This window comes from Microbulbifer mangrovi (genome assembly GCF_002009015.1).
In the GTDB taxonomy this organism is placed as follows: domain Bacteria; phylum Pseudomonadota; class Gammaproteobacteria; order Pseudomonadales; family Cellvibrionaceae; genus Microbulbifer; species Microbulbifer mangrovi.
In genome coordinates this window covers 1-43,824 of sequence record NZ_LZDE01000324.1, presented here as the reverse complement: position 1 = coordinate 43,824, position 43,824 = coordinate 1, and the positions used below count along the sequence as shown (strand labels likewise).

Below are 43,824 nucleotides of genomic sequence, written 5' to 3'. Positions count from 1 at the left end.
GGGAGGGATTCGAACCCTCGATGAGTTTAACCCCATACGCCCTTAGCAGGGGCGCGCCTTCAGCCACTCGGCCACCTCACCGGATAACTTTTCCACCCTGATCCGATTTACTTTTCAGGGCAACAACAGCGCTAAACAAATGTTCTTGGCTGCTGAAAGTGAGCGGCATCATACCAACGGCGAGACAAAAATCAATGGGGAATCAATAACTTTTTGAGATTTCTTCAGGATAGCCTAGAAATCGTACAGGCATAAAAAAAGGCCGCTATGCGGCCCTTTCTGATCGACTACCGTCAGTCAGCGCTACCCTCTCCAGAGGACTGCTTTTCACGCTGGATGCGCTGGTAAATTTCTTCACGGTGAACCGCAACTTCCTTCGGCGCATTGACCCCGATTCGTACCTGGTTGCCTTTCACACCCAACACGGTAACCGTCACATTGTCACCAACCATCAGTGTCTCACCGATACGGCGGGTTAAAATCAACATTACCTACTTCTCCTTGATCATCCTGTGATTTGGCACGACCGGTTATCCCAGACCAATGCCTTGAGTCATAATAACCCGAGAAGGCTTCAAACCGGGAATCTTGTCCGTCACTTTATTCAGTATCGCCCAGTCGCTGAAAATCTCAACAGGTCGTACCACACGCCAGACAACCGAATTGCTATGGTTGGAGGCGGAATCCATCACTCTGGTTATAGTTATCCCGCGGTTTTGGCTTCCGACAGCTCGAAAGCACTGTGCAGCGCACGTACCGCAAGCTCCAGATAGCGCTCATCGATAATGACTGAAATCTTGATTTCAGACGTCGTGATCATCTGGATATTGATGTTGTCCTCACCGAGCGCCTCAAACATACGCGAAGCCACGTTGGCGTGAGACCGCATACCCACACCGACAATGGAAACCTTGGCGATCTTGTCGTCGGATACCACTTCGCGGGCACCCAGCTCCGCAGCCACGCGCTCCAGCACGCCGCGCGCCTTGCTCAGGTCATTGCGGTGCACGGTGAAGGTGAAGTCGGTAGTGCCATCGATCGCACTGATGTTCTGCACGATAACATCGACTTCAATATTCTCTGCGCCAACCGGCGCAAGGATACGGCAAGCCACCCCGGGGGTATCCGGCACACCGCGGATTGTCAGTTTTGCCTCGTCGCGATTGAACGCAATGCCGGAGACTACAGGCTGTTCCATCTCGTTGTCTTCCTCATCCAGACTAATCAGTGTGCCGTTACCCTCTTCGAATGTAGAGAGCACGCGCAGTGGCACTTTGTACTTACCGGCGAACTCTACCGCCCGGATTTGCAGCACCTTGGAACCAAGGCTCGCCATCTCGAGCATTTCCTCGAAGGTGATGCGGTCGAGACGACGGGCACTATCGACTACTCGCGGGTCGGTGGTGTAAACACCGTCCACATCGGTATAAATCTGGCATTCGGTGGCATCCAGCGCCGCAGCCAGTGCAACCCCGGTGGTATCAGAGCCACCGCGACCCAGGGTAGTAATGTTGCCTTCGTCATCGACGCCCTGGAAACCAGCCACTACCACAACCTTACCGGCATCGAGATCCCGACGCATACGCTCTACGTCGATTCGCTGGATACGCGCCTTGGTGTGGGCGTTGTCCGTAAGGATCTTTACCTGGCCGCCCGTATAGGAACAGGCATCATAACCGCGCTTCTTCAGCGCCATACTCAGCAATGCAATGGTGACCTGCTCTCCAGTGGAGACCAGCACATCCATTTCTCGGGGATCCGGGTGTTCCTGGATCTGGCGCGCAAGATCGATCAGACGGTTGGTCTCTCCGCTCATCGCCGAGAGCACCACCACCATGCCGTGGCCCTGCGCCTTGAATCCAGCCACCTTATCGGCCACAGCCTCGATACGCTCAATGGAGCCTACCGAGGTGCCGCCATATTTCTGCACGAACAAACTCATCGCTCTAGTGTTCCTTACTACCTGGGTGCGCGGTACCTGACTCGCGCGTGCCGCGCACTAAATCACCAAACCCAGGGCAAATCAACTGAAATTGCGCAATTCTTAATGATCTAACACCAGAAATTCACGATTTACTGGCGCAACTGATCATTTGGCTTACTTGATATTGCTTTTCACCCATTCCGGCACAGATTTCAACACGCCGGGCAGTGCCTGCAGGTCGGTGCCACCGCCCTGGGCCATATCCGGGCGACCGCCGCCCTTGCCACCCAGCTCTCCCGCGGCAAAGCGCATCAGGTCGCCCGCCGCCAGCCTGCCGGTGAGATCCTTGGTAACCGCGGCAATCAGCGCGACCTTTTCTTCTCCCGGCGCAGCCAGCAGAACAATGCCGCTGCCCAGCTTGTTTTTCAGCTGGTCGGCCAGGTCGCGCAGGGATTTCGGGTCAGCCCCATCAATAGATGCAGCCAGTACTTTGACCCCGTCGACCTCTACCGCCTGGGAGGTGAGGTCTCCACCAGCACCGCTGGCAAGGCGGGTCTTCAGCTGCGCGAGCTCTTTTTCCAGCTTGCGATTACTGGCAAGCAGTTGCTCTACCTTGTCGCCCAGGTTTTCCGGGCGCGCCTTGAGCAAGGCGGACGCGTGATCGAGCCGCTGTTGCGCCTGATCGAACATCGCCAAAGCATGGGCACCGGTGACCGCCTCGATACGGCGCTGGCCGGACGCAATGCCACTCTCACCAACGATCCGCAGGAGACCGATATCCCCGGTGCGCGCCACATGGGTACCGCCACAAAGCTCTACCGAAAAGGTACCTGCATCGTTGCGCTCCCCCATGGAAAGCACACGTACGGTATCACCGTACTTTTCACCAAATAGCGCCATGGCACCTTTGGCCTTGGCCGTTTCAATATCCGTTTCTTCGGTTTCCACCGCGGTATTGGCGCGAATCTGGTTATTGACGAGAGCCTCGATGGCGCGCAACTGCTTTGCGGTAACCGCTTCCGGGTGAGAGAAGTCAAAGCGCAGACGCTCCGAATCCACCAGGGAGCCCTTCTGGGTGACATGCTCGCCGAGCACCTTGCGCAGCGCAGCATGTAACAGGTGGGTCGCAGAGTGATTGAGGGCGGTGGACTGTCGAACATCCCCCGCCACCTCGGCCGCGACCTGGTCACCTACCGCGATACTGCCCGCCAGCAGCTTACCCTGGTGCAGGTGATGTGCGCCCAGCTTGGTGCAATCGGACACTTCGAATCGGGTATCCCCGGACTGCAGGTAACCGCTGTCACCTACCTGGCCACCGGATTCCGCATAGAATGGGGTACGGTCCAATACGACAGCGCCGCTCTCACCTTCTTCGAGCCGCTCAACCTGCTCACCATCTTTGATAATGGCCACCACCTTGCCGGCGGCATCGGTATTGTCATAGCCGAGGAACTCGGTCGTGCCCTCGAGCTCGATGCTGCCGCTATAGTCCTGTTTGAACTTACCGGCAGCGCGCGCGCGCTCGCGCTGCGCGTTCATGGCTTCTTCGTAACCCGCCATATCCAGGGTCAGCCCGCGCTCACGAGCGATATCCTGGGTCAGATCGGTGGGGAATCCATAGGTATCGTGCAGGGTAAACACCAGCTCTCCCGGCACTTCAGTTCCTTCGAGGGATTCCAGAGCGTCGTCCAGCAGCGTGAGTCCTTTATCCAGGGTTTTGGCAAACTGCTCTTCTTCCTTGCGCAGGGCGCCTTCGATAATGGACTGCTTTTCGCGCAGCTCGGGGTAGGCCTCGCCCATCTGTTCCACCAGCGCAGCAACCAGCTTGTGGAAAAAGATCTCCTTGTGGCCCAGCTTGTGGCCGTGACGCACAGCGCGGCGGATAATTCGACGCAGTACAAACCCGCGCCCTTCATTGGACGGCATGACGCCGTCGGCAATCAGGAAAGAGCAGGATCGGATATGGTCGGCGATGACCCGCAGGGACTTCTCTTCAGTATCGGTGCAGCCAACCACTTCGCCGGCCGCTTTGAGCAGCGCCTGGAACAGGTCGATCTCGTAGTTGGAGTGCACGCCCTGCATTACCGCAGCAATACGCTCGAGCCCCATACCGGTATCCACGGAGGGCTTGGGCAGCGGGTGCAGCTCGCCATCCGCCGAGCGCTCGAACTGCATGAACACCAGGTTCCAGATCTCGATATAGCGATCGAGGTCGTCATTTTCGGAACCGGGGGGACCGCCGGGAACATCTTCGCCGTGGTCATAGAAAATCTCGGAGCTGGGACCGCAGGGGCCGGTATCGCCCATCTGCCAGAAGTTGTCTTCGTCCAGGCGAGAGAAGCGATGTGCGCTGATGCCGACTTCCTTGAGCCAGATGTCCGCTGCCTCGTCATCGCTGATATGCACCGTCACCCACAGACGCTCTGCAGGTAGCTGCAACACCTCGGTCAGGAACTGCCAGGCAAACTGGATGGCCTCACGCTTGAAGTAGTCACCGAAGCTGAAATTACCCAGCATTTCGAAAAAGGTATGGTGGCGCGCGGTATAACCGACATTCTCCAGGTCGTTATGCTTGCCGCCGGCACGTACACAGCGCTGTGAGCTGGTGGCGCGCACATATGGGCGGGATTCCTGGCCAAGGAAGGTGTCCTTGAACTGCACCATGCCGGCGTTGGTGAACAACAGCGTCGGGTCATTACCCGGCACCAGCGAACTGGAGGCAACTCGAGTGTGCCCCTGCTCTTCAAAATACTTTAGAAATGCTTCGCGAATCTGTGCGCTCTTCATTCAGCCAACTTCCACATCGTCAGTAAAATTTGTACCGGCGCATTGGCTGCGCCACCCTTTTCAGCCCTGCAGGTCGTCAGCAAGGCCGGCCTCAGGCATTTTGCGCTGGGCCAGTAAATGGATATGCAGATGGAATACGGTCTGCCCCGCTTCGCGGCCGTTGTTCACAATCAGGCGAAACCCCTTTTCGAGCCCCAACTGCCTGGCCACGCTGGAAGCCACCCACATCAGATGTCCCAGTAGCGGCGCATCATCGGGCTCTGCCTCTGCCAGGTTGACCAGAGGCTTGCGGGGAATAATCAGGAGATGTGTCGGCGCCTGCGGGGCGCGATCTTCGATCACAATGCACTGATCGTCTTCGTAAATTCGGCGTGCCGACACCTCTCCCGCAATGATGCGACTGAAAACGCTGTCTTCCGCCATTATGCCTCCTGCTTGTGGCCGGGGAGCCGTCCCCGCAAAACCAACGGACTACTTTTCCAGTTTTTCGTCCGCGGTAAGTTGCCGTGCTTCGGACTCCAGCATCACCGGGATGCCATCCCGCACCGGATAGGCCAGGCCACTGGCCTTGCACACCAGTTCCTGGGACTCTTCACGATACTCGAGCGGGGCCTTGCTGACCGGACAGACCAGCAGACTCAATAGTTTCTTGTCCATGATTCACTCTACATAAGCCCGCAGCCAGCAACTACGGGGCTACGGGTCAAAAATGACCGCGTATGGTACAACGCTTTCGGGGGGTTTTCACGGCCGAAGGAAGATTTCCGACGGCCGAAAATCGCGGGCGGGGCGCCCTCTCAGGAACCGGCTACGGCGCGCTGCGCCGGAATACCGCGTGAGGAAGACTCGCAAAAGCGGTTGAGATGCTCCACCAGCAGTGCCAGGGCGTCTTCCGCCGCTTGCGGCTCGTTGAGCAGTTCGTGATAGGCATCGGGAAAGGTGTGCAGCTGGTGAACGTTGCCGGGCAAGCGGTCAAACCATTCGCGGCTAGCGGAGGAATCCACCAACCTGTCATTTCCGGGCAACAGCATCAGGCTGGGTACCTTAATCGCCTCAGGGCTGGCCAACAGGCAGTCACGCGTACGCTGATAGCCATCAAACCAGCGCGGCGTCACCCGATCGTGTACCAGATCGTCATTTATATAGGCCTCCACAACCTCGGGGTCGCGACTTATCCACTGGACATCCAGCCGGTTGGACAGGGATAACGAGGGATAAATTTTCGCCAGCAGGCGCACCAGCCCCCCCTCTACCGCACCCGGCTCGCTGCAACCAACAAAAGCCGGAGCAGACAACACCAGACTTGCAACCGAGCTGTCCCCCACCGGGTTCATCACACTGGCGCAGGCGATCACCCCGCCCATACTGTGCCCCAACAGGTGCACTGGGAGCTCCTCATTTTCGTGACGAACGAGATGTATCAGGCGACAAAGGTCTGCGGCGTAGTGGTCAAAATCTTCGATATCGCCACGGCGACCGGGGGACAGGCCGTGACCAACATGATCGAGGGCGTAGACACTGTAGCCGTGGGCATTGAGGTAGCGGGCGTGCAGGCGGTAGCGACCGCTGTGCTCGCCCAAACCGTGGGAAATCACCACCACGCCAAGGGCATTCTCCACCCACCATCGGCGGTAGTGCAGCCGGATACCGCGGGATTCAAAATACATGGCACTCTCCTTCTCTTATCGTTATTCGAGGATATTGCCACTTCGATATGATCGAAGTATTTCGGGCCGGTTACTGCATCCATTTTTACAATGAATCAGCGCCTTCCGCCACCGATTCCGGCCACCTTTTTCACACCGCTAATCCGACCTGTAGGTTCGGCATGCCGCCACCGCATGACGCCAGCCATCCAGCAGCGTCCGCCGCTGCAGCTCACCCATCTGCGGCAGAAAGTCCTGATCGATGTCCTGTAGCGATTCAGGGAGTCGCTCGTGCTGCCAGATACCCGCTCCGATACCCGCCAGTAGCGCAGCGCCCACCGCCGTCGATTCGATTTGACGAGGCCGTTCCACCCGCAGGCGGGAAATATCCGCCTGGAACTGCATCAGGAAATTGTTGGCACTGGCGCCACCGTCCACCCGCAGGCACTGCAGCTCCACCCCGAGTGCCTGCGCCATCAGGCTCGCCAGCTCGTGACTCTGATAGGCGATAGATTCGAGCGTGGCACGGATTATTTCTGCACGCCCGCCACCGCGGGTAAGGCCGAATATGGCACCGCGGGCGCCCGCATCCCAGTGGGGGGCACCTAATCCACTGAATGCGGGAACCAGATAGACACCCCGGGTATCCGGGATCGAATGGGCAATCTGCTCCGTATCCGCCGCCTGCTGGATGACACCGAGGTCATCCCGCAACCACTGCACGGCAGCGCCGCCATTGAATACGGATCCCTCGATGGCAAATGCGGGCTGGCCAGCGCCATCGCAGGCAATCGTGGTGAGCAGCCCTTCCGGAACCAGCGGCCGCCGATCACCGGCATAGGCAAGCATGAAACACCCGGTACCGTAGGTATTCTTGAGACTCCCCGGCCCGGTGCAGCCCTGCCCGAACAGCGCCGCCTGCTGGTCACCGGCCACTCCGGCAATCGGAACCTCAGCACCGAAAAAGGCATCGCGATCGGTGCTGGCAAACACGCCTGAAGAGGGGCGGATCTCGGGAAGAATTGATGGAGGACAGTCAAATAGCTCCAGCAGCTCGTCGTCCCATTGTCGGCGGTCCAGATCGTACAGCAGGGTCCGGCAGGCGTTCGTATGATCGGTGAGGTGGGACTTGCCGCCGGTGAGTCGCCAGATCAACCAGCTGTCGACGGTACCAAAGCAGAGCTCGCCAGCCTGCGCACGGCGGTAAAGCGCCGGCGACTGCTGAAAGATCCAGCGCAATTTGCTGGCCGAAAAATACGCGTCCAGTAACAGTCCGGTTTTGGCCCGCACCAGCGATTCGGCGCCCGCTTCTCGCAAATGGTTACAGATATCGGACGAACGACGACACTGCCAGACAATCGCGCGATGCACTGGCGCACCGGTACGGCGGTCCCAAAGCACAGTGGTTTCGCGCTGATTGGTAATGCCGAGCGCACGCAGGGAGCTGGCCTCAATTCCGGCACGCTGCAACGCGGCAGCGCATACCCGGAGAGTCACCTGCCAAATTTCTTCAGCGTCGTGCTCCACCCATCCCGGGTGTGGATAGTACTGGGGAAATTCCGAGTAACTGCGACCGCACAGACGGCCTTCGGTATCGAAGACAAAGGCAGTAGTACCGGTGGTACCCTGGTCGATGGAGAGGATCATCGCGGCTCACTATTCTTTATTGAATATTCTTTCTTGAGTGTGTCGACCGTTTATTCCTCAGCCAGTATATACGCTATACAGGCTTCCTGGCGCCATGCCTCAAGTTGCAACATTGCCGGCATCAAGCTCGGCAATGGCATACTGGATAGCATCGCCAAAAAATCCCCGATAGGCGAGATATCGCTGTCGCCGGGCCCGCTCTTTCATCTGCTGATCACGGGGCGCCGCCGGATCCATCGGGCGCCGAAACTTGCGCTGCAACTGCTCCAGCGCCAGCTCAAACCAGTCCACCTCCTCCTGCAGCTGATCCATCGCCAGCTGAATCATCGTCGAGGGTATACCGCGCAGCTGCAACTCCTGCCGGATACGCAGTGGTCCCTGCCCCCGCTGCACCCGCGAGCGACAGAACACCTCGGTAAAACGCTGATCAGATTGATAATTGAGTTCCTGCAGACGCTCCACTACGGCATCAAAATCCGCATGCGGATGCTTGGCGGCAAGTTTCTGGCGTAACTCCTGACAGGAGTGTTCGCGACGGGAAAGTAATTCCAATACGCTATTGAACAGCGCCTGGAAGGCTTCGGCAGGTGATGGAGTATCTTGGGGGGAGTCTGTCGACGGCAAGTTTGCCCCGCCGCCGACAGTATCTTGGGGGAAAGACAAAATCAGTCTTCCGCGGCTTCCAGCTCTTCCGGCGCGGCAACCACGTCACCCAGCAGCTGGGCGCGCAGCTGGGACTCGATATCGTTGCGAATATCGGTATTTTCCTTGAGGAACTTGACCGCATTGGCCTTGCCCTGACCGATCTTGTCGCCCTTGTAGCTGTACCAGGCACCAGCCTTGTCCACCAGGCCCATCTTCACACCGTAATCGACGATCTCGCCCAGCAGGTTGATCCCCTCGCCGTACATGATCTGGAATTCGGTCTGCTTGAATGGCGGCGCCACTTTGTTCTTGACCACCTTTACCCGCGTCTCGTTGCCAACCACTTCGTCGCCTTCTTTTACAGAGCCGATACGGCGGATGTCCAGACGTACGGAGGAGTAAAACTTCAGTGCATTACCGCCGGTGGTGGTTTCCGGAGAGCCGAACATCACACCGATCTTCATACGGATCTGGTTAATGAATACACACAGGGTATTGGTGTTCTTGATGTTACCGGTCAGTTTACGCAGCGCCTGGGACATCAGTCGCGCCTGCAGGCCGACGTGGGAATCACCCATCTCACCCTCGATCTCAGCGCGCGGGGTCAGTGCGGCAACGGAGTCGACAACCAGTACATCCACGGCACCGGAGCGCACCAGCATATCGGCCACTTCCAGTGCCTGCTCACCGGTATCCGGCTGGGATACGATCAGCTCGTCGACGTTGACACCCAGCTTCTCAGCGTAGATCGGATCCAGAGCGTGCTCCGCGTCCACAAAGGCACAGGTACCGCCCTTGCGCTGGGCTTCAGCAATCACCTGCAGGGTCAGGGTAGTTTTACCGGAGGATTCCGGGCCATAAATCTCAACAATACGGCCGCGGGGCAGACCGCCTATGCCGAGTGCCACGTCCAGGCCGAGGGAGCCAGTGGAGATCGCGGGGATACGCGCGCGCTCTTTATCCCCCATACGCATGACGGTGCCCTTGCCGAACTGACGCTCGATCTGTGACAGCGCCGCCTGTAAAGCCTTGTCTTTGTTGGAATCCATGACCCTTCCCGTGTGCTTGAAGATTGGTTATGGGAGGGAGCTTAGAGAAAAATTACTGTATAAGCAACCAGTAATCCGGAATTGATGGTCGGTGCCGGGGGATTGCTCCACGACACCTGAATTCAGCGGTCACATAAATTAGTTGGTGCGGTGAGACTCGGCAATATCCAGCAGTCCCTGCAGCGCCGCGACCACGGTCTGCGTCTGGATTTCTGCACGGCTACCGGAGAAATGCATACAGCGGGCATCCACCGTAACAGGCTCCTGACCCTCGCCATGCGCCCACGCGATCCACACGGTGCCCACTGGCTTCTCCTCTGTACCGCCATCGGGTCCGGCGATACCGCTCACCGCTACCGCCAGATTTGCATCCAGGCGATTGAACACGCCTACCGCCATCTGGCGTACAACCGACTCACTGACCGCACCGAGTTCCTCCAGGTCTTTCTGATCGACGCTGAGGAAATCTCGCTTGATGCGATCCGCGTAGGACACCACCGAGCCCTCAAACCAGGCAGATGCCCCTGCCACAGAGGTAATCGCCGCGGCAACGGCACCACCAGTACACGACTCGGCGGCAGTCACTTTCCAGCCGAGACTCTGGAGCACACGCCCCAGACTGGCTGCCAATTGCCGGATTTCAGAATCCACTCTCACTCCTTAAGCACACTCACCTGGTCAACGCCCCGACCTGCCTGGGACGGGCCCGAGTTTACGCAAACAGCCAATAGCAGGCTAGATGGCCTCAATTCGACCACAGAGATGCGCGCGCCGGGTATCTTCACCAGTGAGACTGAACTGCAAAAAATCGTCATCCCGAGCGTGTAACAGGGACACCTGCGAAGGCAACAGTACCGGCTTTTTAAACTCGACACTGAAACGGAACCGGTCAAACAGCGGGTCTGCAGGTGCAGTCGCTTCCAGTGCAGCAAGACAGTGCGCCTTCAGCCACATACCGTGGGCAATGGCACGGGTAAAACCGAATATTTTCGCTGTAGACGCAAACAAGTGAATCGGGTTTCGGTCACCGGATACCCGGGCATAACGCCTGCCAATATCCGCCGGCACCTGCCAATCTATGGCGGTGCTGGCTTCAAAGTCGCTGCGTTCCGCGACGGCCCGCACAGAACGAACAGGGCTGCGGTGCGCCGTTCTCGCCAGCAGCGTGCTCACGCCCTCCCAGACCAGCTCGCCCGACACATAGACCCGCGTAACAAGGTCGAACTCATATCCCCGCTTAACCGCTGCCGGCGCACCCAGCTCACACTGGATTTCCAGTCGGTCGCTTTCCTGTAGCTTCCGGTACTGGGTGATCTGATTGCGTACATGCACCACCCCCAAAACCGGGAAAGGAAAGGCATCGGAAACCAGCAGCTTTAAATGCAGGGGCATGGCGAGTACGAATGGGTAAGTCGCCGGTACCGACGCAGCGCCCCCGAAACCGCAGACCTCGCGATACTCCTGCAGGTGGGCGGCGTCAATCGCCTGTTGCTGCAGACGTACCGTGGCGAGTACCGCCTCTCCCCCGCCAGACACCTGTCGCCGTTTGCGCGCGGTGAGTGCACGGAAATACAACGGCAGTATCGCCGGGCGGGCATTGAGTTGAATCTGTAGTGACATAGGTCTGCTTGCTACTTCGGCTGCAGTGGAACATCTGGGTATTAGACTGGTCAGTTCTGCATCATAAGTGGAATCCGGGGCACGGGGTACCCCAACCAGCATTGTGCCCGATACTGATGCCTGAAAAATGACAAAGCCCGGCATAAGCCGGGCTTTTTAATGGTAGCAACAGATCGAGGATCAACTGCCGGGCAGTTCGGAAACGCCCATGTTGAACAGGGTGAAGCCGAAGATATCCGCGTACTGCTCAATGGTCTTTGATACCGGCGTGCCCGCTCCATGACCGGCATTGGTCTCGATGCGAATCAGGGTCGGTGCAGCGCCGTTCTGCTTCGACTGCAGTTCGGCGGCAAACTTGAAGGAGTGCGCCGGTACCACGCGATCATCGTGATCCGCAGTGGTCACCAGGGTGGCCGGGTAGGATACGCCCGCATTCACATTGTGTACCGGGGAGTAACCTTTCAGGTACTCGAACATCTCCTCGCTCTGCTCGGCGGTGCCGTAATCGTATGCCCAGCCAGCGCCAGCGGTGAAGGTGTGGTAGCGCAGCATGTCCATCACACCCACGGCAGGCAGTGCCACTTTTACCAGATCCGGGCGCTGGGTCATTACCGCACCCACCAGCAGGCCGCCGTTGGAACCGCCGCGAATCGCCAGATAGTCACTGGACGTATAGCCCTGTTCAATCAGGTATTCACCTGCAGCGATAAAATCATCAAACACATTCTGCTTCTGCAGCTTGGTACCCGCATCGTGCCAGCGCTTGCCGTACTCACCACCGCCGCGCAGGTTGGGAACCGCGTACACACCGCCCAGCTCCAGCCATACCGCGTTGGCAATGCTGAACGATGGGGTCAGGCTGACATTGAAACCGCCGTAGCCATACAGGATGGTCGGGTTCTTGCCATTCAGCTCGAGACCCTTTTTATAGGTGATCAGCATCGGCACCTTGGTGCCATCCTTGGAGGTAAAGAACACCTGTTCGGATTCGTACGCGGCCGGATCAAACTTTGCTCCGGATTCGCGGTAAACACCGGATTCGCCTTTCTCTACATCAAACGCAAAGATAGTGGACGGCGTTTTGTAGTTGGTAAACGAGTAATACAGGGTTTTGTCTTCACGCTTGCCGCTGGGAGAGGACACGCTGCCCGGTCCCGGCAAGGAAATTTCCCGCACACGCTTGCCGTTGTAATCGTACTGGTACACCCGCGACAGGGCATCCACCATATATTCTGCGAAGAAGTAGCCACCACCGGTAGATGCGGTCAGCACATTCTCGGTTTCCGGGATGAAGTCCTGCCAGTTGTCCGGGGTCGGATTGGCGGCATCCACGGTAACCACTTTCTTGTTCGGCGCATCACGGTTGGTGACCAGGAACAGCTTGCTGTCCAGGTTATCAATCACATAGGTATCGGAATCGAAGTCGGTCAGCACCGGTACCAGCGGCGCATCGGTCTTAGTGAGATCGCGGATAAACAGATCGTTGCCGGAAGTAGAGGTTGCCCCGGAGATCACCAGGTAGCGATCATCTTCGGTCACGTAGCCAGATACATAGCGACGCTTCTGCTCTTCAGACCCGCCGAATACCAGCGCGTCTTTGGACTGAGCCTGCCCCAGCTTGTGGTAATACAGTTTGTGCTGGTCAGTTTTGGCGGAAAGCTCACTGCCCTCGGGCTTATCGTAGCTCGAGTAGTAGAAACCTTCGTTACCCTTCCAGGAGATGCCAGAGAACTTCACGTCGACCAGCGGTTCTTCAAGAACCTGTTTAGTCTCCGCATCGATCACATAGATCTTGCGCCAGTCACTGCCACCTTCGGATACCGAATAGGCCGCAATGGAACCGTCTTTGGAAAACTTCAGGGTAGCCAGGGAAGTGGTGCCGTCTTCACTGAAGGTATTGGGGTCGAGGAAGATTTCTGCTTCGCCATCTCCCTTCTTGCGCCAGACCACATACTGATTCTGCAATCCGTCGTTGCGGTAGAAATAGGTGTAGTCCCCTTCCTTGAACGGGGAGCCAACCTTTTCGTAGTTCCACAGGGTTTCCAGGCGCTGCTTCAGGTTTTCCCGGTAGGGGATCTGATCCAGGTAGCTGAAGGTCACTTTGTTCTGGGCTTTAACCCAGGCTTCGGTTTCCTCGCTGCGGTCGTCTTCCAGCCAGCGATAAGGATCCGCTACTTCATTGCCGAAATAACTGTCGATAACGTCATCCTTGCGGGTTTGTGGATAAGCCAGCACAGCGGATGCGCTGGGGTTTTCCGCCTGCACTTCGCTCATGGACTGGGAGACCTCCGGAGATTCGCCCGAGCACGCGGCCAGCACGCCGGCCACCGCCAGTATGGATAGTTTTTTCATTATTGAATGTCCCTGCGGGGTTGATACGAAACCACCTAGGAAACCCAATTCAAGGTTATAGATCAAGGACTTGGTCACCGCACAACGCCACCCGAACAATCATTCAGCCGCAGAGCCAACAGCAGATAAATAGAGTGAAAAAGCAATCTCTTACAGCACAAAGCACCGCATAGATTTTAAGCTACACCAACATTACCCAACACACCCCGGCGATAATAAGAGAGGCCAGTACGCTCAGCACTACGCCCTCTCTCACCATTTCCTGGATTCGCAGTTTACCGGTGCCGTAGGCAATCGCATTGGGTGCGGTGGCGACCGGGAGCATAAACGCACAGCTGGCACACATGGCAGCGGGGATCATCAACACCATGGGATCAAACCCGGCCGTAGTGGCCACAACCGCGAGAATCGGCATCAGCAAAGTGGCGGTCGCGGTATTGCTGGTGATCTCCGTAAGGAAGGTGACCGACAGGCACAATAAAACCAGCATAAGCCACAGTGGCATGGCCGTGAGGAAGTTAAGCCCCTGCCCCATCATCTCGCTGAGACCGGAAGCAGCGAATCCCTTGGCAATGGCGATCCCCCCGGCAAACAGCAACAACATCCCCCAGGGAATACTTTCGGCAGTCTTCCAGTCCAGTAGTCGCCCGCCCTTTCCATTGGGTACGATAAACATCAGCACTACCGCAGCCAGCGCTACCGTGCTATCACCCGCATCGGCTATACCGAGCAAATCGCTCCAGCCACCGAAGGGTTCATTGCGGGTTACCCAGAATAGGATTGCGACCCCGAAAACCATCAAGGTGCGCACCTCTTCTGCCCGCCATGCACCGACCGTGGGCGGCTCGAGGGCCTTTTGCAAATGAATCCCCCGGGTCAGCCACAAGGCCATGATCGGCAACGTGATCAATACCACGGGCAAACCGATTTTCATCCAGCGCGCAAAACTGAATTCTCGCCCGGTGAGCTCTTCATAAATCCCCATGAAGATCACATTGGGCGGCGTACCCAGCGGGCTACCCACACCGCCGAGACTCGCTGCATAGGCAATCCCCAGTATCAGGGCCACGGTCAATCGGTGGTTATCCGCGCGGGAGAGAATCGCCAGTGCGATGGGAAGCATCATCAGGGTGGTGGCCGTGTTGGATATCCACATACTCAGCAGCCCCGCTGCCAGCATGAACCCCAGCACCAGACGCCGGCCACTGGAAATACCCACCACCTTGAGCATATACAGGGCGAGTCGCTCGTGGGCACCGCTTTTTTCCAGCGCCTTGGACAGCATGAAGGCGCCCATCAATAACAAGATCACGTGGCTGCCCAGGGACGATGCCACCAGCTTGTGATCGGCTACGCCGAACAGGGGCAGCAGTACAAACGGCACAATGGAGGTTGCCGGAATGGGCAGCGCCTCGGTTATCCACCAGACCACAGTAAGCACGGTAATTGCTGCAGTCACTGCGGGTAAATACGGCATCCCCAGCGACTTCACGAAAAAATAGAAAACGACCGCGATAACCGGGCCGAGGGGAATAAACAGTTGTCTGGTCATGATGAATAATTCGCTATTCTACTTTTTCTTATATCGACACTTGTACTGCGGTCACGCCTGTATCGCAGCGGGTTTCTGCCTGACGACGGTGCAACAAGACATGGCGGCTCTCCCAGTCCACGGCCGGAGTGCCATCTTCATTCCTGGCGCTCACATTCCAGCACTGGATATGCACGCAGATTCCATTATCCGCGCGGGTAAAGCCCAGGGTGACAAAGTTGTTGTTGCTGACGCTTTTGCCCAGCTCGCTGCCAGACTTCACGTGCAGTGTGGAGCGGGTGCTGCCGGCCTCGAGATAGTTCACCTTTGCGCGAATATCGTCGGTGGGCCGATCGGGAAAGAATCCCGGTTTCTGCTCCGGCACAGCCGCCGCGCTCGGCAGACAGGACAGCGGGGAAGAGACCACCTCCACCACCTGTTTACCGTTCAACTCAAATTCCGCAAGGCGGCTGAAGTGCACATCCCCGGCGAGAATCAGCATATCCTGGCGACAAGCATTCAGCGCGCGCACCAGCGCCTGGTACTGACCGGTATCCGCGAGGGAGTGATCACCAAACCCTAATGTCACTCGCAGCGCACGCCCGATTCCCCCCGCACGAAACTGCCATCGGGTGAGCAGCGGTGCAGGAAGCACCAGTACCCCGGGGGCCTTCAGTCCCTGCAGCCAGTCTTCCAGCTGCTGCAGGGTAGCCGGGTCGGTAAAGTTGCTGTCCCGGCCGCGACCGCGCTGCAAGCGGGTATCGAGAACGAAAAAACTCAACTCTTCGCCGATATCAAACTGGTTCGCCCCGCGCCCGTGCGGTAGCTGGTAGGCATTGAATAGCTGGCGCGCGCAGTCATCCCAGATCCGCCGCACCCTGGATGACCAAAGTACCGGCAGGAATCCCGGGGGATTGGGGTAATCGTTCCAGAACTCATGGTCCCCAGCGAGAAAATAGTGATTACCCGAGCGCAGTAACTTACTCAGTCCGCCCCCCCAAGTCTCCCGGTATTCCCGCGCAAATATCTTGTTGAGCAGCCGACGGATGGCGCCATCGGAGCGCAGCGCGAGCGGGGAAAAATTGCGCGTACTGAATCCCGGGGTAAAGGTAAATCCCGTATTTGAGAAAGCGGTATCCAGATACACCTGGTCGCCGCCCAGGAAAGACACGTCCGGACGCGCAGATTCGGGCAGCGCGGAAAATGCCTCTTCCAGCGCACCGTGATCCACATTGCGGTAGAAGCAAGTGCCGTACCAGACATTGAAGGCACTGGCGAGTGAATTCGGCCTGCCGCGACAGTCTGCCTCCGCGAGCTTGCGCTGTTCGCCGTTTTGACTCTGCCAGAGAGACAGCCGGTAATGACAGCCGGGAGCTGTAGGTATTGTCACCAGGGTGTAGCGAAGTCCTTGCGCCTGCGGTTCCAGTTGCAGCGGGACATCACGACAGCCGGATACGTCGGAGGGAATCTCCGCGCTCTGTGGCACCAGTGGCTCACTGCGCAGCCACAGTCGCCCCACGGACGCCACATCGTGCCCCCCAACCCAGACTTGTATTCGGTTACCCGCCGCAAACCCGTGTGGTACCAGCATGTAGCTGCCCGAAACCAACGCCTCCGCGTCGACACTGCTTTCCGAACAACGCAGCTCGGCATCCGCTGTATCCATACCCTGACATTCCTGCCTTTTTCATTCTTTTTCTGGCGCACGTTTGCGTGCGCTGCTTATGGTCGCAGAATCTTACTAGAGGTCAATCGCGCCGCGCCATGGGATACACTGACAGCGCCAGAAATATGGACAGGGAGACCGGCTTGAAAACTTTCTTTGCAGTCATTGTATTCGCGGTACTGGTCTGGGTAGTACCGCTGGCGTGGCAGCGTATGCGGCGACGTTACCTGCGCTCGCGCCCACTGAACCCGCAGCAGGAGGCAATCCTGCGCAGCCGACTCGCCCTGTACCCCCACCTGCCGGAGGCGAGACAGCAGGAACTGCAACAGAACATCAGCCTGTTCCTGCGCGATAAAGAGTTCGTCGGATGTAATGGACTGGAGCTTAGCGAGGATATGCGTGTGGTGATTGCTGCACATGCGTGCCTGCTGTTACTGGAGCGTGACAATAACTGCTATCCGGATCTGCGTACCATCCTGGTATATCCGGACGCCTATGTGGCCGAAGAAACACGGCACCACGGCCATGTAAGATCCAAGCACCTGAGTGCCCGCGCCGGTGAGGCCCACTACCGCGGCCCGGTGGTGTTGTCCTGGGATGATCTGCAACAGGGGCTGGCCAACCCCCAGCAGGGCCACAATGTGGCCATTCACGAGTTTGCGCACAAACTGGATGAAGAGGACGGCTATGTGGACGGCAGGCCGCCCTTCGAATCATCGGAGCAAGGAAAGAACTGGGCACCGGTGATGCGGGAGGCATTCGCCGAACTGCGAAAGCGGATTCAAGCGGTGCACACAGAGGCAGAGGTAGGAAGAGAGGAAGGTAGGGAGACTGCTGCCCGGAAGGCATCAGTGCTGGATACCTATGGCGCGCAATCCCCCGCGGAATTTTTTGCCGTGGCCACAGAGGCCTTTTTCATTATTCCAACGTCGATGGCAGCAGCTCACCCGACCCTTTACCGGGAACTGCAAAAATTTTACCGAACAGATCCTGCCGCACTGCTGCGTGGAAATCATCCGGGCGATTAATATCGCAATTGATCGCCGGGTCGCTCACTTCCACATCGACCACCGCGTCGGCAAAAATGCGCAGTACCTTCTCCATTCCCGTATTGCGCAGACGCGAGAGGGCTGACAGGTACTTGCGACCAATAGCGATGGGATAGCCGCGGGTTCCGGCACATACGGGTACACAGATACGATCCTCTCTGGCGGAATCGAGCAGGTTCACCAGGGTATCCGCGTCCACAAACGGCATATCCCCCATGCACACCAGAATTGCCTTGGGATTGGCGCCGGCGCGCTGCAGGTTTTCTACCGCAAATGCAAGGCTCGACCCGATGCCGACCGGCCACACCGGAGCGTGCAGCACTTGCACCGGCAGTTTTTTCAACCCATTGGCAATAACAGAATCACGGGCCCGAAGGACTACCTGGACGGAGGTATCTTCCAGTGCAGATGCCGCATCCAGGGCAGTCTGCAAAGTGCGCAGTAACATCGGCTCGCCCTGAATACTGGCGAGACGTTTGTCACTACCAAAGCGATGGGAGTATCCGGCAGCCAATACAACGATTGAATATTCCATTCAGTTTTCTCCCATCGTTTTTAATTAGGTTCAATTTTTATAGTCGTTCAGTAATCCTTCTTCCACTGAAGCTCGACACTTCCGGCACCGCTTTCATTGTTATCCGAGGACTTGATATCCAGGCGCAGATTTTTGCGCAGCTCTATCTGCATCTCCGCTTGCCATGGGTTCAGCGGGTCGGTACTGCGCTGAAGCTCGAGGTAAATACGGCTGGTGATGTATTTACCCAGGCTAAGTGAGTACTGGTCACCCTCGTCCGTAGCCTCGGACTCGAAATCCAGCGTATCCAGGCCCACCAGGTCGCGAGTACTGGCAAGTGGGTCGAATCCGGTGCCACCGGTCTGCAGGGTCCGCACCACGCCGACCAGACGCACCGCCTGCAGGGGTGAGATATCGGTCAGGGACTTGCCAAACAGCAATTGGGCAAAAATCTCATCCTGCGCCGCCGCCGGGTTGGAGCTGAATTCAATTTTCGGGTCATCCGTGGTGCCAGAAATTACCGCGGTAATCTCACCCTCCGGATAGGTGTGTACACCCTTCACATAAATAGCAGCCACATTGTTCTCGAACTGAACCTGCCCCTCCTGCAACTCGAACTTCTTGCCGAGCAGATCGAATTTGCCGCGTACGATCGTCAGGGCCCCCGAAGCCTGGGGATCAGCAGCGGTACCGGCAATATCCACCTTGCCCTTCAACTCCGAGTCCAGCCCCAGGCCGCGTACATAGGACTGCTGGTCCAGCACCACTTGCAGAGCCAGCTCGATGTTTTTCAGCAGGCTCGATCCCTGCTCGCTCTCGCCGCCGTAGACCTCTACCTCGACCACATCGATCTCGGGCACGCTGCTGCCGATAAAATGCTCTACCTGTACCGCCAACGGCCGCAGGTTGAGAGTGCCTGCGAACAACGCGTCCTCTGTGGTTCCGGTCAGCCGCAGCTCACCACTGAATGCGCCTTTAGCGCCGGGCATATTCAGCAGATGCGCATTCCGCGCGGTAAGCGAGAAGTTGAGCTCGGGGGCCAACGTTTCTTTGAACGTAACAGCGCCCTGCAGTTCCACCCGACCGCGATCACCGTCGCGCGCACTGGCTTCGACAACACGCCAGGCATCTGGCGTCAGATCCGCTACAAACACGACACTGCGCAGTCGGGTATTGCTGGGACGATGTTCGTAATAGCCGTCACGCAGGTTGATCTTGCCCCTGGCATTGGGCGTCTGCGTGGTGCCATTTGCGGACAGGTTGAAATCGAGCTTGCCACGCATGGTATGAATTTCCGGATCAAAAAACGCTCCCAGTGCCGCAAGATCCGCATTACCGCTGGCACGGAGATCCACTGGCAGGGGCGGCGATTCACCTTCGGGCTTGTCCCGGAACAACTCCTCCAGAATCGGTGCGATTGCCAGCGTGGCTTGCGCATCCGCCGCGGTGCGGCTGCCATGCCCCGCGTCCAGATTGAGCTCCAGATTACCGGCGCGGGTTTGCCAGTTAAGCAGCAGCGTGAGTGGCGCCTGGACCAGCGCATCGTCGCGCAGTGCCGGCGCGCGTCCGCTGACTTTGAGTTCCCCTTCCAGATCCGGGTTTTGCGGTGTCCCCCGCGCCGTGGCCCACAGAGACAACTCACCGCTGTCGCTGATATCCGCACTGATCCATTCCTCAAAATCCGCCAGCACCGCCTGGGCACGCAACTCCAGGTTCAGCGCCTGCTCGCTCAGGCTGCCATCGGCGGTTAGCTGGTTGCGTCCTGCCCAAAGCAGTTTGACCTCCGACAGCATAATCTGCGCCTTGCCGTAGCTCACATCCCCCTGTACCTGCCAGGGTTCTCCGCGAAACTCCCCCAGGCCGAGGATATTGGCGGTGGCTTCCGGGGAAGCAAAGGGGCCGGAGAACTGGCCGTCGATACTGAGCTCGCCGCTAAGCGAGGGGGGTAATTGCACGCCGGCCAGTTTGGCCAGCCCAAGTGGAATATTGCGCCCGGCAACGCTACCGGTAGCACGCTGCGCCTTCGGCTCCACCACACCATTCAACTCGAGCCAGGCGTTGCCCCGCTGGCGTGCGGCCTCGGAGTCGGCGGCCAGGGCAGCCGCCCCCCGCACGCGCTCACGGGATTGTTGCAGTGGGTAGTCCTCCCCCGGGTCTTCCGCTTCACCCGCGACCAGCGACTGGGCGCCAGACTCTGCGGGCTGCAAGGCACCATCGGTGTAGAGGTCCAGGCGCAGGCGGTCAAAGGTGAGTTCTTCCGCGTTACCGGCCGCGCCACCACGCAGGCGGTAGCGGTATTCCCGATAGTGGCCGTCGGACGACAGCCGTGCGGACATTTTGGGATTATTGAAAGGCCCGACAACAGACACTACGGCGTCCAGGTCGACCTTGGTTCCCGGGTCTACCGGCACCCCGAACTGTTCCGCTGGCAGCAGCCCGCGCGCCGCAACATCCAGTTGAAACTGCAGCGCCTTGCGCTGGATATCGACCTCACCGCTACCACTAACCCGCAGCCCCTTCCCCTCGAGTACCAGATCGCTGATCGCGAAGGTGTCCAGATTGCCACTGCCGTGCCCCTGCAGGGTCGCATCCAGTTCCCGGTACCGCGCCGCGCTATCCAGTAGCACCATGAGTTGGGGGTTCTTCCAAGGACCAGCTGCGGTCACCTGCAGGCGCTCGATGGATCCATCAAGTTCCTGTGGAATCTCTACATCACTGGTTTCTTTTAACGACGCCAGGATCTTGCGTATCTCGGCCACCGCCAACTGCTCGATCACCGCTTTCAGGTCAATGGATTCAGCGCCTATATCCACACTGCCACTTGCGTCCAGTGCCGCATCGGCCAGCTCCAGACGCGCGGTTCGGATGTGGATAACTTCTTTCACAGTCTCCACTTCACCGGTCACATGTAGCGGCTGCGCCTGGTAGCTAGACCTGAGCTCCACGGTGCCGTCCGCACTGGGCAGTTTAAGCGGTCCCTTTATTGCCAGATCCGCCGACAGCCAGCCGCCCTGAAGATAGTCCTGCCAGGGTTGCGAGATGGCTACTGGCAGCCGGTTTAACTGCAGTTTCAGGTCCATGGTCTCGCCATTGATCTGACCGCGCAGGGCGTGCCGGGATTCATCCACCGTGAGCGCCAACTCGTCGGTAGATACCGACCAGGGCGCGAGCACCACCTCCGCACGCCCCGCCAAGCCAAAGCGGTGATGTACCAGCGGCAGGGAAAACTGCTCCACGGTTACATTGAGCTGATTCTCCCCGGCGAGCTCCAGCAGAAAGCGGCCATCCGCATCCAGCACTTCACCGGCGGGCAGTTGCAAGGTACGGCCGAGAAAGCCACCGCTTTGCTCACTCGCAGACAGGGTCAATGCATAGACGGTATCGCTCTGCATGCGGCCATCCAGCTGCACGTGCATTTCACTGCCCTGGATTTCAGCAATCTCCAGCGCCAGGGCGGATTCGCGACCGGGCCAGCGGTAACTACCGTGACCGTTGACCTCCACCACCGGGAAACCCTTCAGCGCAGCGTCGATGACAGTGAGCTGCTCTACCGCGAGGCGCTCTAACCAGATCGCCGGCATATTGGGATCGTCCACCTCCTCTGCCGCGTCTTCCACTTCCTCCTCACTCACGTGCAGCTGCAGGTATTCCCCGAGTAGCGTGTTATCGAACAGGAAGGTGTGGGCACTCAGCTCAGGGATATGGATCTGATTGCGCAACAGGCGCCGGATATCCACATGCAGGGTCAACCGATGCGCCTCGATCATGGGACGCTCTTTGTAGCGCACCTGCAGGTGTTCGAAATACCAGAGGCCGAGCTCTTGACTGCGCAACCCTTCGGCATTGATTTCCAGATCCGGCAGATAGTGACGGGCGATGGCCAGACCGCCGCGGGTAACGGCTTCGCGACCACTTTCTGAGCCCACCAGAAATATCGCCAGTAATAGCGGCAGCAGCAGGCTGACAGTAATCATTGTCAGGCGCGGCGCGCGCGGCCAATGTTTTCGGCGCTTGCGCCTGGATGGACCTGCGGGCGGGCCGGGAACCGGATTTGGAGGGAATGCATCAGCCATGGCTCAGAACGCCTGTCCGAGACTGACGTAGATCTGATAACTGCTGTCGTCCAGGCCCTCGCGACGATCCAGAGGAAATCCAATGTCGAACCGCAGGGGGGCAAAGGAAGTCATGTAACGCACCCCGAGACCGATACCCCAGTAGAGATCATCAAAACTCGGCTGCGGATCGGCGTAGGCATTACCGCCATCAACAAACAGCACTCCGCCCCAGCTCTCGGTAAAGCGAAACCGCCCTTCCAGAGAAATTTCACTAAGCGCCCGGCCACCGATGGGGTCGGACAGCTCGGGCGGCTCGCCGGCCACCGTCGATGGAATCAAGCGCCGTGGACCAAGGGCCTGGTAACTGTATCCGCGCACCGAGCCACCGCCACCTGCGTAGAAACGCTCATCTGCGGGAATTTCCAGATTGTCGGCCCCGGAGATCACACCCGCCTTGATACGCAGCGCGAGGGTGGGATCAAACCGGGTTTCATCAAAGGTGTGGTACCCGGTCATCACAAGAGTGTTCTTGGTAAATTGCGTCCCGTCGCTTCTAAGGTCAAAGTAGGGTTTGACCTCCAGTGCTACGGTCGCACCACGTTTTGCGTCAAGCAGGTTGTCCGTGGTATCAATTTTGATGCCGAGAGGGAAAGACAGCAGGTTGTAATTCTCACTCTCCTCGCCCTCTTCCTGCACCCTACTGAATTTCAGCTCACTACCCACACTGAAAGTACGATGCTTCGTATGGCGGCGAGAGATAGTCCCGCCGATAGTAATCGATTCTGCTTGGTAGGAGTCCCGGTCTTCATTTTCGGCCTCCGCGGTCGCAGCGAAGTTCTGATCGTCACGAAAGAAGCGCGGCACCAGTAATTCGCCCTTAAGTGATTGTGTGACCTCATAGGCCCGGGTCTCTACTTCAATTTTTTCACCGCGGCCAAGAATATTGCGGTGCTCCCAGCCAGCAGATGCGCCACCACCATCATCAGATGAATACCCCACTCCCAGGCGGATGGTGCGATGTTTACGCTCAATGACCAGAAAGGTGATATCCACAATGCCGGCATTCGGCTCCGACACCTCGGCATTCACACCGGCAATCAGATTAGTGCGCAGCAGTCGCAGTTTGGCCGCATCCATCTTCCCACGGGAGAAGCAATCTCCCGCATCCAGTTTCAGGCGTTTTCGCAGGAACTCCTCATCTACAGTGCTCAAGCCTTCCACATAGACCTGTCCGATATGCACTTCCGGGCTCGGCGCTACACGGTACTCGAGCCGGGCTGTCTGCTCACTGTGAATCACCGTGGCTTGGTAATCCACATCGACATTCAGCAGACAAGCATTTTCCGCCAGATAGTTTTCGATGCGCTTGACGCCCTCGGTGACTTTTTCCGCTTCCAGAGGGTCACCCACCCGCAATCCGACACCGGGAAATCCCGGCTTCAGGCGGGAGGGCATTTTCACGTCAAGGGATTGAATCCGGTACAAAGGTCCGGGCACCACGCGGTAAAGGATCTCGCCATCGGTCACCGACTGGCGAACACGGCCATCGTAATAACCGCGCGAGCGCAGCAGTTTTTCCAGGGTTCCGCGCTCGTAACGGGCGACGTCCAAAGGGTCCTCGTAAGATTTGAGCACGCTGCTGGATTTGCGCTGCTCCTTGAGCTGGTCCTTGAGCCAGTCCTGAAGTTTGCGGTCTTCGGATACCCGGATTTTGAACTTGGGCAGATTGTCGAAAAATGGCAGAGCGTTACCCGGCTGAGGCAACAGCAATAACGATAAAGCGAGCAGCACAGACGCCGCGATCTGAAAGCAGGAAACCCTGGAAGCGAAGAAAAATACGCGCAAGACAAATATCCGTTTGCCAATCATCATCACTGCGACGCCGACCGCCGGTAAAAGTTGCCGCAGTCGTCGCAACTTTACCGGACTTTACACCACCGGGCGGTATATCAGTCGAGGCGTTACATCGATGATCAGGCCGGTCTCAAAAACATTTCAGCGTCCGGGAGGCGTCGCCGATCCGGTGCGTTCCATCAGCGGATTACAGTTGCGGATGATGACCCGCCCTTCCAGCAGGTTGCCCTTGGAATATTCACTGAAGATGCACTCATTGCTTTCGGGGTCGTAGTTTTCCACCCATAGATTGTCGTCTTTCCAGGTAGAGCCCAGGTGTCGCTGCCCATCCGGCACGCTGATACGCATCACGCCACCGAAGCGCTTGACGAACACCTGTTCGAAATGAAAGTAATAGGCGAGCCAGCCGGCGAGAAAGATGATGGCTCCGACAATGGCACCTTTACCCAGGCTACCGAGCCGACTGCCAGCAAACAGACACAGCACGACCAGCGCAATAACAGCGGCCCAATATAGATAGGTAATCATATTTATCTTCCGTGAAATTATTGATTTACGGTTGCTGGTGTTGTTGTGAACAGATACCGGAATCCGTTTTCTACAGCTTAGCGCAAGCCTAGCGCAGAATCGCTCATTCCGGGTAGCGCAGCGAGCGATGTATTGCCACTCACCATCCCTCCCCGCCCAATACTGAATACGGGCCAGGGATCCGCTGATCCAGGCGGCAATTTGATGAAGCCTTGACCTGGATCAAGGGGCCCAATCGGCGCCACTTTACACTGGAGTCAGTTAAAGGCAAGTGGCCGGGGAAAACGAACAATCCCCCGCCGAATCAACCGCGGAGGCAATCATGGACGCAATGATCGACCTGTTCACCAGTTTTTCCGGCCTGCTAAGCCTGGGCATCATCGCCTTTGTATGCGTGATGGGCGGGTATATTACCCGGATGGCGCTGCGCAAAATGAATGAAGAGCAGGCGCGCTTGACGCATGCGGACACCGAGCGCCGACTGAAAACGGCCTGACCGAACGAAAGAAGCCCGGGAGATCACTTCCCGGGCCCCAGTTTACCGACGGAATGCCTAGCCTTATGCCGGATCAGCCCCCTGAGTCCGGCTTTTTTGCGTGTTAACGCGGTGGGCCTACCGGTAATTATTCACCGGCAAGTTCCGGCAGCTCTTCATACAGCTTCAGCGCCTCGGGGTTGGCCAGCGCCTCCTGATTCTTGACTGGCTTGCCGTGCACCACATTGCGCACCGCCAACTCAACAATTTTGCCACTGATAGTACGGGGAATGTCCGCAACCTGGATCACTTTGGCCGGCACATGACGCGGCGTGGTATTGGCGCGGATGGTGGTACGAATCTTCTGGGTCAGGTCGTCGTCGAGCGTCAGGCCTTCGCGCAATACCACAAACAGCACCACCCGAACATCGTCGCGCCACTCCTGACCGATACAGATGCTGTCCAGTACCTCCTCGACCTTTTCCACTTGACGATAGATTTCAGCAGTGCCGATACGCACACCACCGGGGTTGAGCACGGCGTCGGAACGACCGTAGATGATCACGCCACCGTGTTCGGTGATCTCTGCATAGTCTCCGTGGGCCCATACACCCGGCCAACTGTCAAAGTAGGCATCGTGGTATTTGCTGCCGTCGGGATCATTCCAGAAACCGATGGGCATACACGGGAAAGAACTGGCGCAAACCAGTTCCCCCTTGTCTTCCAGTACCGCCTTGCCGTCATCGTTCCAGACTTCCACCGCCATACCGAGGCCGCGACACTGGAGCTCACCCGGGTATACCGGCAATACCGGATTGCCAAGGGCGAAACAGGAAACGATGTCGGTACCGCCGGAGATGGAGGACAGGCAGACGTCAGACTTGATATCCCGGTACACGTAGCGGAACCCTTCGTGCGCCAGCGGGGACCCGGTGGAAAGTACCGCGCGCAAATGCTCCAGCTTATGGCTTTCGCGGGGTTTGCAGCCGGCCTTTTCCAGCGCGGCAATGTATTTGGCGCTGGTACCGAACACACTGATATTTTCCTCGTCCGCCATATCCCACAGGCACTGAGCTGCGGGGTAGAACGGCGAACCATCGTACAACACCAGGGTGGCGCCACAGGCGAGCCCGCTCACCAGCCAGTTCCACATCATCCAGCCGCAGGTGGTGAAGTAAAACAGGGTGTCGTCACGGGAAATATCAGTGTGCAGGCGGTGTTCTTTAATATGCTGCAGCAGGGTTCCACCCACACCGTGCACGATACATTTGGGCACACCGGTCGTACCGGAGGAGTACATAATGTAAAGCGGGTGGTTGAACTCGGTCTGCTCGAAGCTCAATGTGCGGGTCGGTGCAGCGCCGGTAAACGCGTCGAGGGTGATGGCCCGCTCGAGGTCGCCGATGGCATCCGCTGTCTGTGCCGCGTCGCGCGCCACGGGTACCACCACCAGCTGCTGGATGGATTCGATCTGTTCGACGATCTGTGCCAGCCGCGGCAGAGAATCGATAGTCTTGCCGTTGTAGAAATAACCTTCACAGGCGAACAGCACTTTGGGCTCCACCTGACCGAAGCGGTCCAGAACCCCGTTAATTCCGAAATCCGGGGAACAGGAAGTCCATATCGCGCCCAGGCTGGTGGTAGCGAGCATCGCCACTGCGGTATCGATGATATTGGGCATAAAGCCCGCTACCCGGTCGCCCTTCCCAACACCGGCGCTGACCAGTGCCGATGCCAGTTGCTCGACCTTTTCAAAGAGCTGTGCATAAGTCAGCTGGCGACGACGACCATTCTCGAGACGCTCGATCAACGCGACCCGGTCATCGCGGAACTTCAGCAGGTTTTCCGCAAAGTTGAGCCGCGCATCCGGAAACCACTCGGCGCCGGGCATGGTGTCTTTCCCGAGCACCCGCTCGCCGCGCTCACTGGCGACAACCTCGCCAAAATCCCACAGTTCACTCCAGAACGACGCCCGATTATCCACAGACCACTGGTACAGGGCGCTGTAATCCGGAAGTGAGGACTGGTGGCGCTCGTTAACCCGGCGACGAAACTGATCCATCTGGGTACGGGCGACGGCTTCGGGGGTGGGCTGCCAAAGGGGCGCTACGGGATTGCTCATCTCGACCAAACTCTCTCGATTATGCTGCGTAAACCTGCGGGGAAACTACTTTCCGCAAGTATGGCGTTTGTTATTGGTTTGTGTGGGGCTGCAGGCGCTCTCCGCCTTCGCCACCGCGCTGTGACCGCTAATCATTATTCGCGGTCTCGCCACAGAGACAATCATGCCTTGGTCTAACAGTTAAAACTAATTTAAACTTCTTTATATATGATAAACTTTATTTAACATAATGATTGGTAGGATGACAGGGGATAATCCGACGTGAGCGCCACCATCAAGCAGCTGCGGGCCTTCGTGGCTGTGGCCCGCACCCACAGTCTGGCGGAGGCCAGTGCGCAGCTGCATATTTCCCAGCCGGCCATCTCCATCGCCATTCGCAGTCTGGAGGAATCCCTGGGCGGTGACCTGTTCAGCCGGGATGGTCGGCAACTGGTTCTCACCCCCGAGGGCACGCAGTTTGTGGAGCGCGCCCAGCAATTACTGCACAACTGGGATAACACCCTGGATGCAGTGCAACAGCGCTTCCAGCTGCAGCATGGGCAGCTCTCCATTGCCGCGATTCCCGCCTATGCCCTCAACCAGTTGCCCGCCCTGCTGGAGAAATTCCACCGGCGGCACCCGGATATCAATATCGTGCTGGAGGATATCGTGATGGAAAGGGTGGTCAGTGCTGTACAGGAGGGGCGCGCAGAGCTGGGTTTCAGTTTTCGCCCGGACGACCTCGGCAACCTCACCTTCACCCCAATCGCCAATGACCGCTTTATCGCGGTGCTACCCAAGGCGCACAGGCTCGGGAAACAGAAAAACCTGCGTTGGTGCGACCTGACGGAAGAGGCATTTATCGCCATGAACAGGGGATCGGCGGTGCGGCGCTGGACCGACAACGCCTTCACCGGGGGACCGGCACCTCGGCTGCTGTGTGAAGCCAACCAGCTCAGCACCATCGGCAGGCTGGTGCAGTCTGGGCTCGGCGTAAGTGCCGTGCCCAGCTTGTGTGAGGAACAGATGCGCGGTTATGGGCTGATGTGCAAACCGCTGGCGGAACCGGAGATGGTACACCAGGTGGGCATTCTGACCCGCAGCAGCGGCGGCCTTTCCGCCGCTGCTGCGGCATTCAAAACTATTGCCACCGTGTCAAACGATTAACACGCGGGATTGGCTACAGCGCTGCGAATTCCGCCCGCTGTCGCAGCAACACACGCAGGTTCTGCAGCAAATCCCAACCGGTAATTGCCATCGCAATGCCCACGCCGGCACGCCAGCCACCGGCGCTGGGCTGCCAAACTTCCCCGCCTTGCCATACCAGTGAAAAAGGGGGGTAGATCGACATCAAAACCACCAGTAACCCTAACCAACAAATGTTCAGGGCAATATCTGCATACAGTCGCGGTAGCGTCCAGTAGGGCGACACCAGCTTGATCAGCGACATCAGCACGCTGAAGCCGAGGGCAATATTCAGCCAAGGGAGAGCAGCCTCAAACGCCGGGGAAAATGTCAGCCCGCCCTCCGCCATCGGCAGCCTCCAGATATCATTTACCCAGGCCATGGCGAGCAGCGTCACCGCAAATTCCACCGCGGAATCGAAGCGCCGTATGCGGCGACCGCCATGCGCGACTTTCGGGAGAGCGCGGGGATTCCAGTTTTCGAGGACCTTGCCGTAACCAAGTTTTCCGCCGGCGAGAAAAAACACCAGGGTCACCCAGGCAAATGCGTGAATAGCCCCCTCATAGACGCCGGCAAACCAGCTCACAGCGGCGCGGACAAAATTCACCTTTGCCTCAAAATATAATGCGGCAATCACGTCAATTGCAGAGACGACGGCAATCACCGCAATCACCAATTTCAGTACCTGCAAATACACTGGAAACAGGGGCTCACTGACCAGCGAACGACGCGACTGATAGCCCGCCGCAACCACCATCGGATGGCCTTTTTTCGCGATCAGAGTGAGTACCTCCTCATCGGTCAGGGGGCGCCCCAGAGAGTCACTCATCTCATCGCACTGGTCCTGCAGATCCGAATAGAGTTCATTGCCGACATCGTCGCGCAATTGCGCCGGCAGGTATGTCCGTACATTGTCGATGTATCGCTGTACCCAGCTCATCCAATTTCCCTCGAATAAGTTTTCATTCCGTCACTCAGCCCGGCGTATCCGCGGGCTATCCCTGAATGCCAAGTTGATCAATCACACTGTTCAAACGAAGCCACTCCGCGCGCATTTGCGACAGAGCCGCCTCGCCACCCTCGTCGATCTGGTAGAAGCGCCGTTTGCGCCCCTCTTCCTGCAACCAGTGACTGCGCAACAAGCCCTGATCCTCCAGGCGGCGCAACAATGGGTACAGGGTGCCCTCGTCGATTTCCAGGCCTTTTGCGCCCAGCCTTTTGCGCAGTGAATAGCCGTAGTGCGGCTCGCGCAGTGCCAACAGCACCGCCAGGGTAAGGGCCCCTCGCCGCACTTCCATCACCAGTCTGTCCAGTTTTTCCGGCGCCTGTCCCATTCACCACCTCATACTGTGTGCCGCACAGTAAATACTGTGTACCACACAGTAACTGAATACAAGGGTAACCGGCTCACGGACCGCAAAATTGGCGCAAAAACCTACCAACAGCTGTAACTGCTGATAGCGGTGAGATGGATGATGGGAAAAGGAGGGAAATAGAAAGGAGACGATGTGCAGCAAAAGACAGATTACACATCAAGCACAAAAAACCGGCCAAAGGCCGGTCTTTTCTCAACAAGAGCGTGTAATTTACTGCGCGGTTGCCCGCAGCATCCACGCGGTTTTCTCGTGAACACGCATGCGGTCGCCCACCAGTGCCGCAGTGGATTCGTCATCTGCATCCTGCGCAGCCTTCAACACATCGCGACAGGTTTTTACCACCTGCTCGTGTCCCTGGGTCAGGATGCGAACCATCTCCTCTGCTGCGGGAACATCTTCCACTTCCTTGATGGAGCTGAGTTCAGCGAATGCCTTGTAGGTTCCCGGTGCGATTACGTCGAGGGTACGGATACGCTCAGCAATATCATCCACCGCGGTCGCCAACTCGGTGTAATGCTCTTCGAACATCAGGTGCAACTCACGGAACAGGCGCCCGGTAACATTCCAATGGAAGTTATGGGTCTGCAAATACAGGGTATAGGAATCTGCGAGAAGACGCTTCAGCCCTTCAGCAACCTGTTCGCGATCTTTTTCACCAATACCGATATCAATATTGCTCATTAGCAGCCTCTTTTTGTTGGCTCGGGTTTAATCCATTAATCGGGAAATTTGCACTATCGGCACGTGTCGAGCCGGTTGGCAGCCCCGGATATTTCAGTCAGATAATGAATCCACAAAAGGAATTTCGCCTGATTCATATCAAGTCATCACCAATACTATGGTCACAGATCTTTTTTCAAACCCCCGAGGCCATTGACTGTGAATATACGGTCAATAGCCTCTACCAATAAGCGCACGTGAGTCCTCAGCGCACCCTGATCATACGCGCGCAATTACCAACCGCACTGGCGATCTTTGTTCTGTTCCTGCAGGTACGACATCAGTGGCTGGAAGTAATCCACAATTGCAGACGCATCCAATTCGCGCTGGCCGGTAAGTGCTTCCATGGCATCAGGCCAGGGCTTGCTGGCACCCATGGCAAGCATATTGCGCAGTTTTTTGCCGGCGGCATCGTTTTTGAAAATGGAACAGCGATGCAACGGGCCAGTTTCCCCCGCCGCCTCACACAACGCGCGATGGAACTGGTACTGCTGGATATGCGCGAGGAAATAACGCGAGTACGGTGTATTGCCGGGAATGTGATACTTCGCACCCGGGTCGAAATTTGCTTCGCTGCGCTGCACCGGAGCCTCAATGCCCTGGTACTCCTCGCGAAGTTTCCACCAGGCTTTGTTGTAGTCTCCCGGCTTCACTTCACCGTTGAATACCTGCCAGCGCCATTTGTCCACCAGTAAACCAAACGGCAGGAATGCAATCTTGTCGAGCGCCTGCTGCATCAGGTAACCGATATCCTTGTCCTCACCGGGAATATCATCCAGCAGACCGATTTGTTTCAGGTACTTGGGCGTAATGGAAAGCGCGATGGTATCCCCGACTGCCTCGTGGAATCCGTCATTGGCGCCTTCTTTGTAAAGGAAGGGTTGCTTGTTGTAGATGCGTTGGTAGAAGTTGTGTCCCAGCTCATGGTGGATTGTCACCAGGTCTTCACCGGTTTTATTGATGCACATCTTGATACGGATGTCGTCCTGGCCATCCAGGTTCCAGGCACTCGCGTGGCACACGACATCGCGATCACGCGGCTGCACGAATTGGGAACGCTCCCAGAAAGTTTTTGGCAGCGGCTTGAAGCCCAGGGAGGTAAAGAAGGTCTCCCCCGCCTTCACCATATCTTTCTCGCTCATGCCGGAATCGACAACCAGCTTGGTGAGATCGTAGGGCGCCTGCATATCGTCGTCTTTGACGATGTCGTAGACATTGCCCCATTGTTGCGCCCACATATTACCCAGCAGGTGCGCCGGAATCTTGCCACTGGCTGGCGCAACATCATCACCGTAGTGCTCGTTCAACTTCGCGCGCACATGGCAGTGGAGCGCTTCATATAGCGGTTTTACCTTACCCCACTGATTGTCCATATCAGCGGCGAACTCGTCCGCAGGCATATCGTATTTGGATCGCCACATGACACTCAGATTGTCGTAACCGAGCTCCTTGGCGCCGGCATTGCCGATTTCTACCTGGCGCTCGTACAGCGGCTTCATCGGTGGGGAAACTTTGCGCCAACCTACCCACAGGTCCTTGAGCAACTTGGGGTCCCGGCTGTTAGCCATCATCTGGCCCATTTCCGTCAGGGTGTAGCATTTGCCTTTTTCATCACCCTCGGCAGTGTCATCCCCCGACTCTTGTTCCGGGCAATATTTTCCGGCGCCGTACATCCCCTGCATTTTTGAACCAATCTGGGCCAGCTCGGCGGTCAGCTTGGGATCGTTCGGCGCCGGGAATACCAGCCCCTGCTTCAGCATGGTGAGCATTCGGCGGGTTTCTGGATCCAGCTTCACATCATCAAACTTGGCCGCCTCCTGGGCCAACTCCACTGCCAGAGCGGTGTATCGCTCTACCGCCAGTGCTTCGGTGAACTGGGAATCAACATTGATATAGGTGGACGCCAACCAGCTCGCGTGACTGACCTCTTCTGCCACCGTCTCCAGTCGTTCCTGCGCACTTTCCAGAAAGGCCTTGGCGCCGGCTGCATCCATTGCACCACTGGCACCGTCGGCCTGGGCAACGGTGCCTGCATCCGTGCTGTCCGCCCCGTAGGCAACTTCAGCCGCGGAAGATGGCACCTGCGACTGCGATTTGGACTGGTCGTTTCCACTATCGCAGCCTGCTATAGCTGCCGCGGCAACGGCGATAACCAAGGCTAATTTTTTCATCGGCATCCTCTGGTGAATTTATTGAATTATTTGCTGGGACCGGCCCGGATACGGGCAAAGAGAAATTCTTATACTGTCGCGATTTATAGCACACCGTTCTCTAATACCGGTGCAAGGGCGCGAATCACGGGCGCACATCGGCACAATATTCCCTTTATTCGTAACGTTTTGGGGAAATATTTCGCGAACAGGGACAAGTAGCAAATTTGTCAGAGAAATGAGCGGGCAGAAAACGTACAGACCAGCGGAAATCCACCAACAGAGGGCGAGTTTTGTAAGGGAAACAGGGACTTCAGGGTGGGCGGGATACCCGGGGGAATTGGAGGCAGCCCAACCAGCACATCCTCGGCACATGATGTCACTGCTACCGTTGCTCCCTTCCGGGCCTGGCGGGGTTCACAGCTGATCATTGCGAGGAGACCGGAAGGGCCGCCATCACGTTCGAGCACTCAGGCTAGCACCCCCAGAGGGTCATCGCCAAGGCAGTGATTAACAGCACCTGCGCTCGAAGAGGGCGCGATTATAGAGACTCACGGCGCCAGTATCCAGCCCCAATTTGGTTCACAATCAAATAGTTAATCCCGGCATAGGAAAAACCTCCCACCAAAGCGCCAAATTCCCATGGCAAAAAGCTATACTGTGCGGCGCCCGAATCCGGGCGCTTCGTCCACTTCTCAGCCACCTTCTGACCGGAAACCTTATGCACCTGTTTGTCGACAGCCTCACCAACGTGGATTTCAGTTATCTCCACCGCAGCCGCGGCATCGTTGGCGAAACCTGGTTGGCCAACGCCGCCCTCGACGGTGCACTGGACGAGCAGGGTATGGTGTGCGATTTCGGCATCGTGAAGAAAACCCTGCGCAATTGGCTGGATACTGAGCTGGACCACCGCCTGCTGGTGCCGACCCAGGCTTCACAACTGTCGCTGGCGCAGCGCGAAGACGGTATCGAGCTTGAGTGGAAACTCGACAGCGGCGAGACCATTTCCGTCAGCGGGCCTGCACAGGCATTTGCCCTGGTGGCTGCCGAGTCGATCACGCCCGAGTCAGTAGCAACCTGGTGCGTGGGTGAACTGGATGGAATCTTTCCCACCAGTGTGGATAAGTTGCACCTGGGCTTCACCAGCGAAGCGATCGATACCCCCTTCTATCATTACAGCCACGGGCTGAAAAAACACGACGGCAACTGCCAGCGTATTGCCCACGGACACCGCTCGCGAATCCAGATTGATGTCGACGGACAGCGCAGCCCACAGCTAGAAAACGAATGGGCAGCGCGCTGGGCAGATATTTATCTCGGCACCCGCGAAGACCTCCAGTCTGAATCCGAGCAGACTTTGCATTTTGCCTACAGTGCGCGCCAGGGGGCTTTTACCCTCAGCATTCCCGCAAACCGCTGTGAAATCCTCGAATGTGATACCACGGTGGAGCAGCTGGCCCAGTACATTGCGGATCAGCTGGCCGCTGCGCACCCGGGCCGCAAGATTCAAGTGCGCGCCTACGAGGGTATCGGCAAGGGCGCCATCGCCTCAGCGAAGCGCTGATCCGCCGTGAACCTGATCCTTTTAGAGCCCGGTGATTTTGTCGATACCGGCCCGGCGAGCGAGCCAGGTTCGCCGGTAATCGCCACACTGCGCGGCCGCCGTTTCCAGCATATCACCGAGGTACACCGGGCCGACGTGGGGGACACCCTCAAGGTCGGGCTGCTCGATGGACAAATTGGCGAAGGGGAAGTGGTCGAGCACCGCGAGGGCCAGATCACCCTGCGGGCATCCCTGCACCGCGCACCGCCGCAGCCCCTGCCGCTCACCCTGATCCTCGCCCTGCCCCGCCCCAAAATGCTGAAGCGCACCATTCAGCACGCCACCGCGCTCGGGGTAAAACAGCTGTATCTGATCAATGCTTACCGGGTGGAGAAATCCTACTGGCAGAGTCCCTGGCTGAGCGAGGAAAAACTCCGCGAGCAGTGCGTGCTTGGGCTGGAGCAGGCGGTAGATACCGCAATGCCGAGGATCGAATTACGCAAACGCTTCAAACCGTTTGTGGAAGATGAGCTGCCCGACATTGCCGCCGGCTCCCGTAAACTGGTGGCACATCCGGTAACCGATACCCCGTGCCCGGTAGATATCCCGGACCAGACCACCCTGGCGGTAGGCCCGGAGGGCGGCTTCATCCCCTACGAAGTAGAAAAGTTGCAGGAAGCGGGCTTCGAATCCGTGCACCTGGGACCGAGAATCCTGCGCGTGGAAACGGCCCTGCCGGTACTGCTGGCGCGACTGTTTCCGGGCCGCTAGCCCCTGCCACAAAACTGCCCCCCAAACCCGCGGCAAAAAACCTACGGCCATAAAAAAGCCGCGCTAAAAAGCGCGGCTGCAATGGCAGTCAAGACACTGCCGGGTCTCACAGAGCGGGGTGTGGGGACACCCCAAGAGAACTGATGATTGCCTGTTCAGTTCCGGGTAGCGACTTAAGCCGCTACGTCAGAATCTACTGCAGATTTCTGCAGAGCCAGTTTCGGGTCAACGTACTCATAACCCAGTACATCTGCCACTGCCTTGTAGGTCACCATACCGGCGTGCACATTCAGGCCTTCCAGCAGGTTGGCGTCGTCCAGCAGAGCCTGCTTGGCACCCTTGTTGGCCAGAGAAACGGCGAACGGCAGAGTCGCATTGTTCAGGGCCATAGTGGAGGTACGGGCAACACCACCGGGCATGTTGGCAACACAGTAGTGCACCACACCGTCTACCACGTAAGTCGGCTCCTGGTGGGTAGTAGCCTTGGAGGTTTCGAAACAACCGCCCTGGTCGATCGCAACGTCCACTACCACAGCGCCTTTCTTCATGCGGCTGATATGATCGCGGGTCAGCAGCTTCGGTGCAGCAGCACCCGGAATCAGTACCGCACCGACAACCAGGTCAGCTTCCAGCGCGTGTGACTCGATCGCGTCGTTGGTGGAATACTCAGTGCGTACAGCACCACCGAAGATATCGTCCAGCTGGCGCAGGCGCGGCAGGGAGCGATCGAGGATGGTCACGTCGGCACCCATACCCAGCGCCATCTTGGCAGCCTGGGTACCCACTACACCACCGCCGATAATCAGCACTTTGGCCGGTGCTACGCCCGGCACGCCGCCCAGCAGTACACCGAGGCCGCCCTGGGCTTTTTCCAGGTGATGGGCACCACACTGCACGGACATACGGCCGGCAACTTCAGACATAGGCGCCAACAGCGGCAGGCCACCGAAACGGTCGGTTACGGTTTCATAAGCGATACAGGTCGCACCGGATTTCACCAGCAGTTCGGTCTGCTTGGGATCGGGCGCCAGGTGGAGGTAGGTGTACAGCAGCTGGCCGGGGCGCAGCATTTCACACTCGTGGGGCTGAGGCTCTTTTACCTTCACGATCATGTCGGCAGTGGCGAAGATCTCTTCAGCGCTGTCGATGATCTTGGCACCAGCCTGCTCATACATTTCGTCGGTAAAGCCAATGGCTGAACCGCCGTCTTTCTGCACGATCACGTCGTGGCCGTGGCCGATCAGCTCGCGCACGCTCGCCGGGGTCAGGCCGATACGGTACTCGTGGTTCTTAATTTCTTTTGGGACACCGATCAACATAACGAATCTCCTCAATTACTCTGTGAGCGCAGTCTCGTGCGCCCCTTCTTTTGTTGGATTTCCGCAGTATAGGACCCTCTTTTGAGTGGATTTCTGTACATTTTTAAATATCATTAGTGGATTCCACTAGCTAATTGGCGTAAGGGACGTTTTTTAGCCAAACGAGACCGAAATTTGCGCCACAGACAAGTCAAGTCGGCTATTTAGCCCACTTTCCCTGCGTTGTGGAGCGCAGGCCACAACCAGATCGACTATTGGGTCTAAACGTCGGAGACAGAGATCGAAATGAAAAGGCGTGCCAGTGAACTCAGCACCATCGACCGCAACATCCTGCGCGTATTGCAGAAAAACGGTCGCACCAGTTACGCAGAGCTCGCCCGCCAGGTGGGCCTCACAGCCACCCCCTGTGTGGAGCGGGTAAAAAAGATGGAATCCGACGGGGTCATTCAGGGCTACACCGCGCTGATCAACCCCGAGTATCTGGACGCGGCGTTGGTGGTCTTTGTCCAGATCCGCCTGAACCGCTCCGCCCAGGATGCATTCGAAGAATTCCGCAACGCGGTGTCCGCATTACCTGAGGTACAGGAGTGCTATCTGGTGTCGGGCAATTTCGATTACCTGATCAAGGCCCGGGTAGCGGACATGAGCGCCTACCGCAAATTTTACGGGGAGACACTGCTCACCCTGCCGGAGGTGCAGGAGTGCACCAGCTATGTAGTCATGGAGCAGGTAAAGGAAACCCTGGAGGTTCCGGTGCACTACAACCGCTAAACAACATCAATCAGGTAAATAAGCATCAATCCCGCGCCAACTATTGGACAATCGACCGCCACCCGACGTGCCAGCCTCTACGATTAATGGAGATAGGTTTTTTAACTCACGTTGCGGGTAATGATGTACCAACCTCTACGTAACCAGCTCCATTGGCGGAATCTTGTTTTCCTGGCCTGTCTGCTGCCCGTCGGCTGCGGGGACAAGGAGACGGCCAAACCAACACCACCACCGAAAAAAGTGGAGGTTGTTGAGGCCAGGCGCATGAGCTTCAGGCCCAGCTTTGAAGTGCCAGCGGTGGTAGAAGCCGTGGAAACCGCGCAGATTTTCCCGCTGGTCGCCTCGAGGATCCTGTATCAAAACATCGAACCCGGTAAGTATTTCAAGCGGGGGGAGGAACTGGTAAGGCTTGACCCTTACCCGTTCGAGACCGCGGTTGCGACGGCCGAGTCGAGCGTTGCCGAAGCGATGTCCAACTACGAGGAAGCCAGGTCCAACTTCAGTCGCGCACGCAACCTGCGCCCGCAGGGATATATCTCTGCCAAAGACTTCGATACTGCAAAGTCCGCGATGCAGGCGGCAGAAGCAAAGCTCAACACGGCACAAACCTCGCTCAGCCAGGCGCGACAGGACCTTTCTCACACCTCCATCGTGGCGCCATTTTCAGGACGCGTGGGACATCCCAACTATGCGGTAGGTGACTTCTTTATCCTTCCGAATTCAGTGCCGATTACCCAGCTCGTCAAAATAGACCCGGTGTATGTACTCGCCCATATTGGCCAGAAGGCGTACAACGAGTTTTACAGTGCAGTGGAAAAGCTGAAGCAACAAGGGCGTGCCATTCCCAATATGGAGCTCTACATCGTGTTGCCGGACGACACCGTGTATCCGTTCAAGGGCGAATTCTTTTCCTGGGATGCCACTGCCGCCTCAACCCGGGGCACCATCGCCGCGCGCGTCCTGTTCCATAACCCCGACGGCCTGCTGCTGCCAGAAGAAAATGTCACGCTGCGCGGTAAGTTACTGGAGGAAGTGCAACGCATCGTTATTCCCCAGAAAGCGGTCTCCCAGGATCAGCAGGGTCACTATGTCTACCTGCTGGACAAAGAAAGCAAAGTGAAGCGGGCGAATATCGAGGTGGGTATGCGCATCGGCCCCAACTGGGCAGTGCGCAAAGGGCTCAATGTCGGCGACCGGGTACTCGTCGAGGGCCTGCAGAAAGTCAGTGCCGGCGATGTCGTGGAAGTTACTCCGGTAGATATCAAACAGCTCGAAGACCCGGCCCCGTCAAACCTTCGCCCGCCACCCCACTCTCTGCGCGAACAGCTACGCGCAGAACGGGAAGCGTTCCAGGAATACCAGAGGGCGACCATGGAAGTGCGGCAGCGGAACCAACCGGGCGACGTCTATACGCCCTACGACACCGGCAAGTAACCCGGGAACCTGATTCGTGAGCAGTAACGGCCACCTGTTTATCAATCGTCCGCGCTTCGCGTTTGTGATCGCCATTTTGATCACATTCATGGGCCTGCTCGCGGCCATGGTAATGCCGGTAGATCAGTACCCGGATATCGCGGCGCCCAAAATTTCGGTCGTCGCCACTTATCCCGGCGCCGATGCGGAGACTGTAAAGAACGCCGTTGCGATCCCCATCGAGGAACAGGTGAACGGTGCCGAGGGCATGGTTTATATGACCTCGAATTCCGGCAGTGACGGCACCTACACGCTGTTCATGACGTTTGACATGGATACCGACGCCGACATGGCGCAGGTGGATGTGCAGAACCGGGTCGCGCTGGCGGAGCCATCCCTGCCACCAGAGGTGCTGAAGCGAGGGATCAAGGTTCGCAAACGCTCCTCCGACATGCTGATGGTCGTAAACCTGTTTTCCCCGGATGACCGGTTTGACGGTGTATTCCTGTCCAACTTCGCCTCGCTCAATCTGCTCAACGAACTGGCTCGCGTCCCCGGTGTGGGGGAGGCAAAGATCATTGGCCCGTTGGATTACGGTATGCGTATCTGGCTTGATCCAGTGAAGATGGCAAACCTGGAAATATCCGTACCCGAAGTACTGGGCGCGATTCGGGAACAGAACATCCAGGCGGCCGTCGGCCAACTCGGCTCCCCGCCCTCCCCCGAGTCAACACAATTTCAATATGTGCTTACCACCAAGGGGCGACTGAATTCGGAAGAAGAGTTCGGAGAGATTGTGCTGCGCGCCGATGAAAAAGGCGGCGTAGTACGGGTCAGGGATATCGCACGTGTGGAGCTCGGTGCCCAGATCTACAAAGGCTACGGTGAATACAACAATGGCCCCGGTGTCCTGCTGGCAATTTACAAACTGTCGGACGCCAACGCGCTGGAAGTGGCCGAGAATGTGAAGGCCAAGGTGGAGGAGCTTTCACAGTATTTTCCCGAGGGTGTCGAAGCGGTCATCGGGCACGACACCACCGAATTTATTGCCGTCTCCCTGGAGGAGACGGTGATGACCCTGATCATGACCGTCATCCTGGTCATCATCGTGACCTACCTGTTCCTGGGTAACGTGCGCGCAGCGCTTGTGCCCACCCTGGCGGTGCCAGTCTCCATTATCGGCACACTCGGCGTCCTCTACGCCATGGGCATGACCATCAATACGGTGACGCTGTTCGGCTTGATCCTCGCCATCGGTGTGGTCGTCGACGACGCGATCATTGTCGTGGAAGACGTCGAACGTATCATGCACGAAGAAGGCCTGGACAAGCGCACCGCCACTGCCAAGGCCATGAAGGAAGTCTCTGGCCCCATTGTCGCTACCTCGATGGTGCTGCTCGCCGTATTCGGGCCAACGATGTTACTGCCGGGCATGACCGGCAGGATGTTCGGGCAATTCGGCACCACCATTACAATTGCGGTGCTGATCTCAATGATCAATGCCCTGACGCTGAGCCCGGCACTGTGTTCGACGGTTCTGAAAGAAGGTCATCACAAGCCCAACCCGGTCATTCGCGGCTTTAACTGGGGCTTTGAAAAAGTCTCCGCCGGGTACTTCAAAATCGTGGACTGGCTCGCCCGCCATATCCTGCTAAGCCTTATTATCATCGCCGGCCTCTTTGTCTCCCTGGTGCTGCTGTTCCAGACTGTCCCCAAGAGCTTTATACCCGATGAGGACAAGGGCTTCTTCATGGTCGATGTTCAGCTTCCGGAAGCCGCGGCACTGGATCGCACCGCAAAAGTCATCGACCAGATCAACGAAGTACTGAAGGAAGATCCGGCCATCGACAAAGTACTTTCCGTCAACGGCTTCAGCCTGCTCAACGTGATGCTGCAGTCCAATGCCGGCATGGTTATCGCCAAACTGAAACCCTGGGATGAGCGCAAGTCCCCCGAGGTATCACAGCAGGCGCTGCAGGCAAAATACCAGGCCCAGTTTGCGCAATTGCCCGAGGCCCAGGTACTGGTCTTTGGCGCTCCGGCAATTCCCGGCCTCGGCGCCATGGCCGGCTTCTCGTTTATGCTCGAAGACACACAGGGGGTCGGGGCCCAGGAACTGTTCAAGGTGGTACAGGATTTTTCAGCCGCCGCCACCGAGCAGCCGGAGATCGCCCGCGCCTTCTCCATTTTCAAGGCCGGCTCGCCCCAGATCCGCCTGGATATTGACCGCGTAAAAGCCAAGACGCTGGGTGTAAAAATCAGCGATATCTTTATGACATTGCAGACCCAGCTCGGCGCGATCTACGTCAACGACTTCAACCTCTACAACAAGACCTTCAAGGTCATGGTGCAGGCCGAGTCCCGATTCCGCCAGCAGGAACGGGATCTTGAAAAAATCTACGTCACCAACAACAAGGGCGAACCCATTCCGCTACCGGCGATCCTGAGTACCGAGCCCATCCTCGGCGCGGTGACACTCAAGCGCTACAACACTTACGATGCAGCAAAAATCAGTGGCGGCCCCAATGTCGCCGGGGGCTTCAGCTCCGGGGATGCGATGGATGCCCTCGAGCGCGTGGCGATAGAGACTCTGCCCGCCGGCTTCAAGTTCGACTGGTCCGATTCCAGCTACGAGGAGCGCAAAGCCGGCAACGCGTCCACCATTGCCCTGGTGCTCTCGCTCATCTTCACCTTTCTGTTCCTGGCAGCGCTCTACGAATCCTTCCTGACGCCACTTGCGATTATCCTCTCGGTCCCCATCGCCATCGTCGGTGCCATTGCAGCGCTGATCATCGCCGGCGAGCCACTAAGCCTGTACGGCCAGATCGGCCTGGTGCTGCTGGTCGCCCTGGCCGCGAAAACCGCGATCCTGATCGTGGAATTTGGCAAGACGCAGCGCGAAGTGGAAAGGCTGTCGCTGCACGATTCCACCGTCACCGCGGCAAAATTGCGCTTCCGCCCGGTCATCATGACGACCCTGTCGTTTGTGGTGGGCACTATCCCTCTGGTGATCGCATCCGGTGCCGGCGCCGCCAGCCGGATATCGCTCGGCACCGCGGTGATGGGTGGCACCATCATGGCGTGTATCGCCGGTACACTACTGGTACCGATCTTCTTCAAAATCGTGCAGGGACTAAGGGAGAAAGTGCATAGAGGGGAAACGGGCAAGCAGACAGGCCCCGCGGGAACGCCTGATCAGACGCCCCAGCACTAAGCGTTGGAAAGGAAGGTTTGAGCGGGTACCAGCGCGACGCCGGCTGGTACCTCAGGATTTCACTCGGGCAAGCCTCCGTTAATAGGAGATACCGAGCTTGCGATACAGGAAGCCGATCACCCAGGCCGGGCCGATCAGCAGGAACTGGAGATCCTTGAAGAAGGACGGCTTCTTGCCCTCGATATGGTGACCGATGAACTGGAACACCCACATCACCACAAATAGCCCCGCAGACCACCACAACACACTGTGGCCACTCCGCTCCAGCGCACTACAGGCACCCAGGCAAAGCAGCGAAAGCGCGATCATGCCCAGTGCCAGGGGGAACGACATCACCAGGTAAAACAGCATCGTCGGGATCAGCGCCACTACGGCCCAGTTCAGCCAGACCAGCTCCGCCATCCACTGGGGCTGAGGAATGGACCAGAAGAGCCCGACAACCGTCAGGTAAATCAGGGGCACCGCCACCCAGTGAATGGCTTTATTGGTGGAATTCTGGTGGCTCTCGCCGTATTCGCTGAACCATTGGTCTGCTGTACGCATGGTTTGCCCTCGCCTTGGTTGTTATTGGATTGGCTTTTGGGATGGTACAGCAGAACTCAAGAGGACCAAATGGCCACAAATCTTAATGCCCGAATTGCCCATTAAGGATATTCCCTAGTGAACCGGCCGCACAGAAGGGATTACCCTCCTTCCTTCAAACAATGACCGATCCTGTTGAAACTCCTGTGCGAGCTTTGCGGTTTCTTCTTTACTACTTTGAATTCTCGAGACTTCATCGGACGTCAGCTTTACACATATATCCAGTTCGACTGGTCCTCCAGTAAAAAAAGTCAGATACCAGTCTTCTCCATCTTGAATAAGAAGGAAAGAATACGGTTCTTTATAGACAACTTTCATTTATCGCCCCTTCGCACTTTCGGTAGCGTCAGAAATACTTAACTCTTTGAACTCACCTTCTGGGATAGCATCAACAACAGCTTCATCATGTCCAGTAGGAAGCTTACCTCCAGGCTCCCACAATGGATTCGCCCCGCTTTCACGCCCTGTTGGAATTCTAACATTATGCTTTCCAGGGTCACTGATTTCGATAACTACCATTTCTTGCCCTTGCCAATCCCCATCCGGAATACCGAGCTCCTTCTCGATAAGTGACATATCTCCATTTGTCCGCACCAATACTTGATCCAACTGCGACTTAGTCATGACAAATTGCCCATCAGCTCGCCCAACCGGATTTCGACCAAATTCGTCTAGCGCCCATTTCGGCGCAAAATATGATGCACCACCGGCGAACTTGGCTTCATGAGCATCGATATAGGATTGAGGGAGGTAAGTTGAAGGGTCAGGCCGCGATGCTTTTGGCATTGCCTGTACTTCTTTCATGCGTCGATAGCTATTAGACGCATCTGAGCTATTCGCAAAGTGCCCCTTCGTATTCTTTTGAAAACGATTCCAAGAATTCTCTTTACACGTCAATCCGTAAGGATCAACCCAACGGACCGGATTGGGAGCATACATGTAACCATTGTCCCCTCCCATAAGTCCCACAGGATCCTGTGTAGTGAACTGACCTAGCAATGGATCAAAATATCTGTGACGGTTGTAATGCAGCCCACTCTCTTCATCACAGTACTGCCCCTGAAAACGAATTGGCTGAGCAATGTCTTCGCATTGGGCAACTGCGATATTACCGTACGACTTGTAACTGACATTCCAGACCACTTCACCACTGGCATTGGTCAGTGTGTCCGGTGTACCAAGGTGGTCCAGGTGGTACTGGTATACCTCGTCACCCTCGCTCAGCGCAATCGGCTTAAAAGTTTCCGGTTCGAAGTAGTAAGTGCGCGAATTCTGTTCCTGGCCGGTTTCTGAATCTCGGTTTATTTCCTGAAGCAGCACATCGCCATTCCAAAGAA

The 43,824-nt window shown here is 57.4% G+C and carries 34 protein-coding genes and 1 other RNA gene; 8 read left to right on the top strand and 27 right to left on the bottom strand.

Annotation, left to right across the window (positions count from 1 at the left end):
• Nucleotides 1-293: 293 nt before the first annotated feature.
• From csrA to B4U49_RS12455, 14 genes are all read right to left on the bottom strand, one after another.
• Nucleotides 294-488, bottom strand: coding sequence for a carbon storage regulator CsrA (gene csrA / locus B4U49_RS12520; protein WP_078084937.1), 195 nt, complete (start codon nt 486-488; stop codon nt 294-296).
• A 215-nt stretch (nt 489-703) separates the two neighbouring features.
• Nucleotides 704-1,942 (bottom strand): aspartate kinase, encoded by a 1,239-nt coding sequence (locus tag B4U49_RS12515; RefSeq protein WP_078084936.1) that lies wholly within the window; start codon nt 1,940-1,942, stop codon nt 704-706.
• 156 nt (nt 1,943-2,098) lie between these two features.
• Nucleotides 2,099-4,711, bottom strand: a complete 2,613-nt coding sequence (alaS, locus tag B4U49_RS12510) for an alanine--tRNA ligase (protein ID WP_078084935.1) — start codon at nt 4,709-4,711, stop codon at nt 2,099-2,101.
• A 60-nt stretch (nt 4,712-4,771) separates the two neighbouring features.
• Nucleotides 4,772-5,134, bottom strand: a complete 363-nt coding sequence (locus tag B4U49_RS12505) for a histidine triad nucleotide-binding protein (protein WP_078084934.1) — start codon at nt 5,132-5,134, stop codon at nt 4,772-4,774.
• A gap of 48 nt (nt 5,135-5,182) precedes the next feature.
• Complete coding sequence (locus B4U49_RS12500; protein ID WP_078084933.1) at nt 5,183-5,371, bottom strand: Trm112 family protein; 189 nt, start codon at nt 5,369-5,371, stop codon at nt 5,183-5,185.
• A 137-nt stretch (nt 5,372-5,508) separates the two neighbouring features.
• A complete protein-coding gene (locus B4U49_RS12495; RefSeq protein WP_078084932.1) occupies nt 5,509-6,378 on the bottom strand; it encodes an alpha/beta hydrolase in 870 nt (289 codons plus the stop codon).
• A 138-nt stretch (nt 6,379-6,516) separates the two neighbouring features.
• Complete coding sequence (gene glpK, locus B4U49_RS12490; protein ID WP_078084931.1) at nt 6,517-8,004, bottom strand: glycerol kinase GlpK; 1,488 nt, start codon at nt 8,002-8,004, stop codon at nt 6,517-6,519.
• 99 nt (nt 8,005-8,103) lie between these two features.
• Complete coding sequence (locus B4U49_RS12485) at nt 8,104-8,667, bottom strand: regulatory protein RecX (protein WP_239692612.1); 564 nt, start codon at nt 8,665-8,667, stop codon at nt 8,104-8,106.
• A 2-nt stretch (nt 8,668-8,669) separates the two neighbouring features.
• Nucleotides 8,670-9,698 (bottom strand): recombinase RecA, encoded by a 1,029-nt coding sequence (gene recA, locus B4U49_RS12480; protein ID WP_078084930.1) that lies wholly within the window; start codon nt 9,696-9,698, stop codon nt 8,670-8,672.
• A gap of 138 nt (nt 9,699-9,836) precedes the next feature.
• Nucleotides 9,837-10,349, bottom strand: coding sequence for a CinA family protein (locus B4U49_RS12475; RefSeq protein ID WP_078084929.1), 513 nt, complete (start codon nt 10,347-10,349; stop codon nt 9,837-9,839).
• Between the two features lie 84 nt (nt 10,350-10,433).
• A complete protein-coding gene (locus tag B4U49_RS12470) occupies nt 10,434-11,318 on the bottom strand; it encodes a MaoC/PaaZ C-terminal domain-containing protein (RefSeq protein WP_158078618.1) in 885 nt (294 codons plus the stop codon).
• Between the two features lie 180 nt (nt 11,319-11,498).
• Nucleotides 11,499-13,670 carry a prolyl oligopeptidase family serine peptidase gene (locus B4U49_RS12465; protein WP_078084927.1) on the bottom strand — a complete coding sequence of 724 codons (2,172 nt, stop codon included), beginning with the start codon at nt 13,668-13,670 and terminating at the stop codon, nt 11,499-11,501.
• A 181-nt stretch (nt 13,671-13,851) separates the two neighbouring features.
• Nucleotides 13,852-15,222 (bottom strand): SLC13 family permease, encoded by a 1,371-nt coding sequence (locus B4U49_RS12460; RefSeq protein ID WP_078084926.1) that lies wholly within the window; start codon nt 15,220-15,222, stop codon nt 13,852-13,854.
• A 28-nt stretch (nt 15,223-15,250) separates the two neighbouring features.
• The gene (locus tag B4U49_RS12455; protein WP_078084925.1) at nt 15,251-16,867 is read right to left on the bottom strand and encodes a metallophosphoesterase family protein; all 1,617 of its coding nucleotides are present in this window, start codon (nt 16,865-16,867) and stop codon (nt 15,251-15,253) included.
• A gap of 143 nt (nt 16,868-17,010) precedes the next feature.
• On the opposite strand from B4U49_RS12455, the gene B4U49_RS12450 reads away from it, so the two are divergent.
• Nucleotides 17,011-17,895, top strand: a complete 885-nt coding sequence (locus B4U49_RS12450) for a M90 family metallopeptidase (protein WP_239692611.1) — start codon at nt 17,011-17,013, stop codon at nt 17,893-17,895.
• Here the strand turns inward: B4U49_RS12450 and B4U49_RS12445 are convergent.
• From B4U49_RS12445 to B4U49_RS12430, 4 genes are all read right to left on the bottom strand, one after another.
• Nucleotides 17,786-18,451, bottom strand: a complete 666-nt coding sequence (locus B4U49_RS12445) for a nucleotidyltransferase family protein (RefSeq protein ID WP_078084923.1) — start codon at nt 18,449-18,451, stop codon at nt 17,786-17,788. The genes B4U49_RS12450 and B4U49_RS12445 overlap by 110 nt on opposite strands.
• A 47-nt stretch (nt 18,452-18,498) precedes the next feature.
• Nucleotides 18,499-22,404, bottom strand: a complete 3,906-nt coding sequence (locus B4U49_RS12440; RefSeq protein ID WP_158078617.1) for a translocation/assembly module TamB domain-containing protein — start codon at nt 22,402-22,404, stop codon at nt 18,499-18,501.
• 102 nt (nt 22,405-22,506) lie between these two features.
• Nucleotides 22,507-24,357: an autotransporter assembly complex protein TamA gene (locus B4U49_RS12435; protein WP_239692610.1), complete on the bottom strand. Its 1,851-nt coding sequence runs from the start codon at nt 24,355-24,357 to the stop codon at nt 22,507-22,509.
• 123 nt (nt 24,358-24,480) lie between these two features.
• Nucleotides 24,481-24,867 (bottom strand): hypothetical protein, encoded by a 387-nt coding sequence (locus B4U49_RS12430; RefSeq protein WP_078084921.1) that lies wholly within the window; start codon nt 24,865-24,867, stop codon nt 24,481-24,483.
• 322 nt (nt 24,868-25,189) lie between these two features.
• Between B4U49_RS12430 and B4U49_RS12425 the strand changes: the two genes are divergently transcribed.
• Nucleotides 25,190-25,363 carry a DUF3149 domain-containing protein gene (locus B4U49_RS12425; RefSeq protein WP_078084941.1) on the top strand — a complete coding sequence of 58 codons (174 nt, stop codon included), beginning with the start codon at nt 25,190-25,192 and terminating at the stop codon, nt 25,361-25,363.
• 127 nt (nt 25,364-25,490) lie between these two features.
• On the opposite strand, the gene B4U49_RS12420 is transcribed toward B4U49_RS12425, so the two are convergent.
• Nucleotides 25,491-27,464 (bottom strand): acetoacetate--CoA ligase, encoded by a 1,974-nt coding sequence (locus B4U49_RS12420; RefSeq protein ID WP_078084920.1) that lies wholly within the window; start codon nt 27,462-27,464, stop codon nt 25,491-25,493.
• A gap of 261 nt (nt 27,465-27,725) precedes the next feature.
• Here B4U49_RS12420 and B4U49_RS12415 point away from each other — a divergent pair, with 261 nt between their 5' ends.
• Nucleotides 27,726-28,610: a LysR family transcriptional regulator gene (locus B4U49_RS12415; protein ID WP_078084919.1), complete on the top strand. Its 885-nt coding sequence runs from the start codon at nt 27,726-27,728 to the stop codon at nt 28,608-28,610.
• Nucleotides 28,611-28,623: 13 nt separating this feature from the next.
• Here the strand turns inward: B4U49_RS12415 and B4U49_RS12410 are convergent, their stop codons facing one another.
• From B4U49_RS12410 to ffs, 5 genes are all read right to left on the bottom strand, one after another.
• Nucleotides 28,624-29,568 carry a hypothetical protein gene (locus tag B4U49_RS12410; RefSeq protein ID WP_078084918.1) on the bottom strand — a complete coding sequence of 315 codons (945 nt, stop codon included), beginning with the start codon at nt 29,566-29,568 and terminating at the stop codon, nt 28,624-28,626.
• A gap of 55 nt (nt 29,569-29,623) precedes the next feature.
• Nucleotides 29,624-29,962, bottom strand: coding sequence for a PadR family transcriptional regulator (locus B4U49_RS12405; protein ID WP_078084917.1), 339 nt, complete (start codon nt 29,960-29,962; stop codon nt 29,624-29,626).
• Nucleotides 29,963-30,214: 252 nt separating this feature from the next.
• Nucleotides 30,215-30,685 (bottom strand): Dps family protein, encoded by a 471-nt coding sequence (locus B4U49_RS12400; RefSeq protein WP_078084916.1) that lies wholly within the window; start codon nt 30,683-30,685, stop codon nt 30,215-30,217.
• A gap of 272 nt (nt 30,686-30,957) precedes the next feature.
• Nucleotides 30,958-32,901 carry a M2 family metallopeptidase gene (locus B4U49_RS12395; protein ID WP_420811471.1) on the bottom strand — a complete coding sequence of 648 codons (1,944 nt, stop codon included), beginning with the start codon at nt 32,899-32,901 and terminating at the stop codon, nt 30,958-30,960.
• A gap of 323 nt (nt 32,902-33,224) precedes the next feature.
• An RNA gene (gene ffs, locus B4U49_RS12390) (signal recognition particle sRNA small type) lies at nt 33,225-33,321 on the bottom strand.
• Nucleotides 33,322-33,595: 274 nt separating this feature from the next.
• Between ffs and B4U49_RS12380 the strand changes: the two genes are divergently transcribed.
• Both B4U49_RS12380 and B4U49_RS12375 read left to right on the top strand, forming a co-directional pair.
• Nucleotides 33,596-34,438 carry a 6-carboxytetrahydropterin synthase gene (locus B4U49_RS12380; RefSeq protein WP_078084914.1) on the top strand — a complete coding sequence of 281 codons (843 nt, stop codon included), beginning with the start codon at nt 33,596-33,598 and terminating at the stop codon, nt 34,436-34,438.
• 6 nt (nt 34,439-34,444) lie between these two features.
• Nucleotides 34,445-35,188: a 16S rRNA (uracil(1498)-N(3))-methyltransferase gene (locus tag B4U49_RS12375; protein ID WP_078084913.1), complete on the top strand. Its 744-nt coding sequence runs from the start codon at nt 34,445-34,447 to the stop codon at nt 35,186-35,188.
• A 173-nt stretch (nt 35,189-35,361) separates the two neighbouring features.
• Here the strand turns inward: B4U49_RS12375 and ald are convergent, their stop codons facing one another.
• The gene (ald, locus tag B4U49_RS12370) at nt 35,362-36,507 is read right to left on the bottom strand and encodes an alanine dehydrogenase (protein ID WP_078084912.1); all 1,146 of its coding nucleotides are present in this window, start codon (nt 36,505-36,507) and stop codon (nt 35,362-35,364) included.
• A 285-nt stretch (nt 36,508-36,792) separates the two neighbouring features.
• On the opposite strand from ald, the gene B4U49_RS12365 reads away from it, so the two are divergent.
• The 3 genes from B4U49_RS12365 to B4U49_RS12355 all read left to right on the top strand — a co-directional run bounded on the left by B4U49_RS12365 (nt 36,793) and on the right by B4U49_RS12355 (nt 41,905).
• The gene (locus tag B4U49_RS12365; RefSeq protein ID WP_078084911.1) at nt 36,793-37,278 is read left to right on the top strand and encodes an Lrp/AsnC ligand binding domain-containing protein; all 486 of its coding nucleotides are present in this window, start codon (nt 36,793-36,795) and stop codon (nt 37,276-37,278) included.
• Nucleotides 37,279-37,398: 120 nt separating this feature from the next.
• Nucleotides 37,399-38,712 (top strand): efflux RND transporter periplasmic adaptor subunit, encoded by a 1,314-nt coding sequence (locus B4U49_RS12360; RefSeq protein WP_078084910.1) that lies wholly within the window; start codon nt 37,399-37,401, stop codon nt 38,710-38,712.
• A 16-nt stretch (nt 38,713-38,728) separates the two neighbouring features.
• A complete protein-coding gene (locus tag B4U49_RS12355) occupies nt 38,729-41,905 on the top strand; it encodes an efflux RND transporter permease subunit (RefSeq protein WP_239692609.1) in 3,177 nt (1,058 codons plus the stop codon).
• Nucleotides 41,906-41,983: 78 nt separating this feature from the next.
• Here B4U49_RS12355 and B4U49_RS12350 read toward each other — a convergent pair whose 3' ends face one another.
• Nucleotides 41,984-42,448, bottom strand: a complete 465-nt coding sequence (locus B4U49_RS12350; RefSeq protein ID WP_078084909.1) for an Mpo1 family 2-hydroxy fatty acid dioxygenase — start codon at nt 42,446-42,448, stop codon at nt 41,984-41,986.
• Nucleotides 42,449-42,805: 357 nt separating this feature from the next.
• Nucleotides 42,806-43,824 (bottom strand): RHS repeat domain-containing protein (locus B4U49_RS19475; RefSeq protein ID WP_143735647.1); only part of this gene is annotated, 1,019 nt, incomplete at its 5' end.

Bases quoted from the DNA above. Each gene is read 5' to 3' on its own strand.
- csrA (WP_078084937.1), bottom strand. From the start codon at position 488: ATGTTGATTTTAACCCGCCGTATCGGTGAGACACTGATGGTTGGTGAC.
- B4U49_RS12515 (WP_078084936.1), bottom strand. From the start codon at position 1,942: ATGAGTTTGTTCGTGCAGAAATATGGCGGCACCTCGGTAGGCTCCATT.
- alaS (WP_078084935.1), bottom strand. From the start codon at position 4,711: ATGAAGAGCGCACAGATTCGCGAAGCATTTCTAAAGTATTTTGAAGAG.
- B4U49_RS12505 (WP_078084934.1), bottom strand. From the start codon at position 5,134: ATGGCGGAAGACAGCGTTTTCAGTCGCATCATTGCGGGAGAGGTGTCG.
- B4U49_RS12495 (WP_078084932.1), bottom strand. From the start codon at position 6,378: ATGTATTTTGAATCCCGCGGTATCCGGCTGCACTACCGCCGATGGTGG.
- glpK (WP_078084931.1), bottom strand. From the start codon at position 8,004: ATGATCCTCTCCATCGACCAGGGTACCACCGGTACTACTGCCTTTGTC.
- recA (WP_078084930.1), bottom strand. From the start codon at position 9,698: ATGGATTCCAACAAAGACAAGGCTTTACAGGCGGCGCTGTCACAGATC.
- B4U49_RS12470 (WP_158078618.1), bottom strand. From the start codon at position 11,318: ATGTCACTACAGATTCAACTCAATGCCCGCCCGGCGATACTGCCGTTG.
- B4U49_RS12465 (WP_078084927.1), bottom strand. From the start codon at position 13,670: ATGAAAAAACTATCCATACTGGCGGTGGCCGGCGTGCTGGCCGCGTGC.
- B4U49_RS12460 (WP_078084926.1), bottom strand. From the start codon at position 15,222: ATGACCAGACAACTGTTTATTCCCCTCGGCCCGGTTATCGCGGTCGTT.
- B4U49_RS12455 (WP_078084925.1), bottom strand. From the start codon at position 16,867: ATGGATACAGCGGATGCCGAGCTGCGTTGTTCGGAAAGCAGTGTCGAC.
- B4U49_RS12445 (WP_078084923.1), bottom strand. From the start codon at position 18,451: ATGGAATATTCAATCGTTGTATTGGCTGCCGGATACTCCCATCGCTTT.
- B4U49_RS12440 (WP_158078617.1), bottom strand. From the start codon at position 22,404: ATGATTACTGTCAGCCTGCTGCTGCCGCTATTACTGGCGATATTTCTG.
- B4U49_RS12435 (WP_239692610.1), bottom strand. From the start codon at position 24,357: ATGATGATTGGCAAACGGATATTTGTCTTGCGCGTATTTTTCTTCGCT.
- B4U49_RS12430 (WP_078084921.1), bottom strand. From the start codon at position 24,867: ATGATTACCTATCTATATTGGGCCGCTGTTATTGCGCTGGTCGTGCTG.
- B4U49_RS12425 (WP_078084941.1), top strand. From the start codon at position 25,190: ATGGACGCAATGATCGACCTGTTCACCAGTTTTTCCGGCCTGCTAAGC.
- B4U49_RS12420 (WP_078084920.1), bottom strand. From the start codon at position 27,464: ATGAGCAATCCCGTAGCGCCCCTTTGGCAGCCCACCCCCGAAGCCGTC.
- B4U49_RS12410 (WP_078084918.1), bottom strand. From the start codon at position 29,568: ATGAGCTGGGTACAGCGATACATCGACAATGTACGGACATACCTGCCG.
- B4U49_RS12405 (WP_078084917.1), bottom strand. From the start codon at position 29,962: ATGGGACAGGCGCCGGAAAAACTGGACAGACTGGTGATGGAAGTGCGG.
- B4U49_RS12400 (WP_078084916.1), bottom strand. From the start codon at position 30,685: ATGAGCAATATTGATATCGGTATTGGTGAAAAAGATCGCGAACAGGTT.
- B4U49_RS12395 (WP_420811471.1), bottom strand. From the start codon at position 32,901: ATGCCGATGAAAAAATTAGCCTTGGTTATCGCCGTTGCCGCGGCAGCT.
- B4U49_RS12380 (WP_078084914.1), top strand. From the start codon at position 33,596: ATGCACCTGTTTGTCGACAGCCTCACCAACGTGGATTTCAGTTATCTC.
- ald (WP_078084912.1), bottom strand. From the start codon at position 36,507: ATGTTGATCGGTGTCCCAAAAGAAATTAAGAACCACGAGTACCGTATC.
- B4U49_RS12365 (WP_078084911.1), top strand. From the start codon at position 36,793: ATGAAAAGGCGTGCCAGTGAACTCAGCACCATCGACCGCAACATCCTG.
- B4U49_RS12360 (WP_078084910.1), top strand. From the start codon at position 37,399: ATGATGTACCAACCTCTACGTAACCAGCTCCATTGGCGGAATCTTGTT.
- B4U49_RS12350 (WP_078084909.1), bottom strand. From the start codon at position 42,448: ATGCGTACAGCAGACCAATGGTTCAGCGAATACGGCGAGAGCCACCAG.